The organism is Streptomyces sp. NPDC060205 (genome assembly GCF_042728395.1).
Taxonomy (GTDB): domain Bacteria; phylum Actinomycetota; class Actinomycetes; order Streptomycetales; family Streptomycetaceae; genus Streptomyces.
The window spans coordinates 1-52,885 of record NZ_JBHWZP010000024.1 but is presented as its reverse complement, the minus strand read 5'-3'; the positions used below and the strand labels follow the sequence as shown (position 1 = coordinate 52,885).

Annotated in this window: 42 protein-coding genes; 22 read left to right on the top strand and 20 right to left on the bottom strand. The window is 71.9% G+C overall.

What is annotated here, in order from left to right; genetic code table 11:
- Positions 1–207: 207 nt before the first annotated feature.
- The 3 genes from ACFWGJ_RS06835 to ACFWGJ_RS06825 are packed head-to-tail and all read right to left on the bottom strand — an operon-like array spanning position 208 to position 2,672.
- Entirely contained in the window at positions 208–981 is a 774-nt protein-coding gene (locus tag ACFWGJ_RS06835; RefSeq protein ID WP_387321508.1) for an enoyl-CoA hydratase/isomerase family protein, read from the bottom strand.
- Positions 978–1,418 (bottom strand): Zn-ribbon domain-containing OB-fold protein, encoded by a 441-nt coding sequence (locus tag ACFWGJ_RS06830; RefSeq protein ID WP_381833622.1) that lies wholly within the window; start codon positions 1,416–1,418, stop codon positions 978–980. The genes ACFWGJ_RS06835 and ACFWGJ_RS06830 overlap by 4 nt, the downstream gene beginning before the upstream one ends.
- Before the next feature lie 42 nt (positions 1,419–1,460).
- Entirely contained in the window at positions 1,461–2,672 is a 1,212-nt protein-coding gene (locus tag ACFWGJ_RS06825; protein ID WP_387321507.1) for a lipid-transfer protein, read from the bottom strand.
- A gap of 143 nt (positions 2,673–2,815) precedes the next feature.
- Between ACFWGJ_RS06825 and ACFWGJ_RS06820 the strand changes: the two genes are divergently transcribed.
- Entirely contained in the window at positions 2,816–4,462 is a 1,647-nt protein-coding gene (locus ACFWGJ_RS06820; RefSeq protein ID WP_387321506.1) for a fatty acid--CoA ligase family protein, read from the top strand.
- A 50-nt stretch (positions 4,463–4,512) separates the two neighbouring features.
- Here ACFWGJ_RS06820 and ACFWGJ_RS06815 read toward each other — a convergent pair whose 3' ends face one another.
- The 3 genes from ACFWGJ_RS06815 to ACFWGJ_RS06805 are packed head-to-tail and all read right to left on the bottom strand — an operon-like array spanning position 4,513 to position 8,148.
- Positions 4,513–7,125 (bottom strand): FtsX-like permease family protein, encoded by a 2,613-nt coding sequence (locus tag ACFWGJ_RS06815; protein ID WP_387321505.1) that lies wholly within the window; start codon positions 7,123–7,125, stop codon positions 4,513–4,515.
- 4 nt (positions 7,126–7,129) lie between these two features.
- On the bottom strand, positions 7,130–7,861 hold the full coding sequence (locus tag ACFWGJ_RS06810) for an ABC transporter ATP-binding protein (RefSeq protein WP_387321504.1): 732 nt from the start codon (positions 7,859–7,861) through the stop codon (positions 7,130–7,132).
- Positions 7,862–7,890: 29 nt separating this feature from the next.
- The gene (locus ACFWGJ_RS06805) at positions 7,891–8,148 is read right to left on the bottom strand and encodes a hypothetical protein (RefSeq protein ID WP_387321503.1); all 258 of its coding nucleotides are present in this window, start codon (positions 8,146–8,148) and stop codon (positions 7,891–7,893) included.
- A 258-nt stretch (positions 8,149–8,406) separates the two neighbouring features.
- On the opposite strand from ACFWGJ_RS06805, the gene ACFWGJ_RS06800 reads away from it, so the two are divergent.
- From ACFWGJ_RS06800 to ACFWGJ_RS06790, 3 genes are all read left to right on the top strand, one after another.
- Positions 8,407–9,693 carry a sensor histidine kinase gene (locus tag ACFWGJ_RS06800; protein WP_387321502.1) on the top strand — a complete coding sequence of 429 codons (1,287 nt, stop codon included), beginning with the start codon at positions 8,407–8,409 and terminating at the stop codon, positions 9,691–9,693.
- On the top strand, positions 9,681–10,340 hold the full coding sequence (locus ACFWGJ_RS06795; protein WP_387321501.1) for a response regulator: 660 nt from the start codon (positions 9,681–9,683) through the stop codon (positions 10,338–10,340). The genes ACFWGJ_RS06800 and ACFWGJ_RS06795 overlap by 13 nt, the downstream gene beginning before the upstream one ends.
- 410 nt (positions 10,341–10,750) lie before the next feature.
- Positions 10,751–11,935 (top strand): serine hydrolase domain-containing protein, encoded by a 1,185-nt coding sequence (locus tag ACFWGJ_RS06790; protein ID WP_387321500.1) that lies wholly within the window; start codon positions 10,751–10,753, stop codon positions 11,933–11,935.
- A 175-nt stretch (positions 11,936–12,110) separates the two neighbouring features.
- Here ACFWGJ_RS06790 and ACFWGJ_RS06785 read toward each other — a convergent pair whose 3' ends face one another.
- From ACFWGJ_RS06785 to ACFWGJ_RS06770, 4 genes are all read right to left on the bottom strand, one after another.
- Positions 12,111–12,485, bottom strand: a complete 375-nt coding sequence (locus ACFWGJ_RS06785) for a DUF6247 family protein (RefSeq protein ID WP_387321499.1) — start codon at positions 12,483–12,485, stop codon at positions 12,111–12,113.
- Between the two features lie 143 nt (positions 12,486–12,628).
- Positions 12,629–12,790, bottom strand: coding sequence for a hypothetical protein (locus tag ACFWGJ_RS06780; RefSeq protein WP_387321498.1), 162 nt, complete (start codon positions 12,788–12,790; stop codon positions 12,629–12,631).
- Positions 12,791–12,974: 184 nt separating this feature from the next.
- Positions 12,975–13,220 (bottom strand): sigma-like protein, encoded by a 246-nt coding sequence (locus tag ACFWGJ_RS06775; RefSeq protein WP_384806313.1) that lies wholly within the window; start codon positions 13,218–13,220, stop codon positions 12,975–12,977.
- A gap of 214 nt (positions 13,221–13,434) precedes the next feature.
- Positions 13,435–16,392, bottom strand: a complete 2,958-nt coding sequence (locus ACFWGJ_RS06770) for a BTAD domain-containing putative transcriptional regulator (protein ID WP_387321497.1) — start codon at positions 16,390–16,392, stop codon at positions 13,435–13,437.
- A 224-nt stretch (positions 16,393–16,616) separates the two neighbouring features.
- Between ACFWGJ_RS06770 and ACFWGJ_RS06765 the strand changes: the two genes are divergently transcribed.
- The 7 genes from ACFWGJ_RS06765 (at position 16,617) to ACFWGJ_RS06735 (ending at position 27,002) form a co-directional block, all read left to right on the top strand.
- A complete protein-coding gene (locus ACFWGJ_RS06765; protein ID WP_387321496.1) occupies positions 16,617–17,846 on the top strand; it encodes an amidohydrolase family protein in 1,230 nt (409 codons plus the stop codon).
- 169 nt (positions 17,847–18,015) lie between these two features.
- A complete protein-coding gene (locus ACFWGJ_RS06760) occupies positions 18,016–20,349 on the top strand; it encodes a hypothetical protein (RefSeq protein WP_387321495.1) in 2,334 nt (777 codons plus the stop codon).
- 132 nt (positions 20,350–20,481) lie between these two features.
- Entirely contained in the window at positions 20,482–21,432 is a 951-nt protein-coding gene (locus ACFWGJ_RS06755) for an LLM class F420-dependent oxidoreductase (protein WP_387321494.1), read from the top strand.
- Between the two features lie 179 nt (positions 21,433–21,611).
- Complete coding sequence (locus ACFWGJ_RS06750) at positions 21,612–22,427, top strand: SDR family NAD(P)-dependent oxidoreductase (RefSeq protein ID WP_387321493.1); 816 nt, start codon at positions 21,612–21,614, stop codon at positions 22,425–22,427.
- A 153-nt stretch (positions 22,428–22,580) separates the two neighbouring features.
- The gene (locus ACFWGJ_RS06745; RefSeq protein WP_387321492.1) at positions 22,581–23,699 is read left to right on the top strand and encodes an LLM class flavin-dependent oxidoreductase; all 1,119 of its coding nucleotides are present in this window, start codon (positions 22,581–22,583) and stop codon (positions 23,697–23,699) included.
- A gap of 109 nt (positions 23,700–23,808) precedes the next feature.
- Positions 23,809–25,539 (top strand): amidohydrolase family protein, encoded by a 1,731-nt coding sequence (locus tag ACFWGJ_RS06740; RefSeq protein ID WP_387321491.1) that lies wholly within the window; start codon positions 23,809–23,811, stop codon positions 25,537–25,539.
- Positions 25,536–27,002 carry an aldehyde dehydrogenase family protein gene (locus ACFWGJ_RS06735; protein WP_387321490.1) on the top strand — a complete coding sequence of 489 codons (1,467 nt, stop codon included), beginning with the start codon at positions 25,536–25,538 and terminating at the stop codon, positions 27,000–27,002. The genes ACFWGJ_RS06740 and ACFWGJ_RS06735 overlap by 4 nt, the downstream gene beginning before the upstream one ends.
- A 49-nt stretch (positions 27,003–27,051) precedes the next feature.
- Here ACFWGJ_RS06735 and ACFWGJ_RS06730 read toward each other — a convergent pair whose 3' ends face one another.
- Together ACFWGJ_RS06730 and ACFWGJ_RS06725 are read right to left on the bottom strand one after the other, a co-directional pair.
- Complete coding sequence (locus tag ACFWGJ_RS06730; protein ID WP_387321489.1) at positions 27,052–27,894, bottom strand: hypothetical protein; 843 nt, start codon at positions 27,892–27,894, stop codon at positions 27,052–27,054.
- A gap of 181 nt (positions 27,895–28,075) precedes the next feature.
- Complete coding sequence (locus ACFWGJ_RS06725; RefSeq protein WP_387321488.1) at positions 28,076–28,528, bottom strand: hypothetical protein; 453 nt, start codon at positions 28,526–28,528, stop codon at positions 28,076–28,078.
- A 56-nt stretch (positions 28,529–28,584) separates the two neighbouring features.
- Between ACFWGJ_RS06725 and ACFWGJ_RS06720 the strand changes: the two genes are divergently transcribed.
- On the top strand, positions 28,585–29,037 hold the full coding sequence (locus tag ACFWGJ_RS06720; RefSeq protein WP_387321487.1) for a hypothetical protein: 453 nt from the start codon (positions 28,585–28,587) through the stop codon (positions 29,035–29,037).
- 151 nt (positions 29,038–29,188) lie between these two features.
- On the opposite strand, the gene ACFWGJ_RS06715 is transcribed toward ACFWGJ_RS06720, so the two are convergent.
- Complete coding sequence (locus tag ACFWGJ_RS06715; RefSeq protein ID WP_387321486.1) at positions 29,189–30,205, bottom strand: aldo/keto reductase; 1,017 nt, start codon at positions 30,203–30,205, stop codon at positions 29,189–29,191.
- A gap of 224 nt (positions 30,206–30,429) precedes the next feature.
- On the opposite strand from ACFWGJ_RS06715, the gene ACFWGJ_RS06710 reads away from it, so the two are divergent.
- The 4 genes from ACFWGJ_RS06710 (at position 30,430) to ACFWGJ_RS06695 (ending at position 35,136) form a co-directional block, all read left to right on the top strand.
- The gene (locus ACFWGJ_RS06710) at positions 30,430–31,197 is read left to right on the top strand and encodes an SDR family oxidoreductase (RefSeq protein ID WP_387321485.1); all 768 of its coding nucleotides are present in this window, start codon (positions 30,430–30,432) and stop codon (positions 31,195–31,197) included.
- 32 nt (positions 31,198–31,229) lie between these two features.
- The gene (locus ACFWGJ_RS06705; RefSeq protein WP_387321484.1) at positions 31,230–32,156 is read left to right on the top strand and encodes an SDR family NAD(P)-dependent oxidoreductase; all 927 of its coding nucleotides are present in this window, start codon (positions 31,230–31,232) and stop codon (positions 32,154–32,156) included.
- On the top strand, positions 32,153–32,890 hold the full coding sequence (locus ACFWGJ_RS06700) for a TetR/AcrR family transcriptional regulator (protein ID WP_387321483.1): 738 nt from the start codon (positions 32,153–32,155) through the stop codon (positions 32,888–32,890). The genes ACFWGJ_RS06705 and ACFWGJ_RS06700 overlap by 4 nt, the downstream gene beginning before the upstream one ends.
- Positions 32,891–33,300: 410 nt before the next feature.
- Positions 33,301–35,136, top strand: a complete 1,836-nt coding sequence (locus ACFWGJ_RS06695) for a DUF4328 domain-containing protein (protein WP_387321482.1) — start codon at positions 33,301–33,303, stop codon at positions 35,134–35,136.
- Positions 35,137–35,197: 61 nt separating this feature from the next.
- Here the strand turns inward: ACFWGJ_RS06695 and ACFWGJ_RS06690 are convergent, their stop codons facing one another.
- Positions 35,198–36,730, bottom strand: coding sequence for a CehA/McbA family metallohydrolase (locus ACFWGJ_RS06690; protein ID WP_387321481.1), 1,533 nt, complete (start codon positions 36,728–36,730; stop codon positions 35,198–35,200).
- Between the two features lie 237 nt (positions 36,731–36,967).
- Here ACFWGJ_RS06690 and ACFWGJ_RS06685 point away from each other — a divergent pair, with 237 nt between their 5' ends.
- From ACFWGJ_RS06685 to ACFWGJ_RS06675, 3 genes are all read left to right on the top strand, one after another.
- Positions 36,968–37,813, top strand: coding sequence for an LLM class F420-dependent oxidoreductase (locus ACFWGJ_RS06685; protein WP_387321480.1), 846 nt, complete (start codon positions 36,968–36,970; stop codon positions 37,811–37,813).
- Between the two features lie 76 nt (positions 37,814–37,889).
- A complete protein-coding gene (locus ACFWGJ_RS06680) occupies positions 37,890–40,475 on the top strand; it encodes a bifunctional FO biosynthesis protein CofGH (protein WP_387321479.1) in 2,586 nt (861 codons plus the stop codon).
- Positions 40,476–40,594: 119 nt separating this feature from the next.
- A complete protein-coding gene (locus ACFWGJ_RS06675) occupies positions 40,595–41,170 on the top strand; it encodes a hypothetical protein (protein ID WP_387321478.1) in 576 nt (191 codons plus the stop codon).
- 79 nt (positions 41,171–41,249) lie between these two features.
- Here ACFWGJ_RS06675 and ACFWGJ_RS06670 read toward each other — a convergent pair whose 3' ends face one another.
- Complete coding sequence (locus ACFWGJ_RS06670) at positions 41,250–41,651, bottom strand: ATP-binding protein (protein ID WP_387321477.1); 402 nt, start codon at positions 41,649–41,651, stop codon at positions 41,250–41,252.
- A gap of 240 nt (positions 41,652–41,891) precedes the next feature.
- Here ACFWGJ_RS06670 and ACFWGJ_RS06665 point away from each other — a divergent pair, with 240 nt between their 5' ends.
- Complete coding sequence (locus tag ACFWGJ_RS06665; RefSeq protein ID WP_387321476.1) at positions 41,892–45,269, top strand: BREX system ATP-binding domain-containing protein; 3,378 nt, start codon at positions 41,892–41,894, stop codon at positions 45,267–45,269.
- A 247-nt stretch (positions 45,270–45,516) separates the two neighbouring features.
- Here the strand turns inward: ACFWGJ_RS06665 and ACFWGJ_RS06660 are convergent, their stop codons facing one another.
- Together ACFWGJ_RS06660 and ACFWGJ_RS06655 are read right to left on the bottom strand one after the other, a co-directional pair.
- Positions 45,517–46,017: a DUF2165 domain-containing protein gene (locus tag ACFWGJ_RS06660; RefSeq protein ID WP_387321475.1), complete on the bottom strand. Its 501-nt coding sequence runs from the start codon at positions 46,015–46,017 to the stop codon at positions 45,517–45,519.
- Positions 46,018–46,115: 98 nt separating this feature from the next.
- Complete coding sequence (locus ACFWGJ_RS06655; protein WP_381833069.1) at positions 46,116–46,955, bottom strand: hypothetical protein; 840 nt, start codon at positions 46,953–46,955, stop codon at positions 46,116–46,118.
- A gap of 99 nt (positions 46,956–47,054) precedes the next feature.
- On the opposite strand from ACFWGJ_RS06655, the gene ACFWGJ_RS06650 reads away from it, so the two are divergent.
- Positions 47,055–47,840, top strand: a complete 786-nt coding sequence (locus tag ACFWGJ_RS06650) for an SDR family oxidoreductase (RefSeq protein ID WP_387321474.1) — start codon at positions 47,055–47,057, stop codon at positions 47,838–47,840.
- Positions 47,841–48,013: 173 nt separating this feature from the next.
- Positions 48,014–49,579, top strand: coding sequence for a sodium:solute symporter family protein (locus ACFWGJ_RS06645; RefSeq protein WP_387321473.1), 1,566 nt, complete (start codon positions 48,014–48,016; stop codon positions 49,577–49,579).
- A 119-nt stretch (positions 49,580–49,698) separates the two neighbouring features.
- Here ACFWGJ_RS06645 and ACFWGJ_RS06640 read toward each other — a convergent pair whose 3' ends face one another.
- From ACFWGJ_RS06640 to ACFWGJ_RS06630, 3 genes are all read right to left on the bottom strand, one after another.
- A complete protein-coding gene (locus ACFWGJ_RS06640; protein WP_387321472.1) occupies positions 49,699–50,874 on the bottom strand; it encodes an ADP-ribosylglycohydrolase family protein in 1,176 nt (391 codons plus the stop codon).
- Positions 50,875–51,303: 429 nt separating this feature from the next.
- Positions 51,304–51,504, bottom strand: a complete 201-nt coding sequence (locus tag ACFWGJ_RS06635) for a DUF397 domain-containing protein (protein WP_387321471.1) — start codon at positions 51,502–51,504, stop codon at positions 51,304–51,306.
- Positions 51,505–51,752: 248 nt separating this feature from the next.
- Positions 51,753–52,610, bottom strand: a complete 858-nt coding sequence (locus ACFWGJ_RS06630; protein WP_387321470.1) for a helix-turn-helix domain-containing protein — start codon at positions 52,608–52,610, stop codon at positions 51,753–51,755.
- Between the last annotated feature and the right edge of the window lie 275 nt (positions 52,611–52,885).

Below are 52,885 nucleotides of genomic sequence, written 5' to 3'. Positions count from 1 at the left end.
GTTCCCCGCGCCCCTAAAGACCAAAGCCGGGGCGCAGCCCCGCTTTTCAGGGGCGCGGGGAACTGCGCGCTTAGCCACGACGCACCCGCTGGCAGGACGCGGGCGTCAACCCCCACCCCCTCAGGGGCGCGGGGAACTGCGCGACAAGCCCCCACCGGCCCGCGGTCGAGTGTCAGGGGCGCGGCCAGCCCTCGCCGGCCCGCAGGGTCAGCGGGTTCGGAAGGTTTTGTCGCGGGTGGTGAACAAGGGGGTCTGGGACTCGGGGGGCAGGTTGCCCAGGGTGATCAGGTGGGGGGCCTGGGACAGGGCCGCCGTCCGCGTGGCCTCCTGGGCCGACCACAGGGCCCGCACCGTACCCTGCACCGCCGCGGGCGGACAGGAGGCGATGACGGTCGCGCAGCTGACCGCCGCCGCCACCGCCTCCCCCCGCGCCGTCACCTCCGACACCAGCCCCACCTCGTACGCCCGCCGCGCGGAAACCCGTTCGGCCGTTCCCATCAGGGCCATGCGGGCCACCTCCCCGAACGGCGTCCGCTGGGCCAGGTACACGGACTCGTACGCGCTGACCATGCCGTACGTCGTGTGCGGATCGAAGAACGTGGCCGTCTCGTCCGCGATCACGAAGTCGGACTCGCCGAGCAGGTAGAACGCCCCGCCGCACGCCATCCCGTTCACCGCCGCGATCACCGGCTTCCACAGGCCGGACGCCTTCGGGCCGATCGAGGCGAGCGGGTCGTCCATCATGTACGGGGATCCCGGCTGCGGGATCTCCGCGTTCCGGTCGAGTCCCGTCGAGAAGGCCCGGTCGCCGGCCCCGGTGAGGACGATCGCCCGTACGGTGTCGTCGAATCTGAACTCCGCCCAGAGCGACTTCAGTTGAGCCGTCATCTCCAGGTCGATGGCGTTCAGGCGCTCGGGGCGGTCCAGGGTCACCACCGCGACGCCCGTCTCCTTGTCGGTGGTGGTCCGCAGGGCGGTCACGGCCGCTCCAGCACCCAGCGCGGCAGCCGGAGGCCGTCCCCGCCGTCCCTGCCGCCGAACACCACCTGCACCCGCGCCCCGATCCGGATCCGTTCCCCCGCGACCGAGTTGAGCGCCGCGTCGGGCCCGCTGACGAGATTCCCCACCAGCCGGATCCGCGGCGCGTCCGCCAGCTCGACGACGATCACGTTGTACGGGGCCTGCGCCGCGTAGTCGGGCAGGAGCGGGGGGTGCGGGATCACGTACGACCAGATACGGCCCCGGCCGCTCATCCTGCGCCACTCGCTGTCGAAGGAGTGGCAGTGCGGGCAGCAGGGGCGGGGCGGGAAGCGCAGTTCCCCGCAGCCGGGTTCGGCGCAGGCCTGGACGCGCAGCTCGCCCCGGGCCGCGTACTCCCAGAACGGGGCGCCGTCGTCGTCCACCACAGGTGTGAGCATGTGGCCTCCTAGGTTGACTCGGTTCCGCAGTTCCTCGGTTCCTCAGTTCCTCAGGAGCAGCGCAGACGTCGGGACGCCCTCGCCCGCCGTCACCAGGCAGGTCGCTGCGCCTGGCACCTGCGCCGTACTGGTCCCCCTGAGCTGCTTCACGCCTTCGTTGATGAGGTTGAAGCCATGGACGTACGCCTCCGAGAGCCCGCCCCCGCTGGTGTTGAGCGGCAGCCGGCCGCCGATCTCCAGGGCGCCCCCTTCGGTGAAGGCGCCGCCCTCGCCCCGGCCGCAGAAGCCGTAGCCCTCCAGGGAGAGCGGGATGAGGGGGGTGAACGCGTCGTAGATCTGGGCGACGTCCACGTCCTCGGGGGTGAAGTCGGCCTGTTTCCACAGGTGTCGGGCGGCTGTCCAGGCGGGGCCGGTCAGCGGGTCGTCGTTCCAGTAGTTGACCATCCCGTGGTGCTGGGCGGGCAGGCCCTGGGCGGCGGAGTGCACGTACACGGGTCTGCGGCGGCAGTCGCGGGCGCGTTCGGCGGAGACGATCACGCAGGCGAGTGCCCCGTCCGTCTCCAGGCAGTTGTCGAAGAGGCAGAGCGGCTCACTGATCCAGCGCGAGGTCATGTACATGTCCCGGGTCAGCGGTCGCTCGTACATCATCGCCGCGGGGTTCTGGTTGGCCCGGTTGCGGCAGGCGAGCGCCACGTTGAAGAGGTGGTCGCGGGTCGCCCCGTACTCGTGCAGATAGCGGCGGGTGAGCATGGCTATCTCGTCGGCGGGGCGCAGGAGGCCGAAGGGGCGGGTCCACTGGGCGGGGGTGGGGAGTTGGACGGCCGTGTTCTTCCACGGGCGCGGTCCGCTGCCGCGTTTGCGTGAGCGCCAGGCGACTCCGACCGTGGCCTGGCCGGTGGCCACCGCGGACGCCAGATGCGCGACCGTGGCGCAGGAACCGCCGCCCCCGAAGCCGACCTTGCTGAAGAAGCTGAGGTCGCCGAATCCGACGGCCTTGGCGACCTCGACCTCGTCGGTCTCCTCCATGGTGTAGGAGGCGAGGGCGTCGACCTCGGCCGGTGAGATGCCCGCGTCGTCGAGGGCGGCGAGGATGGCCCGGCAGGCCAATGTCTTCTCGCTGTCGGGGAGTTGCTTGGCGAAGGGCGTCTCTCCGATGCCGACGATCGCGGTCGCGTCCTTGAGCCCCGTCGCTCCGGTGCCCGCTCCTGTGCCCGCCCCGGCGCCTGCCCCCGTGCCCGCCCCTGTCCGTGCCATGGACGCACCTCCACCCTGGTCCACGAATGCTGACAGGGCGTCAGGCTACAGCTAATCTGACGGGTAGTCAGCTAGCGGCCGTCCGGCTGATCGGCCGATCGGTTCGATCGGTTCGATCGCCCGGCGGCGGAGGGAGGCCTGCCGTGCGCGGTGACTTGGAGTGGGAGACGATCCCGGGGCTCGTGCGGGCGGCGGCCGAGCGGTACGCGGACGTGGAGGCGGTCGTCGAGGGCCGTACCCGCGTCACGTACGCGGAGCTGGGCGCCCGGGTGGAACGCGCGGCGGCGGCCTGTATCGCGAACGGCGTGCGGACCGGCGACCGGGTGGCCATCTGGGCGCCCAACACCCTGGACTGGATGGCGTCCGCCCTCGGCGCGGTGTCGGCGGGCGCGGTCCTCGTCCCGCTGAACACCCGTTTCAAGGGGACGGAGGCCGCGTACGTACTGGCCCGGAGCCGGACGAAACTGCTGTTCGTGACGGGCACGTTCCTGGGGACCTCGTACGTGGCCTCCCTGCGGCGGGCCTGCGCGGAGAGCGAGGAGCCGGCCGACGCGCGTGCCGACGCGGGCGCCCATACGGGCCGTGGCGCGGGGCCTCTCCCGGGGCTTCCGTATCTGGAACAGGTGGTCGTCCTGTCCGATGACGCCCCCGCCGACTTCCGCACCTGGAAGGACTTCCTGGCCAGCGGGGACGGCGTGGGGGAGGCCGAGGTGCGGGCACGGGCCGCGGCGCTCGACCCGTCCGCCCCCTCGGACATCATCTTCACCTCGGGCACCACCGGCCGCCCGAAGGGCGCCGTGATCACGCACGCGCAGACCCTGCGGGCGTACGACGTCTGGTGCGAACTGGCCGGTCTGCGCGAGGGCGACCGCTATCTGATCGTGAACCCCTTCTTCCACACCTTCGGCTACAAGGCGGGCGTGATCGCCTGTCTGATGCGGGGCGCGACGATGATCCCGCAGCCGGTGTTCAACGTGGACACGGTCCTCGCGAACGTGGCCTCGGAACGCATCTCCGTGCTCCCCGGCCCGCCCACCCTCCACCAGTCCCTCCTGGACCACCCCCACCGTGACGCGTACGACCTCTCCGCCCTGCGGCTGGTGGTGACGGGCGCGGCGGTCGTGCCGCTGCTGCTGGTGGAGCGGCTGCGGGCGGAGCTGGGCGTGGGCACGGTCCTCACCGCCTACGGTCTTTCCGAGGCCAGCGGGATCGTCACGATGTGCCGCCGCGGCGACGAGCCGGACGTGATCGCCTCCACGTCCGGCCGCGCGATCCCCGGCACGGAGGTGCGCGTCGTGGACGGCGAGGGCGCCGCCGTCGCCCCCGGTACCCCGGGCGAGATCCTGGTCCGCGGCTTCAACATCATGCGCGGCTACTACGAGGACGCCCCCGCCACCTCGGAGGCGATGACCCCGGACGGCTGGCTGCGCACGGGCGACATCGGCGTCCTGGACGCGGCCGGCAACCTCCGGATCACCGACCGCATCAAGGACATGTTCATCGTCGGCGGCTTCAACGCGTACCCGGCGGAGATAGAGCAACTCCTCGGCCTGCACCCGGACATCGCGGACGTGGCGGTGATCGGCGTCCCGGACGCCCGGCTCGGCGAGGTCGGCAAGGCCTATGTCGTACGCCGTCCGGGCGCCCCGCTCACCGGCGACGACCTGATCGCCTGGGCCCGCCGCGAGATGGCCAACTACAAGGTGCCCAGAGCGGTGGAGTTCGTCGGCGAACTGCCCCGCAACGCGAGCGGGAAGGTCGTGAAGGGAGAGCTGCGGAAGCGGCGTTGAGGGGCCCCGCCCGGTGCGGGCGGGACCCCCGTTCGCCCACGTGCCGTGCGCTATTCGCGGGCGGACAGCGCGTGGGCCGGGGCCGTGCGCAGGGCCTGCCGGGTGGGGAGCTCGACCGTGACGAAGGCCGTGCCGATCACGGTCAGCGCGACGGCCGGCAGCAGCCACACCGGGCCCGCGGGCCACGGCCGGTCCAGGAAGCCGATGCCGAGCAGCGCGAGCGGGACCACCGACAGCAGCAGGCCGGTGGCGAGGGCGGCGACCCCGATCACCGCGGCCTCGCGGCGCATCATCGCGAGGATCTGGCGCGGGGTGGTGCCGTTGAGGCGGAGCGTGGCGATCTCGTTGCGCCGCTGGGCGGTCGTGGCGACCAGCTTGTTGGCGATGGACAGGAGCAGATAGCCGAGGAGCACGACGATGGTGGCGAGGTTGATCCAGACCGTCGCCGGTGCGTCGCTCAGGCTGTCGCCGGACCCGGTGTCGGTGGGCGCCAGGGTCAACCCAGCCCGGGACGCGGCCAGTTCGGCGAGGTTGCGCTCTGCGGCGTCGGTGCCGTCGGTGCGGACGAGGACACGCTGGTCGAGGCCCGCGGTGGTGTGCCCCGCGGCGAGGTCGTGGGAGAGCGCGACCGGGCCGAAGCCGAGGCCTCGGTCGTAGACGGCGACGACCTTCGGGCTGACCCGGCTGCCGTCCCCGAGGACGAGGGTGATCCGCCTGCCGACCTCCGCACCACGGGAACGGGCGGCCTCGCTGTCGACGGCGACCGTGTCACCGGTGAGCCCGGCCAGGCTGCCGTCCCGTACGCCGAGGTCCAGGACGTCCGGCGCGGCCGGGGTCAGGATCATCGCGGAGGCGGCCTCGACCTCCGGTTCGCCGAACATCTCGTACTCCCACACGACCGTGGTGTCGCTGACCGGGGCCGCCGCCCGCACACCGTCGGTCCGCCGGACGTCCGCGAGGGTGCCGGCGGGCACACCGCCGAGTCCCGGCGCGCTCAGGCTCCGCTGGGCGAGGGTGCCGGTGCGGGTGTCCTGCGCGGTCGCGCTCATGACGGTCGTCTGGGCGAGGGTGTAGGTCAGGACGAACACGACCGCCATGGCGAGGGCGCTGACGACCCCCGACAGCCGCAGCGCGTACCCGCGGATGTTCGCCACCGCGAGCCAGGTCGGGGCCGAGACCGAGGGCCGCAGCCGCCGGGCCGCCGTGTCCCCGATGCCCTTGACCAGAGCAGGTCCCGCCAGGGCCAGACCGATCGCGCCGATGATCCCGGCCATGGAGGTGGCCGCCGCACCGAGGACCGTCCGGCTCAGCAGCGGCACCACCGAGAGCGTCGTCGCGCCGACGATCAGCAGCAGGCCCGCGCGGATCCGGATCTTCGAGGGGGTACGGGGCTCCACGCGCGACTCGGCGACCGCCTCCGTGGCCGGCAGCCGCGAGGTGCGCCACGCCGCGCTGCGGGCCGACACCTGCACGGCGAGGCCCAGGAGGAGAACGGTGGCGAGCGCGGGCAGCGTGCCGTACGTGAGCGGCAGACCGGCCGGGATCACCTCGCGGTCGACGAGCATCCGCCGGAACTGCCCGGCCAGCAGATAACCGAGGCCCACCCCGGGCACGACCGCCACGGCGGCGATGACCGAGGCCTGCGCGGCGGCCAGGCGCCTGATCTGCTTCGGGGTCGCGCCGACGGCCCGCATCAGGGCGAGGTCGCGGCGCTGGCCGCCGATCGACACGGCCAGGGCGCTCGCCAGCACGAACCCGATGATCAGCATGATGATCCCGGAGAGCGAACCGGCGAGCAGGATCAGCAGCGAACGGGCCGCGCCCGCGCCGGGAGAGGCGATGTCACCGCGGGCGGAACCGGTGGAGACGATCACTTCGGCGCCGGCCCTGTCGGAAGAGGTTCCTTTCGCGTCCCCGCGGGCGTTCTCGCCGGCTTCCTCGATCGTCTCGCGGGCCGCGGCGGCCACCGAGGCCTCGGCGCCCGGCTCGGTGCGCAGACCGACCAGGTCGACGGTCCCGGCGCGCGCTCCCGCAGCGCCGCTGCCGCCGTCGCGGCCCGCCAGCCGCCGGGCCGTCGGGTCGGCGAAGAGGATGCCCGCACCCGGGGCGTCCACCACCGCCGTGACGCGGTAGGCGGCGGCGGACCGGCCGGCCGCGACGACCTGGACCCGATCGCCCGCCCGGACACCCGCGGCCTCGGCCGTCGCCCGGTCGAGCGCCACCTCCGCGCCACCGGACGGCTGGTCGCCACTGACCTTCGCGTCCGTGAGCAGCTTGGCCGAGGACCAGCCGTGACCGGCCGTCCGCGGCTCCTCGGCCGGTACGACGCGGCCGTCGGCGTCGACGACGGCGGCCGGGAAGCTGACGTCACCGACCGCCGCGGTGACACCGGGCAGTTCGGCCAGCCGGCCCACCAGGGCGGCCGGGACCGTGCCGCGCTCCGGCAGGGCGATCGGCAGGTCACCGGCCGGATGGAAGCTCTGGTCAGTGGAGACCACGACGTCGGCCCCGGCGAGCCGTCCGGCCGGCAGCTGGGAGCGCAGACCGGACTCGGCCAGTACCCCCGTGCCGGTGATCAGCGTCGCGCCGCCGAGCACCGCGCACGCCACCGCGATCAGGGCGGTGATCCGGTGTCCTGCCATACGGACCGCGAGATGCAGCATGGTTCTAGACCTCTCCCAGCTTGACGAGACGGTCGGCCAGTTCGGGGGCGGTGGGCCGGTACAGGCGCTCCACCACCCGGCCGTCGGCCATCACCACCGCGTGATGGGCCTGGGCGGCGGCGGCCGGGTCGTGGGTGACCATCACCACGGTCTGGCGCAGCTCGTCGACGAGTTCGCGCAGCAGGCCCAGCACCTCGTGGGCGCTGCGCAGATCGAGGGCGCCGGTCGGCTCGTCGGCGAACACGACGGTGGGCTTCGCCACCAACGCCCGTACGATCGCCGCCCGTTGCTGCTGGCCGCCGGAGAGTTCGGCGGGCCGGTGCGCCATCCGGTCGGCGAGACCGACCCGCTCGACCAGCGTCCGTACCCACTCCCGGTCCGGGGCGCGGCCCGCCAGCCGCAGCGGCAGCGTGATGTTGTCGGCGACGCTGAGCGCGGGGACCAGGTTGTAGGACTGGAACACGAAACCGATGTGCTCGCGGCGCAGTTCGGTACGGCGGGTCTCGTTCAGCCCGCTGATCTCACGGTCGCCGATACGGATGCTGCCCGAGGTGGGGGAGTCGAGTCCGGCGGCGCAGTGCATCAGGGTGCTCTTGCCGGAGCCCGAGGGCCCCATCACGGCGAGGAACGTGCCGTGCTCGACGCTCAGCGACACGTCGTCGAGGGCGCGGACGCCTCCCGCGTACGTCTTGCTGACGTTCACCAGCTCGATGGCCGGCGCGGTCGGTGCCGCCATCGGGCGGCCGGCTCCCGCGAGGACCCCGCTCATCGCCGGCCCCGCAGATGACGGACGACGAGCGCGGTCACGCACAGGGCGGTGACCCCGCCGCAGACCAGGTGGACCCCGGTGGAGGCGGCGCTGTAGGAGGCCACCATGTTGCCGACGGTGCTGATCACCAGGACCAGCCACAGCACCGTACGCACGAAGCGGTCCCGGGTGATGCCTTCCCGGGGCGCGTCCTGCCGGGCGGGATCCGCGCCCCCGGCGAGGCCGTCGAGGCGGTAGGGGTCCGTGGTCGTCATGGCTGTCCTCTTCGGAGTCTTCGAGCTCTTCGGACCCTGCGCGCTGCGCGGTTCGCGGTGCGTGGTGCCTGGTTCGCGGCCGGCGGTGCGCGCTGCGGGTCTCGCTGTCGTGGCTTCGAAGGTACGGATCAGGACCCCGGCCGGCCGAGCCCGCCAGCAGCCCGAGTGGGGGTACAGCCTGCTGTACCTCTACGCTCCTCCACGACAGTGCAGCGGTCGCCCGCACGAGGCCGTTGACGACCGAGAGAGGAGGGGCCGATGCCGACCCCGACCCCGCCCGGCGTACCCGACGACGGCGGCGAGGACCGGCCCGGGATCCGGGCCACCGTCGTTCGCGCGGCCGGTGCGGCCGTCGCCGCTCTCGAACAGCTCGTCGGCGGACTCGGCACCGCGCTGATGGCACTGCTCGTCCTCGGCTGGGCCGCCGCGACCGCCGTGACGTCCCTGGTGGGCGTCGGACTGCTGATGGCACCGCTCACCCTGCGCGCCCTGCACGCGCTCGCCGGCCGGGAACGCGACCGGCTCGGGCGGTGGGGACCCGAGGTCCTGGGCCCCGACCCGGCACCGACCGCGGTGCGGCTCGCGGTCGTCGACCCCACCACACGCCGCGAGCTGCGCTGGCTGCTCCGCCACGCCACGCTCGGCCTGCTGCTCGGCATCTGCGGCCTGCTCCTGCCGCTGCTGGCCCTGCGCGACTCCCTCTTCCCGCTCTACTGGCGCCTGCTGCCGGAGGGCGCGACCAGTACGTCCCTGGGGATAGGAGTCGCCGAGACCTGGGCCGACGCTGCCGCCGCCGCCCTGCTCGGCCTCGGCTGGACCGCCATCATCCTGGGCCTCAGCCCCGGCATGGCACGCCTCCAGGACCGGCCGGGGCGACTCCTCCTCGCGGCCGGACCCGACACGGACCTGTCCCTGCGCGTCGCGGAACTCACCGCCACCCGGGCCGCCGCCCTGGACGCCCACGCCACCGAACTACGGCGCATCGAGCGCTCGTTGCACGACGGCACCCAGAACCGGCTCGTCACCGTCACCGTGCTCCTCGGCGCCGCGCGCCGCATGGTGGCCCGCGATCCGGCCGGCGCCGAAGAACTCCTCGAACGCGCCCAGAGCGCCGCCGAACAGGCCCTGTCCGAACTGCGCTCGGTGGCCCGCGGCATCCTGCCGCCCGTCCTGGCCGACCGAGGGCTCGCCGGGGCACTCACCGGACTCGCCGCGAGCTGTCCGGTGCCCTGCCGGATCGACGTCCAGGCGCCCGAGCGGTGCGCCGCGTCCGTCGAGGCGACCGCCTACTTCGTGGTCGCCGAGACCCTCACGAACATCGCCAAGCACAGCGGGGCACGACAGGCGGCGGTCACCGTCCGCAGCGGTGGCGGGCGGCTGCGCCTGGACATCACCGACGACGGCCGGGGCGGCGCCGACGAGAACGGCGGGTCCGGGCTCACCGGCATCCGCAACCGGATCGCCGCGCACGACGGCACCCTCGAACTGGCCAGCCCGCCCGGCGGCCCGACGACTCTCAAGGTGGAACTGCCATGCGGATTGTGATCGCCGAGGACGACGCGCTGCTGCGGGAGGGGCTGGCGCTGCTGCTGCGCGCGGAGGGGCTCGACGTGGTGGGGACGGCCAGCACCGGGGACGGCGTCCTCGACGCCATCGACACGCACAAGCCGGATGTCGCCATCCTCGACGTACGGATGCCGCCCACGCACACCGACGAGGGGATCGTCGCCGCGGTGGAGGCCCGGCGGCGGCGGCCCGATCTCGCGGTGCTCGTCCTGTCGGCGTACGTCGAGCAGTCGTTCGCCACGGAGCTGCTGGGCGGCGGGGTGACCGGGCTCGGCTATCTGCTCAAGGAGCGGGTGGGGCGGGTCGAGGAGTTCCTGGACGCGCTCCATCGCGTGGCGGGCGGGGGTACGGCGATCGACCCGGAGGTCGTCGCGCAGCTGTTCACCCGCAGCCGGCAGGACACGCGGCTGGAGCGGCTCAGTCCGCGCGAGCGGGATGTGCTCGCGCTGATGGCGGAGGGGCTCGGCAACGGCGCGATCGCCGAGCGGCTGGTGGTGACGGAGGGGGCCGTGCACAAGCACATCCGCAGCATCTTCGCGAAGTTGGACCTGTCGCCGGCCGATCAGGTGGATCGGCGGGTCGCGGCGGTTCTTCGGTACTTGGACGATGCGCGGCGCAGGGGCTGACGGGCCGTCACGGGGAGTGCGGGGGTGGTGCCGGCCCGTTGTTGACTGCGGGCCGGTGGGGGCTTGTTGCGCAGTTCCCCGCGCCCCTGAGGGGGAGGGGTGGTTGCGGTCGGGTGTCGTGTGCGGGTCGGTGGGGGTCGGTCGCGCAGTTCCCCGCGCCCCTGGGGTGGGGGTGGTGCCGGCGCGTTGTTGACTGCGGGCCGGTGGGGGCTTGTTGCGCAGTTCCCCGCGCCCCTTGGTGGGATGGGGTTCGGCTTGTTGGTACAGCTGGCGCTACCTTCGTGCGGGGGAGTGCACCAGGGCCTACTGGGGCGCCTGCTTGATCGTCGTGCACGGGTGGGGTTTCTAGCGTGGTGGGCGTGCCGCGACGACGGTTCGACCCCTACCCAGACGCTTGGAGTCCGTGATCCATGAAGACCGAACTCACCTCCCGAGTGGTGGCCACGACCCTGGCGACCGTGCTGGCCGGTATCGGCCTGACCCTGCCCGCCGCGGGCGCGACCGGGGCCACCGTCACCCCCGCCCGCGACGCCTCGCACGGCAGGGCGCTGCAGGCCGGCGTGGACGCGATCATGAAGACCGGGACCGTCGGGGTCGTGGCGCGCTCGACGGACCCGCGCGGTGTCCGGTACGCCACCGGCGGAGTCGCCGACCGGGCCACGCAGGCCGCCGTACGCCCAGGTGACAAGTTCCGGATCGCCAGCGCCAGCAAGACGTTCGTCGCCACGGTGATCCTGCAACTCGTCGGCGAGGGGCGCCTGTCGCTCGACGACACCGTGGAGCACTGGCTGCCCGGAGTCGTCTCAGGCAACGGCAACGACGGCGGCGCGATCACCGTACGGCAGCTGCTCCAGCACACCAGCGGGCTGTTCGACTACACGTCGGACTTCCCCGAGTTCGAAGGCACGGCCGGCTACCAGGCCGAGCGGTACCGCTCCTGGACCCCGCAGGAGCTGGTCGGCATCGCGATGAGGCACACCCCGCGATTCGCGCCGGGCGACGGGTGGAGCTACTCAAACACCAACTACATCCTCGCCGGAATGATCATCGAGAAGGCCACCGGGCACACCTGGAACGAGGAGGTCACCAACCGTCTCATCCGCCCGCTCGGCCTGCGCGACACCCTCGCCCCGACCACCGAGTCCCGCATCCCCGGCCGCCATCTGCGCGGCTACTCCAGCTTCGAGGAAGCGGGACCCGCGATCGACATCACCGAACTCAACGCCTCCGCGGGCGGTGCCGCGGGCGCCATGATCAGTACGACGGCCGACCTGAGCCGTTTCTACCAGGCGCTCCTCGGCGGCCGACTGCTGCGCCCGGCGGAGCTGACCGCGATGAAGACGACCGTACCGGCCCCCGAACTGGACGAAGCCTGGCCCGGTGTGCGCTACGGCCTCGGCCTGATGAGCGTCCCGCTGTCCTGCGGCGGCGTCTACTACAGCCACGGGGGCAACCTCCCCGGCTACACCACCCGCAACGGCATCAGCGCCGACGGCCGCCACACCGTGGTCCTGAACTCGACGGGCGACGGTTCGACGGACTCGTCCACCCAGAACACCCAGAACGCCGTGATCGACGACGACCTCTGCGCGTAACACGGACGCGCCCGTAAGGGGCGCCCTTCAGGGGCGCCCGTCAGGGGCGCGGGGAACTGCGCGGCCCACCCCCACCGGCCCGCGGACGAGTACCGGGCCGGGGCGCAGTCCCGCCCGTCAGGGGCGCGGGGAACTGCGCGACCAGCCCCCACCGGCCCGCAGGTGAGCGACGTACCTACGTCGGAGTCGTTGAGCCCCGCGCCAGCGAGGCCCGCGCCGCCGCGCGCAACGCGTGGATCTCGTCCCACGCCCCGCGCCGCGCGGGCGAGCCCCGCCCGACGGCCCCCACCGTGTGCTCGGCCTTGCGGAGCCGCGCGGCCGTGGACGGGAACCTCGCGATCTCCACGGTGACGGCCCAGTTGTCGAGAAGCTGGATGAGCGGCCCGAGACTCCCGGTGCGTGCGGCGGCCCCGATGGCTCCGTCGGTCTCCCGCTCCAGTTCGGCGAGCCGGTGCGGGGCAACCCGGATGACGGCCGCGCGAAGGGCGCCGGGTGTCCGTTCCGGCCGGGGAACGAGGGGCCTGCCGGGCTCGATGGGCTGCGCTGTCATCGTGGTGCGCACAGTACGGCGTACGGACGGGCACCGCGAGGGCCGCAACGAGCCCGGCGACGCGTTCCGGCCGGTCCCGAGGGCCCCGGACACGACGACGGGCCGAGCGCCGTGAGGGGCCCGGCCCGTCGGGATCGTGGACGTCAGGGTGCCGGGACGGCCGGCGCGGCCGGCGCGGTCACGGCCGCGGTGTCGTCCGGCGCGGGCGCCGGCATGGAGTTGTCGGCCAGCGCCGGGCTCGCGGCCGCGGCGCCGACCCCGAGTATCAGGGTGAGGGTCGTGAGGAACTTCTGCGTTCGGTTCATACCGACTCCTGGGTGAGAGGGAACGGCCGGACGCCCGAAAACGCCGGCCACCTACGGGTGCTACCCCATGCCGAACCGAAACGGCGCACGTCGCCGATCGGCCGGATCGTGCCCCGGACAGACTTCGGCCGCGGTGGCTCCCCCTCCGCGCCACCGCGGCCGATCCCCGTCGGGAGAAAGGTCCTTACTTGCCGCCGTCGAGGTCCAGCGCGGGCGGCGAGGGCATGCCGTTGTCCAGCGTCCGGATGTCGCTCTGGGGCGGCGTCGGCATCCCGTTGTCCAGCGGAGTGACGACCGGGTCCTCGGCGGGAGGGGTCGGCATCCCGTTGTCGAGAGGAGTGGCCACGACCGGGTCCTTGGCGGGAGGAGTCGGCATCCCGTTGTCCTGCGTGGTCGCGGTGGGGTTCGTGTCCTTCGTCTGGTCGCTCATGGCTTGTGTCCTCCGTTGTCTTGACGAGTGAGGAACGCCCGTCCAGAGACTCCCCCGAGGGCCGCTGGACGGGCGTTCGGAGCCGCACACTAGCCGGTTGGGCTCCTGGTCAGACCGTCTGCCCCCCGACGCGACGGTGTGACAGATATGAGAGTGCCGCGCGGAGATAAACGAATGCTGAACGTCCGCAACGGCCCGGGCGCGGGCCGCTCGCTCACGCCGCCGTGGCGGGCGTGAGCAGCACCCTGACCTCCTCCGCCTGCGCGGAACCGCCGTTCTGCTCCAGGAGGTTGACCGCCTCGCGCCAGCAGGCCCTGGCCCGGTCCACCTGCCCCAGCATGGTGAGTGCCCGGCCGAGCAGCGTCAGCACGGTCCCCTGCATCCGGTCGCCCCCGATGCAGCCGAGCGCCAGTGCCTGTTCGGCGTGCTGGGCGGCTTGTGCGGGCCGGCGGGCCGCCAGATGCACCTCCGCCATGCGGAAGTTGGTGGTGCCCTCCCAGAGCCGCTGGCGGTGGCTGCCGAAGACGGCCAGGGCGTCGGAGAACTGGTTGAGGGACTCGGCGTGCCGGCCAGCCCGGGTCAGCGCGATGCCCAGCGTGAAGTGCCCGTTGGCCAGCCGCAGGGTCTTGCCGATCTCCAGGTACGTCGCCAGGGCGCGCTGCGCGATCTCCACGGCCTTGTCGGTGTTGCCCATGCCGAGGTGGGCGCGCGAGAGGTTGCACAGGCTGAGCGCTTCGAGGGGCCGGTTGCCGATCGCGGCGTACCCCTCTATCGCCTGCTCGAAGAACGGCTTGCCGCTCGCGAACTGCTCCTGGTGCATGAGGGTGAGCCCGCGGTCGTTGGCCGCCCAGCTCATCGCCATGGCGTCATCGGCGGAGGTGGCGAGCTCCAGGGAGAGCTGCGCCTGCTCGGCCGCCTGCTGGATCCGGCCGGACACCAGCAGCGGGTGGGTGAGCGTGGTGCGTGCTCTGCCCTCCGCGTGGGCGTCTCCCGCGGCCCGGGTGGCGTCGCACATCGCCCTGGCCGTCGTCTCGTACTGGTGGGAGTTGGCGCCGGACTCGGCGAGGTCCCGCGCCGCCCACAGCAGATCCACCGCCCGCCGCAGCAACTCCGTCCCCGCCGACTGCCGTACGCAGGCCAGCAGCGGGGCCGCCTCCGTGTACAGCCAGTCGAGCGCGGCGCTGCCGCCGGTGAAGGTCAGGCCGGGGTACTGCGTCGTCTCCAGGTGGTCCACCAGGCGGTCGCCGGGGCGCTCGATGGCGTACACGCCTGCGGCCGTGGCGAGGTAGAAGTCGAGCAGGCGCGACATCGCGGCGGCCCGTTCGCCCGGCGGCTGTTCGTCGCGTTCGGCGCACGCACGCGCGTAGAGCCGTACGAGGTCGTGGTAGCGGTAGCGGCCGGGTGCCGCCGACTCCAGCAGCGAGGTGTCGACGAGGGATTCGAGGAGTTCCTCGGTGTCGTCGAGGGGCAGGTCGAGGACCGCGGCGGCGGCGGCCAGGGACATGTCGGGGCCGTCCGCGAGGCCCAGCAGCCGGAAGGCGCGGGCCTGGGCGGCCTCCAGCTGCCCGTAGCCCAGCTCGAAGGTGGCCTTCACGGCCAGGTCGCCGGCCTGCAGTTCGTCCAGGCGGCGCCGCTCGTCGGCGAGCTTCGCCGCGAGGACGGAGACGGTCCAGGTGCGGCGGGCGGCCAGCCGGGAGGCGGCGATCCGGATGGCCAGCGGCAGGAAGCCGCAGGCCGCGACCACGTCCAGCGCGGACTGGCGTTCCGACTCGACGCGCTCGGTGCCGACGATCTTCGTGAAGAGCTGGAGGGCTTCTTCCGGCGACATCACGTCGAGGTCGACCAGATGCGCGCCGGCCAGGTCGACCATCCGTACCCGCGAGGTGACCAGCGCGGCGCAGCCCTCGGTGCCGGGCAGCAGGGGCCGGACCTGGGCCGCGTCCCGGGCGTTGTCGAGGAGGACCAGGACCCGGCGGCCGTCGAGCACCGAGCGGTACAGCGCCGCCCGCTCCTCCAGGGTGTCCGGAATGGACGAGTCCGGGGTGCCGAGCGCGCGCAGGAATGCGCCCAGGACGGCCTCCGGCGCCGCGGCCCGCGCGCCCGCGCCCTGCAGATCGACGTACAGCTGACCGTCCGGGAAGGCGACGCGCGACTGGTGGGCGACGTGGACGGCGAGCGTGGTCTTGCCGACGCCGCCGATGCCGGCCAGCGCGGAGACGGCCATCACGCGGCCCTCGGCGCTCGCGAGGACCTCGCACAGTTCGGAGACGAAGGACGTGCGTCCGGTGAAGTCCGGCACGGTCGCGGGCAGTTGGGCGGGACGCACCGGGGCGGCAGCGGTCTCGGGGGCCAGCGGCGCCGAGGGTTCGGCGAGGCCGGGGTCGGCCCGGAGGATGCGCTGCTGCAGTTCCTGGAGGTCCGGGCTCGGGTCCACGCCCAGCTCGTCGGCGAGCAGCCGCCGGGTGTCGGCGTACGCGGCCAGGGCCTCGGCCTGGCGGCCCGAGCGGTACAGCGCCAGCATCAGCAGTTCCCGCAGCCGCTCCCGCAGGGGGTGCGCCGCGGTGAGCGCGGTGAGTTCGGAGACGGCCTCGGCGTGGCAGCCCTGTTCGAGGTCCATGTCCAGGCGGGACTCGGTGAGCTGGAGCTTCCACTCCTGCAGCCGGGTGCGCTGGGTCTCCGCGTACGGGCCGGGGACGCTCGCCAGGACCTCTCCGTCCCACAGGCTCAGCGTCTTGTTCAGCAGGGCGCGCGCATGGCACAGATCGCCCCTGCTCTTGGCCTTCTCCGCGTCGGCCGCGAGCTCCTGGGCCAGCGCGAGGTCGAGGGTGGCGCCGCCGCCGGAGGCGTCGGTGAGCCGGATCGCGTACCCGCCGGACTCGCTGACCAGGACGCCGGGGGAGAGGATCTTGCGCAGGCGCGAGGCGTACGTGCGCACGGCCGCCAGCGCCTGGGACGGCGGGTCGTCGCCCCACAGGGCGTCGATCAGCTCGCCGGACGTCGCCGTGCGGCCCTCACGGAGCAGCAGGGCGGCCAGCAGGGCGCGTTGCTGAGGGGACCCCGTGGGCAGCGCCTGTGCCCCACGCCAGGCGCGCACCGGCCCGAGCACACTGAAGCGCAGGGCCACCGATTCCTCGGGATCCCACTGCTCCGGTACTCGCGGTACACCGTCCATCGCTGTCCCCCTGCCGAACCGTCATGACAACCAGGCCAGTTTGCCTTGTTCATGGCGGATGCGTCAGCCGTGGGAGACACCGATCACAGGCCGCCATGCCAAGTTCACGCATCCCCTCACAGGGCCCACACTCCGTAGTCGCAACCCCGCGGGGCGGCCCCCGCATTCCGGAGACCGCTCTCCAGTAGCTGACGGATCGTCAGATCGGCGTTACCGTACAGAGCATGGAGACCTTCCCGAAGATCATCTCGGTGGACGACCACACGGTGGAGCCCCCCAACGTCTGGCGGGACCGGCTCCCGTCGAAGTACCAGGACATCGGCCCGCGCGTCGTACGCGCCCCGCTGAAGGAAATGACCTTCCTGGGCGGAAAGTTCGCGCCCGTCATGGGCAGCCCAGGCGACGACGGCCCGATCGGCGACTGGTGGGTCTACGAGGACCTGCACCGCCCGCTCACCCGCCTCGACACCGCCGTCGGCTACGACAGGGACGAGATCAAGCTGGAGATCATCACGTACGAGCAGATGCGGCCCGGCTCGTACGACGTCCCGCAGCGCCTCGCCGACATGGACGTCAACCACGTGCAGTCCGCGCTCTGCTTCCCGACCTTCCCCCGGTTCTGCGGCCAGACGTTCACCGAGGCCGCCGACCGCGAACTGGCGCTGCTCTCGGTGCGGGCCTACAACGACTGGATGGTCGAGGAGTGGTGCGGGCCCGAGGCGCGGGGCCGGCTGATACCGCTCACGCTCATCCCTCTGTGGGATCCGCGGCTCGCCGCGCAGGAGGTGCGGCGCAACGCCGCCCGCGGAGTGCGGGCCGTCGCCTTCTCCGAGATACCTCCGCACCTCGGACTGCCCTCCGTTCATACGGACGAGTGGGATCCGTTCCTCGCCGCCTGCGACGAGACCGGCACGGTCATCGCCATGCACATCGGGTCGAGCAGCCGGATGCCCTCCACCTCCGCCGACGCACCGCCCGCCGTCGGCTCCACCATCACCTTCGCCAACTGCTGTTTCTCGATGGTCGACTGGCTGATGAGCGGCAAGTTCGAGCGCTTCCCGAACCTGAAGGTCATGTACGCGGAGGGCCAGATCGGCTGGATCCCCTACATCCTCGAACGCGCCGACGTGGTGTGGGAGGAGAACCGCGCCTGGGGCGGCGTCGCGGACAAGGTCCACCGCCCGCCCTCCGAACTCTTCACCGAGCACGTCTACGGCTGCTTCTTCGACGACGCCTTCGGCCTGAGGAACCTGGACGCCATCGGTGTCGGCAACGTCCTCTACGAGACCGACTACCCCCACTCCGACTCCACCTGGCCCGAGTCACGCCAGGTCGGCGAGGCCCAGATGGGCCACCTGGACGCGGACGTCGTCGACCGGATCGTCCGCCGCAACGCGATCGACCTGCTGGGGCTCACGGACGACGGCCTGTGGGCGTCGGCGAAACGGGAGTGAGGCGCCCGGTCCGCCCCTGGAGCGACGGCTGTTCCCCAATGGCCCGGATGGGCTGAATGCAACCCTTGTGGTGATCTTCGGTTCATGACGAGCCTTGTCATGACCAAATCATTACTGGTTCCAGGGGGAACAGATGAGAGGAAGAGAAAGAGGAAGAAGAAGACGGACGGTGTCAGGGACGGTCGCCGCCACCGCGGCGGCCCTCGCCCTGGCCTGGACCCCGGGCGCCCAGGCGGCCGTCCCGGCGTCCCCGGGGGCCCCGGCGCCCGCCGAGTCGTCGGCGGCGCCCGAGACCCGGTGCACCCTCGGCAGCGGTGAATGGACCCGCTGCCTCGACGTCGACGCCGCACTGGACCGCGCGCCCGCCGTCGGCGGCGACGCCACGCTCACCGTCGGCCTCAGCTCGTCGGCCACGCTGGACGACGTGAAACTGAAGGTGGAACTGCCCGCGACCCTGACGTGGCGCGAGGCGCCGGCGGGGTTCACGCAGGACCGCAGGAACTCCGCCAGACCGGAGGCGTACGGCGCGGTGAACGCCGCCGAGCGCACCCTCGACGTCAAGGCCGGGCAGCGGTTGAGCTTCACCGGCACGGTGAACGCGCTGCGTGCCGCGTCCGCGTCGATCCGGGTGCAGGCGGTGTCCCCCGAGGGGGCGCCGTTCAGCAGCGATCCTGCCGTCGTGCCGCTCACCGTCGGCAAGAAGTCGTTCCTGGGGTACGGGAAGGGGCCGTTCGGCACGGCGCGGGTGCCTGAGGGGGCCGTACCGGCCAAGACCACCGGGCGGTTCGAGCCGGTCGGGGACGAAGGGCTCCCCACGCCCCACTCCGACGACGAGAAGCGCCCCGGCATCCAGGCGACCTCGTGCGTCAGGGGCAGCTGGACCTACCTCATCGGCAACACCTTCCACCCGTCACGCAACTTCGAGGTGCAGGTCTGGGACGAGGACGGCGTCTCCGACGACCTCCTGGCGGTCGGCACCACGGACGCCAACGGCGCGTACAACCTGTGCTTCGACAACGACGACGGCCTCTTCGGCGGCGGCCAGGACGTCTACCTCAAGTTCGTCGCGTTCACCGTGCACTACAGCATCCGGGACAACAGCGACGACGTGTACGAGTTCCAGTTCGAGACGCGGAACAACATCGCCGACGGGGCGACCCTCGACTACGGACGCCGACTGCCGTCCAACCCGGACCAGTTCAGGGCGCTTCGCGCCTTCGAGTACGCCGACAACGCGGCCACCTGGACGCCGGGCCGCTGCTGGGACCGTGACGACACCGACTGCCGTCACATCGGCATCGTCTGGCCGACCGACGAGGGAGGCACCTTCTACGACCCCGGCGACGACGAGGTCAACCTGGAGGACCTGCAGGCGGAGAACCCCTGGACCGTCGCGCACGAACTGGGCCACGGGGTGATGGACGACGTCTACAAGGACTACCAGCCGGACATAGGCCCCGACTGCCGCCAGCACTTCGTGCACCTGGCCGAGAAGGCGGAATGCGCCTGGGTCGAGGGCTTCGCCGACTGGTACGGCACCGAGGTCGTCGAACTCTTCGGCAACCCCGCCTCGTTCGACTTCGACACCCCCACCTGGGGAGACCCGGCCGACTGGGACAACGGCCCGAACGTGGAGGGCCGGATCGCCGGCGCCCTGCGCGACCTCGTGGACAGCGGTGACGAACCCAGCTGGGACAGCTACGGCGAGGGAGAGGCCAACGTATGGGAGGTGTTCCTCGACCATCGGTCGGACACCTTCCAGCAGTACTGGCAGCAGCGCGGAACCGACGGCTACAACGTCGGCGACGCCCCGCAGGCCTCCCTCTTCCAGAACACCATCGACCTCGCCCCCGGCTTCCGGGAGCCCCTGACCGCCGGCGCCGAGAGGGTGCGGCCGACTCCGAACCCGCCCGGGCGGCACAACTACCGCTACGACACCGCGTTCCGCTTCTGGTCCGTCGTCGCCCTGCGTCCCGGCGCGAACGACGACTACGAGCTGGAGCTGTACGACGACCGCGCGATGACCCAGCGGCTGGGGCAGAGCCTGTCCGGCCGGGGCGCCACCGACTTCATCGCGGTCGACTCCAACGTCAACAACAGGGAACCGGGCGACTACTACCCGCGGGTCACGCACAACTTCGGCACCGACCCGTACGTCATCGAGGTCGCCGACGGCGGCAAGCTGCTCCCGCTCACCGGTGACCAGCGCACCATGGGCAACAACGACCTCGTGGAGGTCTGGGACACCTGCACCGACGCGAAGCGGTCGATCACCGTGACCCCGTCCGGCGCGGCGCAGGACGCCGAGCTGTACGTGGTCGCCTCGCGGCCGGGTCCGGACACCTCGGTGATCGGACGCCAGCAGATCCTCACCGGCTCGGTGTCCGGCGGCGCCGGCGAACCCGAGAGCGTCGAGTTCACGCCGCCCGCCGGTCTGGACTGCTTCGGCGTGATCCTGATCAACAAATCGGGCAGCGGCACGTACTCACTGGCCGTGAGCTGAGCGAACACCGAAGGGCGCGGGGCCCGCACCGCACAAGGAGTCCGCGCACACGCCTTGTCTGACGGTCCGTCAGCTACGACGATGGGAATCGTCCGAGACCGATGACGGATCGTCAGATGAGAGGTGCCGCTCATGCAGGTCCCGCCCGGGGAGCCCGAAGGGCGACTGGCGTACGGGATGCAGCTCCCGGTCCAGTCGCAGAGCACCCTCTACGCCGAGGCGTGGGAGGCCGACGCCGGCCCGGACGATCTCGTGGAGATCGCCCGGGCCGCCGACGCGTCCGGCTTCGCGTACCTCGCGAGCTGCGACCATGTCGCCGTCCCGCGCCGCCTCGCCGCCGCGATGAGCACGGTCTGGTACGACCCCGTCGCCACGCTCGCCTTCCTGGCCCCGGTGACCGAGCGCGTACGGCTGCTCAGCCACGTCGCCGTCGTCGGACTGCGGCACCCCCTCGCCACCGCCAAGCAGTACGCGACCCTCGACCACCTCAGCGGCGGACGGCTGATCCTCGGGGTCGGCGCCGGACACGTACAGGAGGAGTTCGAGGCGCTGGGGGTGGACTTCGAGCGGCGCGGGGCGGTCCTCGACGAATGCATCGACGCGTTGCGGGCCGCGCTCGGGCCCGAGGAGTTCCCGTCCCACCACGGGAAGCTGTACGACTTCGAGGGGCTCGGCCAGTTGCCCCGGCCCGCGCAGGAACACGTACCTGTGTGGGTCGGCGGGTCCTCGCCCGCGGCCGTGCGGCGGGCCGCGGTCCGGGGGGACGGGTGGCTGCCGCAGGGCGATCCCCGGGAGCGGCTGCCCGAGCAGATCGCTCTGCTCGGGCGGTTGCGGGAGTCCGCGGGGGTTGCCGCGCCGCTCACCGTCGGCGCCATCACCGAGCCGCTGTACGTGGGGCGGCCCTCGTGGGCCGTGGGGCGGCGGACCGTCTCCGGCTCCGCGGAGGAGATCGCCGAGTCGCTGCGGGCGTACGCGGCGATGGGGGTGCATCAGATCCAGGTGCGGTTCCGGTCGCGGAGCCGGGCCGAACTGACCGATCAGATCGCCGCGTTCGGGTCGGGGGTCGGTCCGCTGCTCGGGTAGGGGGCCGGGCCCGTACCCGTACCCGTACCCGGCTGCGGGTGCGTCGTGGCTGGTCGCGCAGTTCCCCGCGCCCCTGACGGGGGAGGGGGCCGGCCCCGTACCCGGCTGCGGGTGCGTCGTGGCCGGTCGCGCAGTTCCCCGCGCCCCTTTCGGGCGCGCTCTTCGCTTAAGGAGTGATCATGGGCAAGTTGGACGGTCGGGTCGTCGTCGTCACCGGGGCGGCTCGGGGGCAGGGGGAGCAGGAGGCGCGGCTCTTCGTGGAGGAGGGGGCCTCGGTCGTCGTCGCCGATGTGCTCGACGAGCAGGGGGAGACCCTCGCCAAGGAGCTGGGGGCCCGCGCCCGGTACGTACACCTGGACGTGAGCCGCGAGGACGACTGGACCGCCGCGGTGGCGCTGGCGAAGGACGCGTACGGCAAGGTCGACGGGCTCGTCAACAACGCCGGCATCCTGCGTTTCAACGCCCTCGTCGACACCCCCCTCGACGAGTTCATGCAGATCGTGCGGGTCAACCAGGTCGGCGTCTTCCTCGGCATCAAGGCCGTGGCCCCCGAGATCGAGGCGGCCGGCGGCGGGACGATCGTCAACACCGCCTCGTACACCGGGCTCACCGGCATGGCGTACGTCGGCGCGTACAGCGCGAGCAAGCACGCCATCGTCGGCCTCACGCGCGTGGCCGCGCTGGAGCTGGCGCCGAAGGGGATCCGCGTCAACGCCGTCTGTCCCGGCGCGATCGACACCGCCATGAGCAATCCGGCCCTGCTCGACCCGGCGGCGGACGCCGGTTCGGCGGACACCGGCTCGGCGGAGGCCGCGGAGGCGGCTGCGGCGGCCGTCGCCAAGTTCTACCGCAAGCTCGTGCCGATGGGCCGGATCGGTCGGGCCGAGGAGGTGGCCCGCCTCGCCCTGTTCCTGTCCGGTGACGACTCCTCCTACATCACCGGCCAGCCCTTCGTGATCGATGGAGGGTGGCTGGCGGGCGTGAGCGCGCTGTGAGCCGTGGCGGGGCGCGGAGAGGTACATGTGACGGGCCGTCAGCTATTGACGCCTCACGAGTGCGGTGCCACAGTCGGCGGCAGGTCAATCTGACGATGCGTCAGGTTCGGCGTTCGCCGGACGGATGACGGACACAGGGGACGGTGAACCTCCTTGGAATTCGGGCTCTTTGTACAGGGATACGTGGGCAAGCGGGCCGAGACCGACCCGCTCGCGGAGCACAAGGCGCTGATGGAGGAGACCGAGTACGTCATCCAGGCCGACAAGTCCGGCTTCAAGTACGCCTGGGCGTCGGAGCACCACTTCCTGGAGGAGTACTCGCACCTGTCCGCCAACGACGTCTACCTCGGCTACCTGGCGCACGCCACCGAGCGCATCCACCTCGGATCGGGCATCTTCAACCCGCTCGCCCAGGTCAACCACCCCGTGAAGGTCGCCGAGAAGGTCGCCATGCTCGACCATCTCACCGAGGGCCGCTTCGAGTTCGGCAGCGGACGCGGGGCCGGCTCGCACGAGATCCTCGGCTTCCTCCCCGGCATCACCGACATGAATTACACCAAGGAGATCTGGGAAGAGACCATCGCCGAGTTCCCCAAGATGTGGCTCCAGGACGAGTACGTCGGCTTCCAGGGCAAGCACTGGCAGCTCCCGCCGCGCAAGATCCTGCCGAAGCCGTACGGGAAGTCGCACCCCGCCATGTGGTACGCCGCCGGGTCGCCGCCCTCGTACGCCATGGCCGCCCGCAAGGGGCTCGGGGTGCTCGGGTTCAGCGTGCAGAAGGTCTCCGACATGGAGTGGGTCCTTGAGCAGTACAAGACGGCCGTCGTCGAGGCCGAGCCGGTCGGGGACTTCGTCAACGACAACGTGATGGTGACGACGACCGCGGTCTGCGCGCCCACCCACGACGAGGCGGTACGGGTCGCCGTGAGCGGTGGGCTGCACTATCTGCCCTCGCTCGTCTTCCGCTACCACGACACGTTCCCGCGGCCCGAGGGCTTCCCCGTCTGGCCGGAGACGCTGCCGGAGTACAACGAGGAGTTCATCGAACTGCTCATCGCGGAGGAGCTGCTGATCTGCGGGGACCCGGACGAGGTGCTCACGCAGTGCAAGCGGTGGGAGCAGGCCGGGGCCGATCAGTTGTCGTTCGGGCTGCCCGTCGGGGTGCCGAAGGAGGAGACGCTGCAGACGATCCGGCTGATCGGGGAGCACGTGATTCCGAAGATCGATACGGATCCTGTGCATCGGACCACGCGGTTCCGTGGGGCTGTTTGAGGGTCGTGGGTGGGTGCGGGTCCGGTGGGGGCCGTTCGCGCAGTTCCCCGCGCCCCTGGGTGGGTGTGCCCGCCGCAAGCCAGAAGGTGTCAGGAGATGAGGGGCTGTCGTGCTGGACCATCTGATCAGAGGTGCGCGAGTCGTCGACGGGTCGGGGCGGCCCGCCTTCGTCGCCGATGTGGGGATTCGGGACGGGCGGATCGCCGTCGTCGGGGCGGTCGCCGAGGAGGCGCGGACGTCCGAGGACGCCTCCGGGCTCGTCCTCGCCCCCGGGTTCGTGGATCCCCACACGCACTACGACGCGCAGCTCTTCTGGGACCCGTACGCGACCCCCTCGCTGAACCACGGGGTGACGACCGTGGCGGGCGGCAACTGCGGCTTCACGCTCGCGCCCCTGAACCCCGACCGGCCCGAGGACGCCGACTACACGCGGCGGATGATGTCCAAGGTCGAGGGGATGTCGCTGGTCGCCCTTGAGGAGGGCGCGCCGTGGAGCTGGCACTCCTTCGGCGAGTACCTCGACGCCCTGGAGGGCCGGATCGCCGTCAACGCCGGCTTCATGGTGGGGCACTGCGCGCTGCGGCGGTACGTGATGGGTCCCGACGCGGTCGGCGGGCAGCCGTCGGACGAGCAACTGGCGGCGATGGTCGCGCTGCTCGACGAGGCGATGGAGGCCGGGGCCTGGGGGCTGTCCACCACCCAGTCGTCCACGCACTCCGACGGCGACGGGAAACCGGTCGCCTCCCGGCACGCCGGTCCCGCCGAACTCCTCGCCCTCTCCCGGGCGGTGGGCGAGCACGAGGGCACCCAGATCGAGGCGATCGTGGCGGGCTGCCTCGACCAGTTCAGCGACGACGAGATCGACCTGTTCGTGGAGATGAGCGCGGCGGCCGGCCGGCCCCTGAACTGGAACGTCCTGACGATCGACGCGGCCGTGCCCGAGCGCGTGCCACGGCAGCTGGCGGCGAGCGAGCGGGCCCGTAAGGCCGGTGGACGGATCGTGGCGCTCACGATGCCGATCCTCACGCCGATGAACATGTCCCTGGGCACCTTCTGCGCCCTCAACCTCATCCCCGGCTGGGGCGAGATCCTGGGCCTGCCGGTGCCCGAACGGATCGCGAAACTGCGCGACCCCGGCGTCCGCGCCGAGATGCTGCGGCGCGCCGACTCCAAGGAGGCGGGCGTCTTCCGCCGCCTCGCGGACTTCGGCCGGTACGTCATCGGGGACACGTACAGCACGGAGAACGAGGGTCTGACCGGCCGCGTCGTACGGGACATCGCGGCCGAGCGCGGCCAGGAGCCCTTCGAGACGCTGGTCGAGATCTGTGCCGCCGACCACCTCCGTACGGTCCTGTGGCCGATGCCGACCGACAACGACCCCGACTCGTGGACCCTGCGCCAGGAGACCTGGCGGCACGAGGACGTCATGCTCGGCGGTTCGGACGCGGGCGCCCATCTGGACCGGATGTGCGGGGCCCCGTACACGACCCGGTTCCTGGGGGATTGCCTGCGCGGCCGGAAACTCGTCACGCTGGAGCAGGCGGTGAAGATGCTCACGGACGATCCGGCACGGCTCTTCGGGCTCCGTGGGCGCGGACGGATCGCGGAGGGTTTCCATGCGGACCTCGTGCTCTTCGACCCGGAACGGATCGACGCAGGCAAGGCCACCCTGGTGCACGACCTGCCGGGAGACAGCCCGCGCCTCGACTCCAAGGCGATCGGCGTCACGGCCGTGTGGGTCAACGGCGTCGAGTCGATACGCGACGACGTGGTGACCGGGGCCGTACCGGGCAAGGTGCTCAGGTCGGGACGCGACACGCACACGGTGAGCACGAAGTGACGGGCGCGCCGATCGCTTCCGTGCGGGGGCTGTACATCGGCGGCTCGTGGGTGGAGCCGGACGGCGGCCACTACGAGGTGATCGACCCGGCGACCGAGGAGGTCGTCGGGTGGGCGCCGGAGGCCTCGCGGGATCAGGTGCACGCGGCGGCAGGCGCGGCCCGCGAGGCCTTCCGGACGTGGTCGCGCACGACACCCGAGGAACGGGCGGCGGTCCTGCACCGGGCGGCCGAGGAGATCCGCCGCAACCTCGTCCCGTACGCCGAACTGGCCCAGGCGGAGACGGGGGCCACCACCGGCACCGCGCGCGGGATGCAGGTGGGGGTCGGGGCGGCCCGATTCCAGCGGTACGCGCGCGTGGAGCCCGTCGAGGAGCCGCTGCCCCCGCAGATCAACGAGGCGGGCCCGTTCGGCGGGGCCGCCGTGCTGGGCGCGCTCGCCGTACGCCGTCCGGTGGGCGTGGTCACCTGCATCACGTCGTACAACAACCCCTGGGCGAACCCGGCCGGCAAGATCGCCCCGGCGCTCGCCATGGGCAACACGGTCCTCGTGAAACCCGCCCCGCAGGACCCGCTCTCCGTCTACCGGATGGCCGAGGTGCTGGAGGCGGCGGGCGTACCGCCCGGAGTCGTGAACGTCGTCTCCGGCTCGCGGGCGGAGGCCGGGGAGGCGGCCGTCGACTCGGACGACGTCGACATGGTGAGCTTCACCGGCTCCACGGCGGTCGGCCGGCGCATCGCCGAGGTGTGCGGGCGCGGGATGAAACGCCAGCTGATGGAGCTGGGCGGCAAGGGGGCGGCGATCGTCTTCGAGGACGCGGACCTGGAGTCGGCGGTCCGGGGCATCGGCACGACGTTCTCCTTCTACAGCGGCCAGATCTGCACGGCCCCGACACGGGTGCTCGCACAACGCCGGATCTACGACCGCCTGGTCACGCAACTATCCCTCTACGCCACCCGATTGCCGGTGGGCGACCCCCGCTCCCCGTCCACGGTCGTCGGCCCGCTGATCTCGGCGACGCACCGGGACCGCGTCGAGTCCTACATCGAACTGGGCCGCAAGGAGGGCGCGCGGGTGGTCACGGGCGGCGAACGCCCACCGCTCGACCGGGGCTTCTACGTGGCCCCGACCCTCCTGGCGGACTGCACGCCCGACATGCGGGTGGTCCGCGAGGAGATCTTCGGCCCGGTCGTCGTGGTCGTCCCCTTCGACGACGAGGAGGAGGCCGTCGCCCTGGCCGACAACACCGACTACGGCCTGATCGACTACGTCTGGTCCGGCGACGTCTCCCGAGCCTTCCGCGTGGCATCCCGCCTCCGCGCCGGCGGAGTGGGCATCAACACGGTGGGCCGCAACATGGAGGCCCCCTTCGGCGGCTTCAAACAGAGCGGAGTGGGCAGAGACGTGGGCTCGTACGCCCTGACCGCCTATTCGGAACTCCAGTCACTGGTGTGGCCGGGCTGACCGGCCTCCGCGCTTCCCGTCATCGTCGCCTCCGCCGGATCCGGCGCCTTCAGCGGATGCCGAAGGTGAGCGGGGTCGCGATGCCGAGCGACCGCTCGGTGGCGCCGACGGCCTTTCCGTTCACGCGAGCCGTGAGGGTGAGACGGCGGGCGTCACGGTCGAGGCCGTCGGCTCCCGCGAACCGGAACCTGAACTTCCGTGCGGAGTCGGCGGGCAGCGTCCCAAGAGGCATGGTCAGCGTCTCGGCGAACACCGAGCCGTCGTCCGGAGCGGTGACGTCCTTCCAGCCGCTGCCGTCGTTCCACTGGGTGCGCAGGGCCGTGGTCGCGGACCGGGACCCCGGGACCTCGCAGACACCCGTGTCCGACGGATCGTCCGAACCCGCCGGGCAGGCAAGGAACTCCGCCTGGACCTGAGCGTTCGGATAGGCGCTGCGAGAGTGGTTGGTGACCGTGTAGACCACCTCGGTCCAGCCTTCCTCGCGCAGGACCCCGGGCTCCTTCGGGGAGACGACGGAGAGGGCCAGGGTGGCAAGCATCGCGGTCTTGTGGTTGCGCAGGAGGGTGCGGGAGCCGTCCGTCATGGTGACGTCCACCGGTAGGCCGTCGCCTTCGACCCCGGAAGCGACGTGTGGCGTGATGCGCAGGAACGCGAGGGAGCTGCCGCTCGGCAGATTCATGCGGAAGGTACCGGTCGACGTCTTGTCACCGGGGGTGAGTCCGACCTTCTGCCAGCCGCCGTCGAGCTTGCGCTCCAGGCCCGGCCGGGGGTCGCCGGGCCGACCGAGCCCGATACGGACCCGCACGGCGACATCCTTACGGGCCCGCCCCTCGTTGGAGAGATCGAGCGCCATGGAGAGCTGGGTGTCCCCACGGGTGCCGACGGTCGTCATGGAGAGCCGCACCGGTGACGGGGGCGACGCACTCGGCTCCGGATCGGGCGATGGTCCGCCGCTGCCGCACGCTGTCACGACAGCGGTTACAACGGTGAGTACGGCAAGGACGCGCGCACGACGTACGAACCTCAACTGTCCCCCAGAACCGTGACTGTGACTGCGTATGCGACCGGGACCATCAGACATCGAGTTGCTCATGGACCAGAACCGGCACTCCGGGGGCGAACGCGGCGACGGCGGCCCGGAGGCGCTCGGGGTCGAGGCGCCAGCGGTTGACGGGGCGGCTGGCCAGGAAGAGGTCGTGGTCGACGTGGGGAGCGAGTTTCGTCGTCTGCTCCGGGCGGAGTCCGGCGTTCTGGCCCGGCAGGGGCGGTGCTCCTGCCCGTCGCCGGAGACCGACGTAGGTCATCGACGGGCCTGCCATGCGCTGCTGCCACAGCACGACCGAGGTGATGTCCTCCCACGGCACGAACGCGGTCTGCGCCTTGTACCGGGCCGGAGCACCGCCGAGCAGTACGCCCTCGCCGTCGACGCGGAAGGCGACGAGCGGTGCCCATCCGGCGCCCGCCAGCACCTGGATCAGTGAGCGGCTGAAGCGGACCTCGTACACGGCGTCATGGGAATCAGGCATGGCCAGAGGCTATCGGGACGCTGTTCGTCCCGGCCCGGCCGTCTAGCCTGTGCGGCATGCAGCAGGCTAGAAGGCGTGATCGGCGACCGGACCACCGCGCGGGCGCGGTGCGGGCCCGGCAGCAGGCTGCGGCCTTCGCGGTCGAGGGCGCCGATGTCGTGCTCGTCGGCTATTTCTCCGGCAAGCAGAAGGACTTCGCCGCGTTGATGGATGTGGCGGCCCAGCAGCTGACGGAGCGCGGGGCGCGGGTGGTGGGCCGCATCGTGCAGCGGCGCGGGGTCTCGGCCGGTGGCGTCGGAAAGATGGGCCTCCCTTACTCCTCACGGACTCTCCTGAGCTACGGAAAGGTCCGCGAAGCGGCCGCTCTCTGCGAAGGGACCGGAGCCGACGCGGCGGTCTTCCTGCCGCCCCTGACCGAACGCCAACGCCGCGTCCTGCCGGGGCTGCTCGGCTGCCCCACGGTGAGCCTCACCGATGCCCTGACGATGGATGCCCTGCCGGGGGACTGATGGCGGATTGACGGCGGACTGATCGGGTTGCTTCCTCGCGCCCCCACCGCCGGGCCACCCGCACCCAGCCCCAGCGCCCAGCCCCAGCGTCCAGCGCTCCAGAGTGGCGTCCTCGCTCTCGGCGGGTTCCACCGCGGTGGTCGCCACCTGGTCAGCGGCGCCGCAATGCCGGGTCCAGCAAGGACGGTGGGGTGTCGTTCTTCTCGTCCGGTGCCAGGTCCGTGCCCGGAGGGACGATCGTGTCTATCGCGTCCAGGACGTCGGGCGGCAGCACCGTGTCCGCCGCCAGCTGTGCGTGCAGGTGGTCCAGTGTGCGCGGGCCGATCAGTGCGCTCGTCACCCCGGGGTGCGCCGTCACGAAGCCGAGGGCCAGTTGGATCAGGGTCAGGCCGGACTCGTCCGCGACCCGGGCCAGTTGTTCGACGGCGTCGAGCTTGGCCCGGTTGGCCGGGACGGCCGTGTCGAAGCGCTGCGGCATGAACGCCGAGCGGTTGGTGGTGACCTCCCGGCCCTCCCGGACCGCCCCGGACAGCCAGCCCGAGGCCAGCGGGCTCCACGCCAGCACCCCGAGGCCGTACTCCTCGGCCACCGGCAGGACATGCGTCTCGATCCCGCGCTGCAGGATCGAGTAGGCCGGCTGCTCGGTGACGTAACGGCCCAGGTGGTGCTCCCGGGCGGCCCACTGCGCCTGCACGATCCGGTACGCCGGGAAGGTCGAGGAGCCGAAGTAACGGATCTTGCCCGCGCGTTGCAGATCGGTCAGGGCCGACAGGGTCTCCTCGTCGCTGGTGGCCGGGTCCCACCGGTGGACCTGGTAGAGATCGACGTGGTCGACACCGAGGCGCCGCAGGCTGTCGTCCAGCGCGGTGACCAGCCAGCGCCGTGAACCGCCCCGGTGGTTGCGCTCGTCGCCCATCGGCAGGTACGCCTTCGTGGCCAGCACGATGTCGTCGCGGCGGCCGGCGATGGCCTTGCCGACCATCTCCTCGGACTCCCCGGCGCTGTAGGCGTCGGCGGTGTCGATGACGTTGACCCCGCCCTCAAGGGCGGCGTCGACGATCGCGGTGGCCTCCTCCTGGGTGGTGCGCCCGATCCTGCCGAAGTTCATCGCGCCGAGCGCGAGGGAGCTGACCTGCACACCTGTGCGGCCCAACGTGCGGTACTGCATGGCTGTGTTCCTCCAGGCATTGCGGCCCCGCCGCGACCTCTTCGATAAGCGGAGCGTTGTTCCGTTAAATATACGGAGCGTTGCTCCGCTTTGCAAGGGCGGTCGGCGCTCCCGCATTCAATAGCGACGCTACGGTCGAGGGGTAGCGTCGATACGGCTTCGGTGTTAGCGTTGCTTCTGTCGGGGAGCGAGCAGCGCTACCCGCCGAGACGAGGAGCATCGTCATGACCGAGCAGGCCGGCACCGGTGCAGGTACCGACACCACCACCCGCGTCGCCATCGTCACCGGCGGCTCCCGCGGGATCGGCCGGGAGACCGCGGAGCGCCTGGCCGCCGACGGATTCGCCGTCGTCGTCAACTACGCGGGCAACCAGACGGAGGCCGACAAGGCCGTCGGTGCGATCACCGAGGCGGGCGGCAAGGCGTTCGCCTTCCGCGCCGACGTGGCCGACGAGACCGAGATCGCGGCCCTCTTCGACGCCACCGAGTCGACGTACGGCGGGATCGACGTCGTCGTGCACGCGGCCGGCGTCATGACCCTGGCCCCCGTCGTCGACACCGACCTCGACGCCCTGGACCGTATGCACCGCACCAACATCCGCGGCACCTTCGTCGTCGACCAGCAGGCCGCGCGCCGGCTGCGCAAGGGCGGCGCGATCCTCAACTTCTCCACCAGCGTGCTGGCGCTCGCCCTCCCCGGCTACGCGGGATACGCGGCCACCAAGGGCGCCGTGGAGGCGATGACCCTCATCCTGGCCCGCGAACTGCGCGGCCGGGACGTCACCGTCAACGCGGTGGCCCCCGGCCCGACCGCCACCGCCCTGTTCCTGGACGGCAAGGACGACGAGACCATCGCGCGGATGGCCGCGCAGCCGCCGCTGGAGCGCCTGGGCACGCCCGGTGACATCGCCGGGGTCGTGTCCTTCCTGGCGGGCCCGGCCGGCCGCTGGGTCAACGGCCAGGTGATCCGCGCCAACGGCGGCATCGCGTAAACACACCCCCCTCACCCCTCAGGAGTTCCGTCATGGGCAAGACGATCGTCATCACCGGGGCGGGTTCCGGCTTCGGCGCGCTCGCCGCGCGGGCGCTGGCCGGCGCCGGGCACACGGTGTACGCGGCGATGCGCGACACGGCCGGGCGCAACGCGCACCGGGTCGCCGAGGCCGAGTCCTACGCCGCCGAACACGGAGTCGACCTGCGTACCGTCGAGTTGGACGTCCTGTCGCAGGAGTCCGCGGACGCCGCCGTCGCCACGGTCCTGGCCGGGGCCGGCGCGCTGGACGTGGTCGTCCACAACGCGGGCCACATGGTGACCGGGCCCACCGAGGCCTTCACCCCGGCCGAACTGGCCGCGGTGTACGACACCAACGTGCTCGGCACCCAGCGCGTGAACCGCGCCGCACTCCCGCACCTGCGCGCCCAGGAGCACGGCCTGGTGCTCTGGGTCGGCTCGTCCTCGACCAGGGGCGGCACCCCGCCCTACCTCGCCCCGTACTTCGCCGCGAAGGCCGCCATGGACGCGCTCGCGGTGTCGTACGCCGGTGAGCTGGCCCGGTTCGGCATCGAGACGAGCATCGTGGTGCCGGGCGCGTTCACCTCGGGCACGGAGCACTTCGCGACCGGCGGCCGTCCGTCCGAGCAAACGGTGCTCCCGGCCTACGAGGAGCGGTACGCGGGCCTGATGGAGCAGGTCGCCGAGCGCCTGGCCGCCCTCGAACCGGCCGGCACCTCCGCGTCCCTGGTGGCCGACGCGATCGTCGAGGTCGTGGACGCCCCGCCCGGCAAGCGGCCCTTCCGCGTCCACGTCGACCCCTCGAACGACGGGTCGGAGGAGGTCAGCGGGGTCGCGGACCGTATCCGCGCGCAGTTCCTGGCGCGCATAGGCCTGGCCGACCTGCTCACCCCGCGACCGGCGCGCTCCCCGGCCTCCTCCCCGCGGCCCGCGGTATGACCTCGGATAGCGTCACGGCCGTGAGTACGAAAGCGCGCATTCTCGAAGTGGCGGCGGCCCTGGTCGCCCAGTCCCCCGACGGGGACGTGTCGACCAGGGCCGTGTGCGAGGGCGCCGGGGTCGGCGCCCCCGCCCTCTACCGCCACTTCGGGGACAAGGAAGGGCTCCTGTCGGCGGTCGTCGACCACGGCTGGGACAAGTACCTCGCGACCAAGCGGGACCGGCCGCCCGGCACGGACCCGATCGAGGATCTGCGGGACGGCTGGACCACCCACGTCGAGTTCGCGCGGGCGAACCCGAACCTGTTCCGCCTGATGCACTCACCCGCGATGCGTACGCCCCCGGCGGCGGCGCTGGAATCCCACCGCATCCTGACCGCGGACCTGCAACGGGCGGCGGCACAGGGCAAGTTGCGCCTCGCACCCGAGCTGGCGGCTCAGATGATCATGTCGGCGAACGTCGGCGTGGCCCTGATGCTGGTCTCCCGCCCGGCGACGTTCACGGACGAGTCGGTGTCGCGCCGGGTCCGGGACGCGGTCCACGCGACGGTGTTCACGCCGGACGTGACGGGATCGACCGCGCAGGCGGCGGCCGAACCGCCCGCGCCCAGGGTCCCCTCCACGGCGGCCCACCTGAACGCCCTTCTCCGGCAGACCCCGCCCCAGGCCCTCACCCGGGCCGAGGGCGCGCTGCTCACGGAGTGGCTGGACCGCCTGTCGAACGGGTCGGCCTGACCCGGCGGCTGTTCAGTCGCTGAGATCGACCCGCACGGTCAGCAGATTCGTCCCGAAGAGAGGGACGGCCGTGCTGTTCATGCGGGGCAAGGACTTCAGCCGGCCGCGGCCTCCACCTCGTACAGGCGTGCGCGGACAGCTGGGGCGCACACGTCCTGGGGTCCGCCCGGGGCGGCAAACTCTTGTGGGCCGAGTGCGGTCACGGGACCGCGGGTCGGTGAGCGTGCCGGAGATCCGGACCGCGGACGACCGCCCGGCACCCGCCCGCCACCGACAAGTACTGCCGACGGAAGCAGGGTTGAGGCAGGGTTCACGCGCGCCACTGCCGTCACATCTCCTATCCTCGCTGCGAAGGCGTCGGCGGCGATGCGGCGGCGATTCGGCGGGTGTCGGGGATAGAGGAAGTACGCATGGACGGGTTGAGCCCGGACGATCCGGGCTGGATAGGCAATTACCGGCTGCTCGGCAGACTCGGCGAGGGCGGCATGGGGCGGGTGTACCTGGCCCGCTCGGACCGCGGCCGTACGGTCGCGGTCAAGGTCGTCCAGGAGCAGCTGGCCCGCAAGCCCGACTTCAGGCGGCGCTTCGCGCAGGAGGTCAAGGCCGCCCAGCGGGTCGGCGGCGAGTGGACGGCCCCCGTCCTGGACGCCGACACGGAGGCGCCCACCCCGTGGGTCGCCACCGGTTACGTCGCCGGGCCCTCCCTCGCCGAGGTGGTGGACAAGCAGTACGGCCCCCTGCCGGCGAACTCCGTACGGGCCCTCGGTATCGGACTCGTGCGCGCGCTGCAGGCCATCCACGGCGCCGGGCTCGTGCACCGCGACCTCAAGCCGTCCAACGTCCTGGTGACGATCGACGGCCCCCGCGTCATCGACTTCGGCATCGCCCGCGCCCTCGACCCCGCCATGCAGTCCACCGACGGGCTGACGATGACGGGCGCCGTCGTCGGCTCGCCCGGCTTCATGTCGCCCGAGCAGGTGCGCGGCGAGCGCGTGACGTTCGCGAGCGACGTCTTCTGCCTCGGCGCCGTCCTCGCGTACACCGCGACGGGCAAGCTGCCGTTCGGCGCCGGTGAGGGCGGGATCCACTCGCTGCTCTACCGGATCGCCAGCGAGGAACCGGACCTGACCGGGATCCCCGCCCCCTGGGACCAGCTGATCGCCTGGTGTCTCGTGAAGGACCCGTCCCAACGGCCTTCGCTGGATGTGCTGTTGGCGCGCATCGAGTCCATGGAGGACACCGGCGGTGCCTGGCTGCCGGGCGAGGTGCTGGCCGAGCTTGGCCGGCACGCCGTGCAGCTCCTCAACAGCGAGGACCCGCAGAGCCCTCAGCGCCTGCAGAGCCACGCGCTCGCCGCACAGGCGCCCCCGGCCGCCGCCGCGCAGGCCCCGGCAGCCGCCCCGATCCAGGGTTTCGGACCGCCCGTCTCGTACGACCCGGCCCGCAACGCGTCCCCGCCCCCCTGGCAGCAGAGCCCCGCGCCGGGCGGCTTCCACGCCGGCAGCCCCAGCCCGCCGCCGGGCAGCCTCCACGCGGGCAGCCCCCCGCCCGGCAGCCTGCAGCCCTCGCCGCACTACTTCTCGCCGCGTCCGCCGGCCCGCTCGGCCCGGGGACTGGGCATCGGGCTGGCCGTCCTGCTCGGCCTCTACACCCTGCCCCTGCTGCTCCGGGGCGCCGTCCTGGGCGAGATCTACCTGCGGCTCGACGCGCAGGACGGCACGGCGTCCCCCGATGTGATCCGGGACTACGGGACGCTGTCCTTCGCGACGGACGCGCTGGAAGCCCTCGAATCGGCGCTGGCGCTGGCCCTGTTGATCCTGTGGCCGATCTGGTTCCAGCGCATGCGCAACAACGCCGACACCTTCGCGCCCGTACGCCTGCGCTTCGCGCCCGGTCTGGCGGCCGGCGCCTGGTTCATCCCGCTGGTCAACCTCTTCATGCCCAAGCAGATGACCAACGACATCTGGACGGCGACGGCGGGCCGGGCCCGGGGCGCCGGGCGCTGGCTGATGCACCTCTGGTGGTGGTGCTGGATCCTCTACGTCCTGGCCTACTCGAACAGCTTCTTCAGCAGCTGGTACAGCCACGACACCGTCTCCGCGGCCATGTCCGACATCATCGACACGCAGATCGCCGCGGCCACCGGAGTCGTCAGCGCGCTGGTGGCCGTCTTCTTCGTCAAGCGGCTCACCTCCATGCAGCAGAAGCGCATCGACGAGGCGGCCCGCGGCACCGGGACCGCCTGATCACCTGCGCCAGAGGGGGCCGGGCAGTCCCGAAGCCCGGCCCCGCCGACCGGTCAGAGCCCTACCGGCCCAGGAAGACCGGGTTCGTGAACGCCGCCAGCGCCCCCGGCAACGGCCCCGCCGCCTCGTGCCGCACCTCCGCGCGGACGTACGCCGCGTACTGGGCCGTCGTACGCCACTCCACCGTGCCGGAGCCCGACACCGGCAGGACGGCGCTCGTGTGCAGGACGCCCTGGTCCGTGACGAAGCGGACCGTGCAGCGCGGTGCGCCCGAGACCTCCAGGCGGACCGTGACCGGGTCGTCGCCGTCCACCCTCAACCGGCCGCCGATGCCCGCGTGTTCGCCCTTCGGACCGGTCGCCGAGAACGACAGCGACACCGCCTTCGACTCGGCCACGTACGACCGTCCCGCGCGGATGCCCTCCTGGATGGCCTCGCGGGACAGTTCGTCGGCGAGGACGACCGTCTGCGGCGTGCCGACCGGATCGGGGTCGCGGTGGGCGTCGCTGTTGCCCATCGCCGGGATCCAGTCCCGGCTCCCGCGGCCCTCCCGTACGGAGGCGACGAGCATGCTGTCCCAGTCGGCGAGCGACACCTCGTCGTCGGGCCCGTACGCGCCGTTCCACACCTCGACCGCGTCCGCCTCGCCGAAGCCGAACTTCCAGTTGCAGCCGACGCAGGTCGCGTGCGGATGGGCGGGGACGACCAGACCGCCGGCCTGCCGGATGCGGCGCGCGTACTTGCCGAAGCGGTTGTCGCGGGCCCGGTAGCGCCAGTCGACGAACGTGCCCGGGTCCGTGCCGAGCGCGACGACGTGACCGTTCCTCGTCGTCACCTCCTCGCCCAGCAGGATCAGCAGCTCGCCGTCCGGGTGGGGGCCCGCCTGATCGGCCCAGTGGGCGTGCGCGGAGTGCGTGTTGTGGTCGGACGAGTTGATGAAGTCGAGGCCCGCCGCCCGCGCGAGCGCCGCGATCTCGGCCGGGGTGCGGCGGCCGTCCGAGTACCAGGAGTGCAGATGGCAGTCGCCCCGGTACCAGGCCCGGCCGCGCCCCTTGGCCCGCGACGGCGGGTACACCGGCTCGACCGTCTCGCCCGGTTCCCCGTACGTCAGCGTGATGGTGACCTCGTACGCGAGGCCCTGCGGAGACACCGTGTAGGGGCCCAGCGCGATGTGCCAGGTGCCCTCGCGGACCGGACCCGGGACGTAGCCGGGCGTCGCGTCGTCGGCGCGGAGGAAGAACTCCGTGCGCGCGCCGCCCGACCAGCCCCTGAAGCCCCGTCCGCCCAGTTCGGTGCCGTGCTGGTCGAAGATCCCGATGTCGAGCGCGTTGCCCGCGGTGCCCGCCGGGACGGTGGGCCGCTCGTAGGTGTACGCGACCTTGATCTCCCGTACGCCGGCAGGGACTTCGACGGGCAGGTACACGAAGTCGGGCGCGCCGGTGGGCAGGGTGCCGCGCACGGTCCGGGTCTCGGACGCCCGGGCCGCGTCGGCGGCCTCGCTCGGGAAGCTCACGGTTCCCAACGTAAGCGCGGCGGCGGCCCCCGTCACGAACAGGGCGCGTCTGCCGACGCCGTGGTGTTCGTCCTCGCACATGTCTGCTGCTCCCGGTTCTCGTGAGTCATGGGCGGTGCATGGGGTGCATGGCGGTGCAGGAGTGGTACCGGCAATCCTCGTATTCAGCCGTGAACCGCGGGGCAAGGGAAGGGGATCGGCAGCTTTCGGGAACGGACCACTCGTACGACGCTCCCGTGACGCGGTGTGAATACGCGACCCTGTGAATGCCGACCGGTCGGTATCGACACGTGTGGCGCGGGCCGGTAGAGATGGGGCATGCGCATCTCCGTGACGATCTTCCTCACCGATGAGACGATCACTCCGACCCGGCTCGCCCGTGAGCTGGAGCAACGCGGCTTCGCCGGGCTCTATCTGCCCGAACACACCCACATCCCCGTGGAACGGACCACCCCGTACCCGGTGGGCGGCGACCTGCCGCCCGAGTACGGCCGCACCCTCGACCCCTTCGTCGCCCTCGGCCAGGCGTCGGCCGTCACCGAGGCGCTCGCGCTCGGCACCGGCATCACGCTCGTCACCCAGCACGACCCGATCGACCTCGCCAAGCAGGTCGCGACCCTCGACCACCTCTCGGGGGGCCGCTTCACGCTGGGGATCGGCTTCGGCTGGAACGTCGAGGAAGCCGCCGACCACGGCGTCGAGTGGCGTACGCGGCGGGAGCTGGGCCGCGACCGGATGGCCCTGATGCGGGCGCTGTGGGCCTCCGAACCGACCGCGTACGAGGGCCGGTTCGGCTCGGTGCGGGCCAGCCACGTGTACCCCAAGCCCGTGCAGAAGCCGCGCGGGCCGGTCGTCGGACCGCGCACGCTCATCGGGGGAGCGGCCGGACCCAAGCTCTTCGCGCACATCGCCGAGTACGCGGACGGCTGGCTGCCGATCGGCGGCCGGGGCCTCACCGAGTCGCTGCCCGTGCTGCGGACCGCCTGGGCCGAGGCGGGCCGCGACGCCGACAGCCTCCAGGTGGTGCCGTACGCCGTCCTGCCCGGCGCCGGGAAGCTCGCGCACTACGCGGACCTCGGCATCGAGGAGGTCGTCCTGCAGTTGCCCCCGGCCGGCGAGGACGAGGTACTGCGGGTACTGGACGAGTTCGCGCCGTACGTCTAAGGAGGGCGTCGCCGGTGTGTCGTTTGTGACGCGGCACACCGGTTATGCCTGATCACTGCGATCGTATGCTCGAAGGATGACGACTTCCGCGACCTCCGGAACCGGGCCCACCGAGAACGCCATGCGCCGCGCCCTCAAACGCGCCCGCGACGGCGTCGCCCTCGACGTCACCGAGGCCGCCGTGCTGCTCCAGGCGCGCGGCGCCGACCTGGAAGACCTGACCGCGTCCGCCGCGCGGGTGCGCGACGCGGGCCTCGCCGCGGCGGGCCGCCCCGGCGTGATCACGTACTCGAAGAGCGTCTTCATCCCGCTCACCCGGCTGTGCCGGGACAAGTGCCACTACTGCACGTTCGTCACCGTCCCGGGCAAGCTGCGCCGGGCCGGGCACGGCATGTTCATGTCCCCGGACGAGGTGCTCGACATCGCCCGCAAGGGCGCCGCGGCCGGCTGCAAGGAAGCCCTGATCACCCTCGGCGACAAGCCCGAGGACCGCTGGCCCGAGGCCCGCGAATGGCTCGACGCGCACGGCTACGACGACACGATCGCGTACGTACGGGCCATCTCCATCCGGATCCTGGAGGAGACGGGCCTGCTGCCGCACCTCAACCCGGGTGTCATGTCGTGGACCGACTTCCAGCGGCTCAAGCCCGTCGCGCCGAGCATGGGCATGATGCTGGAGACGACCGCGACCCGCCTGTGGAGCGAGCCCGGCGGCCCCCACCACGGCTCCCCGGACAAGGAGCCGGCCGTCCGGCTGCGGGTCCTGGAGGACGCCGGCCGCTCCTCCGTCCCCTTCACCAGCGGGCTGCTGATCGGCATCGGCGAGACGTACGAGGAGCGCGCGGACTCCCTCTTCGCGCTGCGGCGGGTCTCCCGTGCCTACCACGGCATCCAGGAACTGATCATCCAGAACTTCCGCGCCAAGCCGGACACGGCGATGCGCGGGATGCCGGACGCCGAGCTGGACGAGCTGATCGCGACGGTCGCCGTGGCCCGGCACATCATGGGCCCCGCCGCCTGCCTCCAGGCACCGCCGAACCTCGTCGACTCCGAGTACGCGCGGCTCATCGGCGCCGGGATCGACGACTGGGGCGGGGTCTCGCCGCTGACCATCGACCACGTCAACCCCGAGCGCCCCTGGCCGCAGATCGACCTGCTGCGCGAGCAGTCCGCCGAGGCGGGCTTCGACTTGCGCGAACGCCTCTGCGTCTACCCGGAGTTCGTGCAGCGTGGCGAACCGTGGCTGGACCCGCGCCTGCTCCCGCACGTACGCGCCCTGGCCGACCCGGAGACCGGGCTCGCCCTGCCGGACGCGGTCGTGGAGGGCCACCCGTGGCAGGAGCCCGAGGAGGCGTTCACCTCGTCGGGGCGTACGGATCTGCACGCGTCCATCGACACCGAGGGCCGCACCTTTGACCGGCGCGAGGACTACGACCACGTGTACGGCGACTGGGAGTCGCTGCGGGAGGCCGCGGCGCCCGGCATGGTCCCGTCCCGCATCGACACGGACGTACGGGCGGCCCTCGCCACCGCGGCCGACGACCCGACCCGCCTCACCGACGACGAGGCCCTCGCCCTGCTGCACGCGGACGGGCCCGCGCTGGACGCGCTCTGCCGGATCGCGGACGACGTCCGCAAGTCGGCGGTCGGCGACGACGTCACGTACATCGTCACGCGGAACATCAACTTCACCAACGTCTGCTACACCGGCTGCCGGTTCTGCGCCTTCGCCCAGCGCCGCACCGACGCCGACGCCTACACGCTCTCCCTCGACCAGGTCGCCGACCGGGCCGCGCAGGCCTGGGACGTCGGCGCGGTCGAGGTCTGCATGCAGGGCGGCATCCACCCCGACCTGCCCGGCACCGCGTACTTCGACATCGCGCGGGCGGTGAAGGAACGCGTCCCCGGCATGCACGTCCACGCCTTCTCGCCGATGGAGGTCGTCAACGGCGCCACCCGTACGGGTATGTCCATCCGCGAGTGGCTGACGGCCGCCAAGGAGGCCGGCCTCGACTCCATCCCCGGCACCGCCGCCGAGATCCTCGACGACGAGGTCCGCTGGGTCCTCACCAAGGGCAAGCTCCCGACGGCGACCTGGATCGAGGTCGTCACCACGGCCCACGAACTCGGCATCCGCTCGTCCTCGACGATGATGTACGGGCACGTGGACCAGCCCCGCCACTGGCTCGGCCACTTCCGCACGCTCTCCCGGATCCAGCAGCGGACCGGCGGCTTCACGGAGTTCGTGACCCTGCCCTTCATCCACACGAACGCGCCCGTGTACCTGGCGGGGATCGCCCGGCCCGGCCCGACCACCCGCGACAACCGCGCGGTGATCGCGATGGCCCGGCTCCTCCTGCACCCCCACATCCCCAACATCCAGACCAGCTGGGTGAAGCTGGGCACGGAGGGCGCGGCCGAGATGCTGCGCTCGGGCGCCAACGACCTCGGCGGCACGCTGATGGAGGAGACCATCTCCCGTATGGCCGGGTCGAGTTACGGCTCGTACAAGTCGGTGAAGGACCTGATCGCGGTGGCGGAGGCGGCGGGCCGCCCGGCGAAGCCGCGGACCACGCTGTACGGGGAGGTGCCGCAGGAGCGGCAGCAGGCCGCGGCGGTCTCCGACGGGCACCTGCCGGAGCTGCTGCCGGTCCTGGAGTAGACGGGCCGGCCCACGGTGAGGGCAGGCCTCCGGTTCAGGAGGGAGTTCCCCGTCGGAGTAGGATGATCGGACCTCCGACGGGGTGTCTCCGACGGGGTGAGCCACAGCTGAGGAGATGCGTGCCCGTGCCTGCCCGACGGCTTCCCTCGTGGGCCTGGGTCACCGGCCTGACCACGGCCGCCCTGGTGCTGGTGGCCGTGCTGGCCGTCAAGGCCGGGGACGGGCCCCAGCCGACCGCGTCGGCGAGCAAGAAGCCGAGCAGCCCCTCCGCGAGCGCCAAGCCCTCCGCCTCGCCGGACGAGTCCGCACCGGTCGCCGTACCGGACGGCTCGGGCACGGGACGGCGGATCGTCTACTCCCTCTCACAGAAGCGGGTGTGGCTGGTCGACGCGAGCGACGCGTCCCGGCGCACGTTCAAGGTGTGGCAGGGGACGGTGAGCCCCGACCCGGGCACGTACACGGTCGGCACCCGGCGTGAGACCGGGACCGGCAGCGACGGCGTGGAGATCGAGAACATCGTCTACTTCGCCCTGGCGTCCGGCGTCAACGTCGGCTTCTCCAACGCCCTCGACGGGTCCTCCCCGCCGCCGCCCGCGTCCGGCGCGACGACGGGCGGAGTCCGGATGAAGGCGGCGGACGGGGACGCGGTGTGGAAGTTCGGCACGGCGGGCACGACGGTCGCGGTCGTGAAGTAGTCCCGCCCGGACACCCCCGTCGTCCCCTCCGTCCCCTCCGTCGTCTCCTGCGTGCTCACGGCCGACGCGCGGGACTGCTTCACGACCGCGGCCGGGGCGGGGTGTCGGTCAGGGCGATGTGGGCGGTGACGCGTTTGCCGGTCGGTGCGAGTTCCACGTAGAAGTCCTCGACCACGGCCGCGACGATCTCCAGGCCGTGCCGGCCGATGCGCTGCGGGTCGGAGGCATGGATGGTGGGCCGCACGGGGACGCTGTCCTGCACGGTCACCTCCACCGTGGAGTCCGCGATGCGCAGCTCCATCAGCGCGGGCCCGGGGGCGTGCCTGCGGGCGTTGGTGACCAGTTCACTGACGACCAGCTGGGTGAGGCCCAGGGCGTGGGCGGAGACGGCCACCTGCTGCTCGGTGCCCGCCCACGTCAGGAACTCGGCCGCGAGACGGCGTGCCGCGGCGATGCACGAGGTGTCACCGCTCAGCTCCATGACAGTGGATATGACAGGCGCGCCCGATCCGTTCTCACCGTCGACTGACTGCACGACCTCGGCCCGCCTTCGCGTTCGCCCGTGGCGTCCCGGTTCCTGACACGGTCCGCTCCCTACGACTCTGGCAGTCGTGGGCCGACCGGTCGAGACGGCACGTCGTCCGCCGACTCCTGTTCCGCCGGGCCCGGTTGATCCACACTGGGACCCGTACACGACCCGGCGGGGCGAGGAGGCGGACCGGTGGCGCAGGCAGGGCCGTCGTGGCAGGAGCTGATCCAGCAGGGCAACCGCGCCGGGTTCGTGGGGCGGGACGCCGAACGGGCCACGTTCCTCGCGCACTTCGAACGCCCCGTGGGCGACGCCAGGCAGCGCTTCCGCTTCCATGTGCACGGCACCGCGGGCGTCGGAAAGACGTTCCTGGTGCAGGAGCTGCGGCACCTGGCGCGCGAACGCGGGGCACTGACCGCGTACGTCGACGAGCGGGCCGGCAGCGTGCCGGAGACGATGGCCGAGGTGTGCCGCCAGTTCGCCGGCCAGGGGCGGCGGTTGAAGGACCTGGAGCGGCGGCTCGCCGTGTACCGGGAGCGCCGGCACGAGGCGGAGGCCGCGGCCCTCGCGGCCCTGGCACCGGACCAGACGCAGCAGCCGCAGCCCGCGTCCGCCGGGAGCAGGACCGCCGTGGGCCTCGGCCTCGCCGCCGTGGAGGCCGCCGTACCGGGCGCCGGGCTCCTCACGAGCGCCCTGCCCGCCGACGTGCTCGCCCAGGGCGCCGACCGGCTGCGCACCGGCCTGAGCGCCCGCTTCCGCAACCCCGACGACATCGAACTGGTCATGTCGCCGGAGAAGGTCCTCACCCCGGTCCTGCTCCGCGAACTGCGCGCGGCGGCCACCGCCGCCCCCTGGATCGTCCTGTTCCTCGACACGTACGAACGGACCGGCCCGTTCCTCGACCCGTGGCTGTACGACCTGGTCACCCGCCAGGAAGCGGACAGCGGGCTGCCCGCGTCCGTCCTGGTGGTCACCTCGGGGCAGCGCCCCCTGGACGCCGTCCGCTGGAGCGGCACGGGATCCGTGACGGACGTGCCGCTGGCGCCGTTCACCGAGTCCGAGGCCCGCGGGCTCCTCGCCGGGAAGGGGGTCGTCGCCGAACCGGTCGTCAAGGAGGTGCTGCGCCTCACCGGCGGCCTGCCCGTCCTCGTGTCGACGCTCGCCGAGACCCGCCCCGGCGACCCGGACGACGTCGGCGACCCGAGCGCCGGAGCCGTCAAACGCTTCCTGCAGTGGGAACCCGACGACACCCGCCGCCAGGTCGCCCGCCTCTGCGCGCTGCCCCGGCAACTCGACGCGGACGTCTTCCGGGCCCTTGTCGGCCACCCCGGCGGCGGCATGGACGTGCCGGGTGAACCGGACGCGCTGTACGACTGGCTGACCGGGCTGCCGTTCGTCGGCGAGCACGGGAACAGCGTGCGGTACCACGACGTCGTACGGGCCCCGATGCTGCGGCTGGAGCGGCGCCGCTCCCGGCGGGAGTGGGCCGGCCGCCACCGGCGCCTCGCGGAGACGTTCGCCCGCTGGCGGGCCGAGGCCGAGGCCGGCCGGGACACCGAGGACCTGTGGGCCGACGAGGAGTGGCGCGAACTGCGCCTGGAGGAGACCTACCACCTGCTCTGCGCCCGCCCGCCCGCGGCGCTCGGCCCGGCCCTGCGCGCACTGGTCGAGGCCTGCCGCGAGGACGCCGTCCTCGGCCGGGTCTGGGCGCGGATGCTGGAGGACGCGGGCCGCGACACCGACCACACCGACCTCGCCGAATGGGGCGTACGACTCGGTGAGGCGCTCGACGACGACACGGCCGGCATCGCCGGCGCGATGGCCCTGCTCCTGGCCCGCCCCGGCCCGGACACCGCGGGCCGCGCCCTCGCGCACACCCTGCGCGGCCGGGAACTGCGCTACGCGGGCGAGCACCGCCAGGCCCTGGAGGAGTACGGCAGGGCCCTGGAGCTCGACCCCCACCTCGCCTGGGCCCACTACGGCCGCGGCTACACCCACCAGCTGCTCGACGACTTCCCGGCGGCCCTCGCCGCCCTCGACCGGGCGGACGAACTGGCCCCCGACACCGGGTGGATCATCTCGGCACGCGCGGAGACCTACCGGCTGGCGGGCCGCTTCGAGGAAGCCGTCCCCGACTTCGACCGCGCCGTCGCCCTCGTCCCGGCCGACGCCGACCCGCTGACCGGCCGGGCCGTGACCCGGCACGCACTCGGGCGGTACGACGAGGCGCTCGCCGACTTCGACCGGGCGCTCGGCATCGAGCCGGACAACGCCTGGGCCCTGGTGCGCAGAGCCCGTCTGCGCCGCGCGAGGGGCGAACCGGCCGAGGCCTTCGCCGACTACGACCGGGCCGTCCGCGTCGCGCCCGACGCGGCCTGGGTCGCCTCGGAACGCGGGGACGCCTACCGGCTCGCCGACCGCTCCGAGGAGGCCGTCACCGAACTGACCCGCGCGCTCACCCTGCGACCCGACTACGCCTCCGCCCTGGCCGGCCGCGGCGCGGCCCTGTGCGACCTGCGCCGCTACGAGGAGAGCCTGGCCGACTTCGCCCGAGCCGTCGAACTGCGGCCCGACTACGCCTGGGCGCTGGTGATGACGGCCCGCGTGAAGAACGAACTCGGCGACCGGGCGGCCATGTTCACGTACCTGGAGCGAGCCGTCGACACGGCTCCTGACCTCGACTGGATCAGTCACGAACTGGCCGTGGAGTACCGCGACGAGGGCCGGTACGAGGAGGCGGTCGCGGTCTTCCACCGCGTCCTGGACCGAAGCCCGGGGGACGAGACCGTGCAGGCCTGCCTGAGCGGCCTGGGCGGCACCCATCTCCTCATGCGCCTGTACGAAGAGGCTCTCCGCCACCTCTCCCGCGCCCTGGCCCTGGGCCCGGACGACAGCTGGGCGTACGCCATGCGCGCGCGGGTCTGTCTGGCGACCGGCCGCACCGAACAGGCCCTCGCCGACCTCGACCGCTGCGCCACGCTGGAACCGGCCGCGCAGGCGGCCTGGGCGCGCCGCACGGCCATCGAACTCCTGACGCAGTGCGACCGCTGGGCGGAGGCGACGGCGCGGCTGTCGGCGGCGGACGGGGCGGACGGGGCTGACGATCTGGACGACCTGCGCTGCGACGTGCACCGCCATGCCGGGCAGTGGCCGCAGGCCCTGCGCCTGGCCGAACGGCTCCGCGCGACGGCCCCCATGCCGGGCGTCTTCCAGCTGGCGATGACGGTGAGCCAGTCGGAGGGCCTGCGGGCCGCGGAACCGCTGTGGCGGGAACTGGCGGCGATGGTCCGCGCGGACGCCGAGCTGCCCGCCGCGGACAGCGCCCTGGGGGACCTGGAACGCGCCCAGGCCCGCTGCTTCCTGGCCTGCGCGCTGTCGGACTGGCCGACGGCCCAGGAGGCCCTGACGGCCATCCTGTCCCTACCTCCCGACTGGGACGACCTGGCCACGCTGACCCTGATCCTGCGGGACCTCCACACGTCGCCGGAGGCCGACGCCCTCCGCATGGCCCCCTTGCTGACAGCGGCAACAAGGGCCGCCGAGGACATCAGCGCCCACCAGGCCCCGTGAGGGGGACTCCCGTCGGCTGCGGCTCCGGTGGGGGCTGGCCGCGCAGTTCCCCGCGCCCCTGGGGGGGGGTGGGGGCTCGCCCGGACGTCGGGTGCGGGCCGCGCGTGGCTGAGCGCGCCGTTCCCCGCGCCCCTGAAAAGCGGGGCTGCGCCCCGGCTTTTCGTCTTTAGGGGCGCGGGGAACTGCGCGACAAGCCCCCACCGGCCCGCAGTCCCCCGCATACCCCGACCACCCCTCCCGGTAGGGACTAGCCATCCACCCCCGCCCCCCGATCCACGGGCAGGTGGATCACGATCAGCACAACCGCGCTCAGCACAAACACCCGCATCGCCGCATCCAGCCCGTTCCAGTCCTCCGACTGCCACATCGCGAACCACTCACCCCCCACCGCGAGGAACCCCGCGCCGAAGAGCAGCATGAGCATCAGCAACCCCACCGTGGACGTCCGCCGAGCCCGCGCGGCATCCCGCCGTACCCACTGAACCGTGCCCAGGATCAGCACGAGCGCCGCCACCGTCTCCCACGCGATGATCGCCACGTACACCGCGTCCTGAACCCCCTTGGACTCGATGGCCCGCCACATCAGGTCGTCGTCCTTGAAGGTGGTGTCCATGGCCAGAACATGCTGTACGAACTGCTGGTTGGTGCCGAAGTCGGTGATGTTCCCGAACGCCACGAGCGTGATGTAGAGCGCGACCGTGCCGGTGAGCAGAGTCGCGGTGATCGGTAGGGCCCGTGCTGCCGTCATGCTCAAGTCCCCTAGCTGTCAGGTGCGTTGCAGAACAGAACACCTGACACCAGACACCATCGACGCCACACGGACCACCGATTTTCGGCTCACCCGTCTCACCGCAACCGGTCGACGTACCGGTCGGTCCCCGGCACCGTCGGAATGAAGGGCGCCAGCAGCTCCACCCGCCCCAGCCCCGTCTCGGCCACGGCCGCCTCCAGCCCGGTGAAGTACTCCTCCCAGCACTCCCGCGGATCCGCCTCCAGGAACCACAGCAGCGTCAGCCGCGTGTCGACCCCCTCGACCTGCTTCACGTACGTCATGCGGTCGCCGGGCAGCGGCGTCGGACGGAAGACGGTGACCAGGGCGGCGGGGGAGCCGGCGAGCCGCTTGGGAAGGTGCCGGGAGCGCAGCCACTCCAGCAACTCGGCCCGCGCGGCGGGGGATTCGGCGTCGACGACCTGAAGCACCAGGCCCCGGTACGGGTGGTCCAGCGCGTGGAAGTCGCGGGGCCCCGCGGCCCCGTCCCGGTACACCGTCGCCTCGTGGTCCTGGAAGGCGGTGAAGACGTGGGTGCGGTCCTGGTAGACGCGCCCGTCCCGGTTCAGCCGCTTGTTGATGCCCACGGTCCACTTCATGTGGTCGTCGTAGCGGCCGTCCGTGACCCAGTACGTCGAGAGGTAGCACCCGGCGGTGACCGGCTGCGCGACCGCCGACTTCTCGGGCCGGCGCAGCAGCTGCAGGTCGCGGGTCGCCACCCACCGCCGCCCCGCGTACATCCAGGGCATCGCCATCGCGCCCGCGTAGTAGTGGTCGTCCTCGTACCACCGGTTGTACGCGTACTCGTGGCCCGGATGCGGCTCCACCATCGTGATCAGGGCATGGCCGGGGCGTACCCCGTACGGGCCGACGGCGGCCAGCTCCCCGTACACCTCGCTGCGTGTGTCGTCGGGCACGACGCTCCCTTCCACCGCTTCGCGCTCTCTTCCGTCCTCTGCCGGACGCCCCTACTCTGACGGACCGTCAGATCGATCGCCAGAGCCGGGAGGACCGCAATGTCACTGCTCCGGGGCAGGACCGTCGTCGTGTCGGGGGTCGGGGCCGGGCTCGGCCATCAGGTCGCGGCGGCCGTCGTACGGGACGGCGGGAACGCCGTGCTCGGGGCGCGCACCGAGGCGAACCTCGCCAAGGCCGCCGCCGAACTCGACCCGGACGGCGCGCACACGGCGTACCGCGCCACGGACATCACCGACGAGGGTCAGTGCGACGCGCTCGCGGCGCTGGCCCGGGAGCGGTTCGGGCGGCTCGACGCGGTCGTCCACGTGGCCGCCTGGGACAGCTACTTCGGCGGCCTCCAGGACGCGGACTTCGCCACCTGGCAGGCCGTCCTCGACGTGAACCTGCTCGGCACACTGCGCATGACCCGCGCCTGTCTGCCCGCGCTGAAGGAGCGCGGCGGTTCCGTGGTCGTCATCGGCACGCAGTCGTCCGTGGCGGCCCCCTCCCAGGTGCGCCAGGCGGCGTACGCGGCCTCGAAGGGTGCGCTGACGAGCGCGATGTACTCGCTGGCGCGGGAGCTGGGGCCGGACCGGATCCGGGTGAACACCGTGCTGCCGGGCTGGATGTGGGGCCCGCCGGTGGAGGCGTACGTGCAGTTCACGGCGTACACCGAGGGTGTGCCGGAGGCGGAGGTGCTGGAGCGGCTGACCTCGCGGATGGCGCTGCCCGAGCTGGCCACGGACGCGGACGTGGCGGACGCCGCGGTGTTTCTCGCCTCGGACCGGGCGCGGGCGATCACGGGGCAGTCCCTGCTGGTCAACGCGGGGGAGTTGATGCGATAGCGCCCACATGTCCCGATCGGCGAGCTGATCGAAAATGTTCAGGGACATGAACCGAGGTCAGTAAGCAGAACTATTTTACCTCCCTTTGACCGCACAGGCTGTTGTCGCAGTCATGCCATCGAACCCACGATGAGCGGGCGCTTCACGACCCTGACGATCCTGGGAGAGGGCATATGAACGGTCTCGACTGGGCCGTGCTCATCGGCTACTTCGGCGTGATGGTCGCGATCGGTGTCTGGTCCCACAAACGGGTCGACAACGTGAGCGACTTCTTCACGGCCGGCGGCAAGATGCCGTGGTGGCTGTCGGGCATCTCGCACCACATGTCCGGCTACAGCGCGGTCATGTTCACGGGATACGCGGCCATCGCCTACACGTACGGCGTCACTTCCTACGTCACCTGGTCCTTCCCGATCGCCATCGGCATCGCGATCGGCGCCAAGGTGTTCGCGCCCCGGCTCAACCGGGTGCGCTCACGACTGCACGTGTCCTCGCCCCTGGAATACCTGAAGAACCGCTACAACCTGCCCACCCAGCAGGCGCTCGCCTGGTCCGGCGTCCTGCTGAAGATCGTGGACGTGGGGGCCAAGTGGGCCGCCATCGCCACCCTGCTGTCCGTCTTCACCGGGGTCACCCTCAACACGGGCATCCTGATCACCGGCGCGGTGACCGCGATCTACTGCACGGTCGGCGGCCTCTGGGCGGACGCGCTGACCGAACTCGGCCAGTTCATCATCCAGTTCATCGCCGGTGTCGCGATGCTCGTCGCCGTCATGGCCGAGCTGAACGGCTTCAGCACCCTGTGGAGCGTCTGGGACGAGCCCGCCCTCGACGGACACACCAAGCCGCTGGCCGGCCCGTACATGATGGTCTTCCTGATCGCGTATCTGTTCATCAAGACCTTCGAGTACAACGGCGGCATGTGGAACCAGGCCCAGCGCTACATGGCCACGGACTCCGCGCGGTCCGCCACCCGCTCGGGCATCCTGTCCGCCTCGCTCTGGCTGATCTGGCCGTTGGTGCTGTTCTTCCCCATGTGGGTCGCGCCGCTGATCATCAAGACCGACGTACCGGCCGATTCGTACGCGCTGATGGCCGAACACCTGCTGCCGCACGGGCTGCTGGGACTGGTCATCGTCGGGTTCTTCTCCCACACGATGGCGATGTGCTCCTCGGACGCCAACGCCATCGCGGCCGTCGTCACCCGCGACATCATGCCCGCGGTCTCCCGCAAGGCCCGCGAGTGGGACACCCGGATGGGACTGCTGGCCGCCCGCTGGGCCACGCTGCTCTTCCTCGGTCTGTCGATGGCCATCGCGACCCAGGTCAACTCCGCCTTCTTCGGCGACATCATCACCGTCGTCATCAAGTGGGTGGCCGGCCTGATGGGCCCGATCGCGATCCCGCTGATGCTCGGCCTGCTCCCGTGGTTCCGCAAGAGCGGTCCGACAGCCGCCCTGATCAGCTGGGCCCTCGGCCTCGTCACCTTCTGGCTGGTCAACTACCCGATCAGCTGGAACGTCGACGGCGGGGTCCCGCTGCAGTACCAGGTGTCGATCCCGCTCGCGGTCTCGCTCGTCCTCTACGTCCTCATCGGATACGTGAAACCCGAGGACACCCCGGAACGGGACGCGCTCATCGCGAAGATCAACAGCGACGACGGCGGGTCCGCCGCCGCGGCGGTACCGGCCCCGGCCGGCCCGGCGGACGACGTGGTGGGCGCACCGGCCAAGGACTGACGCTGAACCGGGCGCACGACGCGTACGTAGGACTGTGAGGGTGGCCGCTTCCTGACGAGCGGCCACCCTCACTCGTACGCGGCGGGAAAAGGGGGCTTGCCCCCAGGGCCGGGGGTGCGTCAGGCGCGGGCGGTCAGGCCGGCCGGGACCTGGACGGCACCCGTGCCGGAGAGGGCCGCGTAGCCGCGCGGGTAGCGGGCCAGCCAGCCCGGGGACGAGCCCGCCGGGCCGTGCAGCGCCGGGCCCTGGGTCATCTCCATCGCGAAGTCGTCGGCGAGGACGAGCATGGTGGGGCGGCCCTCCAGCTCGGCCAGCCAGCCCGGCGGCAGGGCCGTCTCGCCGTGCAGGGCACCGAGCAGCCCACCGGTCAGGGCGCCGGTGGCACCCGAGGCGCCGCCGTGGTTCACCGACAGGCACAGCCCGTGCCGGGTGTCCTCGCCGACCAGGGCGCAGTACACCGCCACCGAGAGCAGCCCCTCGGCCGTGCCCGCCCCGGCCAGGTCCTCGACCCGCTGCGGCGACGGCATGCCCTGCCGTACGGCCCCCAGGGCCCGCTGCAGCGCCTCGGCCACCGGTTGCTGCCCGGGGCGCGGCGCCAGCAGCTGCAGCGCCCGCTGGACGGCCGTGTCGAGGCTCTCACCGCGCGCGAGACCGTGCACGACGACGGCGTACGCGCCCGCCGACAGGTAGGAGAGCGGATGGCCGTGGGTCTGCGCCGCGCACTCCACCGCGAGCTGCATGACGAGCTGCGGCTCCCAGCCGACGAGAAGCCCGAAGGGCGCGGAGCGGGTCGCGGCCTCGACACCCCGCTGGTCGGGGTTCTTGGGCGCGTCCAGGGTGCCCATCGTCTCGTCGCCGAGGCCCAGCAGATTGGCGCGCGCGGGATCCCGGCGGGCGTACAGCCACTCCTCGCGGGCCAGCCAGCCGTCCTCCTTGCGCCGCTCGTCCGGGCCCCAGTCGCGCTGGGTGGCGGCCCAGCGCAGATACGCCCGGTGCAGATCCGTCGGCGGATGCCAGGCACCGGTGTCCCGGCGGACCTGGGCCCTGATCAGCCCGTCGATGGAGAACAGGGTCAGCTGCGTGAGATGGGAGACGGCTCCGCGTCTGCCGTACCCGTGGGTCAGGTCGGTGAGGCCCTCGGCGCCGTGCGCCGCGCGGATCTGTTCCAGCGAGAGGCCGCCGACGGGCGAGCCGAGCGTGTCGCCCACGGCCGCGCCCAGGAGCGTGCCACGCACCCGGCTGCGGAAATCCTGCTGTTCGGCGCGGCCCCAGACGGCACCGGCTGTCGCACCCACCGAGGCCTCCCGAGATCCCGATCCGATTCCGTCCGTACGGCCGACAACTCAGCACTGTAATCGAACGGGAACGGTCGGTTGAGAGCCGGATCGGTATGCGAACAGTGGGGCGACTGAGCGTGTTTGTCAGCGATCGGTACGCATTTTTGCCGGGCGGCCCGCGCCGGGCCCGCGGTAAAGGAAGATCCATGGGAATGACGACGACTTTCATACGCAATACCTGCGCAGCATGCGCACAAATGCGGGAGGATCTTCGAGACGGGTCCGGACAGGGTCGAGCCCCCTCGGCCAGGACGGCGGGCCAGTCGAGAGGGCTCTTTCACGGTGCGTATGAAGTTGTTGATGCGGTTGTGGATGCAGTTGTCGATGAAGTTGTTTCTACGCACGCGGTCGAAGCGGATGCGGTCGTGCTGTGCGAGGCCTCCGTCGTCAGACGGTGCCCCGGCTCACTTCTGCCACGAACGCGTTCCAGGACTCCGCCGGGAAGGCCAGCGCGGGCCCTTCGACGACCTTCGAGTCGCGGACGGCCATCGCCGCCGTGACGGCGGACTTGACCTCGACGCACGCGCCGTTTCCCTGCGAGTACGAGGACTTCGTCCACGTGTGCGTGACGCCTTGCTTGATTGCCATGTTCACTCCGGTGGCGAGTTGCTGATCAGCTGTCACCGAGTTGCGGGTTCCTTCCGGAACCCACGGTTCGGATTGCGCCAAGGTTGTTCCCCCTTGGCGTGATCGACGCTACTCGCCACCATCGGCGTACGAAGCGACTATTCACTCGACCGGGTGACATATGCCAGCTGAGTCTTCCGCCGGGATAGGAGAATGGTGTATCTTTCCGCCGCCATCCAGCCACCTCCCTTACTGCTCCCCCAACTGCCTCAGTGCGCGTAGTCCTTCGCGACGTCCGCGATGAACTCCCGCGACTGGTCGGCGTTGAGCGCCTGCGCCCGCAGATGCTCGTACATGACGCTGTACTTCTGGACGTCGTTCGCCTTCTCCAGGTACAGGTCGCTGGTGACGCCCTCGATGTAGACCACGCTGGAGTCCGCCGCGTCGGGGAATTCGAGGATGGCGTACTGACCGCTGACCCCCGGATGGGCACCCATCGAGAACGGGATGACCTGGACCGTCACGTGCGGCACGTGCGACATCTCGACGAGATGCTCCAACTGCTCGATCATCACCTGCTTGTTGCCGACCGTCCTGCGCAGCGCCGCCTCGTCGAGGACGGCCCACAGCCGCAGCGGGTTCTCCAGGTCGGAGATACGTTCCTGTCGCCGCAGCCGCACCTGTACGCGCTTGTCGATGTCGCCGGCCGCCGCCTCCGGGAGCGCGCCCTGGATCAGCGCCTCGGCGTACGGACGGGTCTGCAGCAGGCCCGGCACGACCAGCGGGTCGTACACGCGCAGGCTCGCCGCGTCGGTCTCCAGGCCGATGTAGACGCTGTACGGGATGTCGCCGAAGGAGTGCCACCAGCCCTGCTGGCGCGAGTCCTTGGCCATCTGCATCAGCGAATCGACGATCCGGACGTCCTCGACCTCGTACACCCCGCACAGATCGCGGACGTCGCGCTGGCTGATGCTGCGCCGCCCGTTCTCCAGACGGCTGATCTTCGACTGCGAGACGAGCAGCCGCTCGGCCACCTCTTCGGCCGTCATGCCCTTGAGCTCCCGGAGCCTTCGCAGCTCCTGGCCCAACCGGCGTCGCCTGACGGTGGGATTGACGTTGGACGCCACGGGACGTGCACCTCCGGCTGCGGACTGCCTGTACTTTGCGTATCTGCTGTTGAGCAGATTGCCACCAAGGTGCTTGCTACCGCTGGGAAACAGCGGATATGCAGTGCGTACGCGCCACTTGTCGCCACCTCGCGCCACCTGCCGCCACCTGGTGGCGGACATGACGACAAGCGACCATGGTCGTACGCGTCGACGGACATGCGCGTCGACGGACATGCGCACAGAGGGCGTACCCACAAGGGGACATGCGGACGCGCGGGGCGGCGGGCCGTGTC

Excerpts from the sequence above, each read along its gene's own strand:
- ACFWGJ_RS06795 (WP_387321501.1), top strand. The coding sequence starts at position 9,681 with ATGCGGATTGTGATCGCCGAGGACGACGCGCTGCTGCGGGAGGGGCTG.
- ACFWGJ_RS06780 (WP_387321498.1), bottom strand. The coding sequence starts at position 12,790 with ATGAACCGAACGCAGAAGTTCCTCACGACCCTCACCCTGATACTCGGG.
- ACFWGJ_RS06685 (WP_387321480.1), top strand. The coding sequence starts at position 36,968 with ATGCGCATCTCCGTGACGATCTTCCTCACCGATGAGACGATCACTCCG.
- ACFWGJ_RS06695 (WP_387321482.1), top strand. The coding sequence starts at position 33,301 with ATGGACGGGTTGAGCCCGGACGATCCGGGCTGGATAGGCAATTACCGG.
- ACFWGJ_RS06715 (WP_387321486.1), bottom strand. The coding sequence starts at position 30,205 with ATGCAGTACCGCACGTTGGGCCGCACAGGTGTGCAGGTCAGCTCCCTC.
- ACFWGJ_RS06770 (WP_387321497.1), bottom strand. The coding sequence starts at position 16,392 with ATGGACGGTGTACCGCGAGTACCGGAGCAGTGGGATCCCGAGGAATCG.
- ACFWGJ_RS06710 (WP_387321485.1), top strand. The coding sequence starts at position 30,430 with ATGACCGAGCAGGCCGGCACCGGTGCAGGTACCGACACCACCACCCGC.
- ACFWGJ_RS06635 (WP_387321471.1), bottom strand. The coding sequence starts at position 51,504 with ATGGCAATCAAGCAAGGCGTCACGCACACGTGGACGAAGTCCTCGTAC.
- ACFWGJ_RS06810 (WP_387321504.1), bottom strand. The coding sequence starts at position 7,861 with ATGGCGGCACCGACCGCGCCGGCCATCGAGCTGGTGAACGTCAGCAAG.
- ACFWGJ_RS06690 (WP_387321481.1), bottom strand. The coding sequence starts at position 36,730 with ATGTGCGAGGACGAACACCACGGCGTCGGCAGACGCGCCCTGTTCGTG.
- ACFWGJ_RS06775 (WP_384806313.1), bottom strand. The coding sequence starts at position 13,220 with ATGAGCGACCAGACGAAGGACACGAACCCCACCGCGACCACGCAGGAC.
- ACFWGJ_RS06650 (WP_387321474.1), top strand. The coding sequence starts at position 47,055 with ATGTCACTGCTCCGGGGCAGGACCGTCGTCGTGTCGGGGGTCGGGGCC.
- ACFWGJ_RS06725 (WP_387321488.1), bottom strand. The coding sequence starts at position 28,528 with ATGCCTGATTCCCATGACGCCGTGTACGAGGTCCGCTTCAGCCGCTCA.
- ACFWGJ_RS06765 (WP_387321496.1), top strand. The coding sequence starts at position 16,617 with ATGGAGACCTTCCCGAAGATCATCTCGGTGGACGACCACACGGTGGAG.
- ACFWGJ_RS06700 (WP_387321483.1), top strand. The coding sequence starts at position 32,153 with ATGACCTCGGATAGCGTCACGGCCGTGAGTACGAAAGCGCGCATTCTC.
- ACFWGJ_RS06660 (WP_387321475.1), bottom strand. The coding sequence starts at position 46,017 with ATGACGGCAGCACGGGCCCTACCGATCACCGCGACTCTGCTCACCGGC.
- ACFWGJ_RS06670 (WP_387321477.1), bottom strand. The coding sequence starts at position 41,651 with ATGGAGCTGAGCGGTGACACCTCGTGCATCGCCGCGGCACGCCGTCTC.
- ACFWGJ_RS06730 (WP_387321489.1), bottom strand. The coding sequence starts at position 27,894 with ATGACGACCGTCGGCACCCGTGGGGACACCCAGCTCTCCATGGCGCTC.
- ACFWGJ_RS06755 (WP_387321494.1), top strand. The coding sequence starts at position 20,482 with ATGCAGGTCCCGCCCGGGGAGCCCGAAGGGCGACTGGCGTACGGGATG.
- ACFWGJ_RS06800 (WP_387321502.1), top strand. The coding sequence starts at position 8,407 with ATGCCGACCCCGACCCCGCCCGGCGTACCCGACGACGGCGGCGAGGAC.
- ACFWGJ_RS06705 (WP_387321484.1), top strand. The coding sequence starts at position 31,230 with ATGGGCAAGACGATCGTCATCACCGGGGCGGGTTCCGGCTTCGGCGCG.
- ACFWGJ_RS06750 (WP_387321493.1), top strand. The coding sequence starts at position 21,612 with ATGGGCAAGTTGGACGGTCGGGTCGTCGTCGTCACCGGGGCGGCTCGG.
- ACFWGJ_RS06785 (WP_387321499.1), bottom strand. The coding sequence starts at position 12,485 with ATGACAGCGCAGCCCATCGAGCCCGGCAGGCCCCTCGTTCCCCGGCCG.
- ACFWGJ_RS06805 (WP_387321503.1), bottom strand. The coding sequence starts at position 8,148 with ATGACGACCACGGACCCCTACCGCCTCGACGGCCTCGCCGGGGGCGCG.
- ACFWGJ_RS06825 (WP_387321507.1), bottom strand. The coding sequence starts at position 2,672 with ATGGCACGGACAGGGGCGGGCACGGGGGCAGGCGCCGGGGCGGGCACA.
- ACFWGJ_RS06790 (WP_387321500.1), top strand. The coding sequence starts at position 10,751 with ATGAAGACCGAACTCACCTCCCGAGTGGTGGCCACGACCCTGGCGACC.
- ACFWGJ_RS06680 (WP_387321479.1), top strand. The coding sequence starts at position 37,890 with ATGACGACTTCCGCGACCTCCGGAACCGGGCCCACCGAGAACGCCATG.
- ACFWGJ_RS06815 (WP_387321505.1), bottom strand. The coding sequence starts at position 7,125 with ATGCTGCATCTCGCGGTCCGTATGGCAGGACACCGGATCACCGCCCTG.
- ACFWGJ_RS06645 (WP_387321473.1), top strand. The coding sequence starts at position 48,014 with ATGAACGGTCTCGACTGGGCCGTGCTCATCGGCTACTTCGGCGTGATG.
- ACFWGJ_RS06720 (WP_387321487.1), top strand. The coding sequence starts at position 28,585 with ATGCAGCAGGCTAGAAGGCGTGATCGGCGACCGGACCACCGCGCGGGC.
- ACFWGJ_RS06830 (WP_381833622.1), bottom strand. The coding sequence starts at position 1,418 with ATGCTCACACCTGTGGTGGACGACGACGGCGCCCCGTTCTGGGAGTAC.